The 51,279-nt window shown below is 69.8% G+C and carries 39 protein-coding genes; 24 read left to right on the forward strand and 15 right to left on the reverse strand.

Annotated elements, in window-relative coordinates; genetic code table 11:
• The first annotated feature begins 310 nt into the window (after positions 1-310).
• Entirely contained in the window at positions 311-1,351 is a 1,041-nt protein-coding gene (locus tag ACFYMC_RS24470) for a hypothetical protein (protein ID WP_388528879.1), read from the forward strand.
• A 245-nt stretch (positions 1,352-1,596) separates the two neighbouring features.
• Here ACFYMC_RS24470 and ACFYMC_RS24475 read toward each other — a convergent pair whose 3' ends face one another.
• The gene (locus ACFYMC_RS24475) at positions 1,597-2,259 is read right to left on the reverse strand and encodes a DUF2278 family protein (RefSeq protein ID WP_388528881.1); all 663 of its coding nucleotides are present in this window, start codon (positions 2,257-2,259) and stop codon (positions 1,597-1,599) included.
• Positions 2,260-2,398: 139 nt separating this feature from the next.
• Positions 2,399-3,625, reverse strand: a complete 1,227-nt coding sequence (locus tag ACFYMC_RS24480) for an MFS transporter (protein ID WP_388528883.1) — start codon at positions 3,623-3,625, stop codon at positions 2,399-2,401.
• Between the two features lie 110 nt (positions 3,626-3,735).
• On the opposite strand from ACFYMC_RS24480, the gene ACFYMC_RS24485 reads away from it, so the two are divergent.
• The 4 genes from ACFYMC_RS24485 to ACFYMC_RS24500 all read left to right on the forward strand — a co-directional run bounded on the left by ACFYMC_RS24485 (position 3,736) and on the right by ACFYMC_RS24500 (position 8,166).
• Positions 3,736-4,242: a MarR family winged helix-turn-helix transcriptional regulator gene (locus ACFYMC_RS24485; RefSeq protein WP_388528885.1), complete on the forward strand. Its 507-nt coding sequence runs from the start codon at positions 3,736-3,738 to the stop codon at positions 4,240-4,242.
• 96 nt (positions 4,243-4,338) lie between these two features.
• A complete protein-coding gene (nadE, locus tag ACFYMC_RS24490) occupies positions 4,339-5,169 on the forward strand; it encodes an ammonia-dependent NAD(+) synthetase (protein ID WP_388528887.1) in 831 nt (276 codons plus the stop codon).
• Between the two features lie 168 nt (positions 5,170-5,337).
• Positions 5,338-6,972, forward strand: coding sequence for a glycoside hydrolase family 20 protein (locus ACFYMC_RS24495; protein ID WP_388528946.1), 1,635 nt, complete (start codon positions 5,338-5,340; stop codon positions 6,970-6,972).
• A 246-nt stretch (positions 6,973-7,218) separates the two neighbouring features.
• Positions 7,219-8,166, forward strand: a complete 948-nt coding sequence (locus tag ACFYMC_RS24500) for a SigB/SigF/SigG family RNA polymerase sigma factor (protein ID WP_388528889.1) — start codon at positions 7,219-7,221, stop codon at positions 8,164-8,166.
• Positions 8,167-8,453: 287 nt separating this feature from the next.
• Here the strand turns inward: ACFYMC_RS24500 and ACFYMC_RS24505 are convergent, their stop codons facing one another.
• Positions 8,454-10,025, reverse strand: coding sequence for an alpha/beta hydrolase (locus ACFYMC_RS24505; protein WP_388528948.1), 1,572 nt, complete (start codon positions 10,023-10,025; stop codon positions 8,454-8,456).
• Positions 10,026-10,541: 516 nt separating this feature from the next.
• Between ACFYMC_RS24505 and ACFYMC_RS24510 the strand changes: the two genes are divergently transcribed.
• Positions 10,542-10,946 carry an SHOCT domain-containing protein gene (locus ACFYMC_RS24510; RefSeq protein ID WP_388528891.1) on the forward strand — a complete coding sequence of 135 codons (405 nt, stop codon included), beginning with the start codon at positions 10,542-10,544 and terminating at the stop codon, positions 10,944-10,946.
• Between the two features lie 704 nt (positions 10,947-11,650).
• Here ACFYMC_RS24510 and ACFYMC_RS24515 read toward each other — a convergent pair.
• Positions 11,651-12,589, reverse strand: coding sequence for a MerR family transcriptional regulator (locus tag ACFYMC_RS24515; protein ID WP_388528893.1), 939 nt, complete (start codon positions 12,587-12,589; stop codon positions 11,651-11,653).
• Between the two features lie 114 nt (positions 12,590-12,703).
• On the opposite strand from ACFYMC_RS24515, the gene ACFYMC_RS24520 reads away from it, so the two are divergent.
• Positions 12,704-13,483, forward strand: coding sequence for an alpha/beta fold hydrolase (locus tag ACFYMC_RS24520; protein WP_388528895.1), 780 nt, complete (start codon positions 12,704-12,706; stop codon positions 13,481-13,483).
• A gap of 125 nt (positions 13,484-13,608) precedes the next feature.
• Here the strand turns inward: ACFYMC_RS24520 and ACFYMC_RS24525 are convergent, their stop codons facing one another.
• Genes ACFYMC_RS24525 through ACFYMC_RS24540 form a run of 4 tightly spaced genes read right to left on the reverse strand, consistent with a single transcriptional unit; the run spans position 13,609 to position 17,664 of the window.
• Positions 13,609-14,427 carry a DUF1295 domain-containing protein gene (locus ACFYMC_RS24525; protein ID WP_388528897.1) on the reverse strand — a complete coding sequence of 273 codons (819 nt, stop codon included), beginning with the start codon at positions 14,425-14,427 and terminating at the stop codon, positions 13,609-13,611.
• On the reverse strand, positions 14,424-15,674 hold the full coding sequence (locus ACFYMC_RS24530; RefSeq protein WP_388528899.1) for a class I SAM-dependent methyltransferase: 1,251 nt from the start codon (positions 15,672-15,674) through the stop codon (positions 14,424-14,426). Before ACFYMC_RS24530 ends, ACFYMC_RS24525 begins: the two co-directional genes overlap by 4 nt.
• The gene (locus tag ACFYMC_RS24535) at positions 15,671-16,396 is read right to left on the reverse strand and encodes a DUF1365 domain-containing protein (protein WP_388528901.1); all 726 of its coding nucleotides are present in this window, start codon (positions 16,394-16,396) and stop codon (positions 15,671-15,673) included. Before ACFYMC_RS24535 ends, ACFYMC_RS24530 begins: the two co-directional genes overlap by 4 nt.
• Entirely contained in the window at positions 16,393-17,664 is a 1,272-nt protein-coding gene (locus ACFYMC_RS24540) for an NAD(P)/FAD-dependent oxidoreductase (protein ID WP_388528903.1), read from the reverse strand. Before ACFYMC_RS24540 ends, ACFYMC_RS24535 begins: the two co-directional genes overlap by 4 nt.
• A 273-nt stretch (positions 17,665-17,937) precedes the next feature.
• Here ACFYMC_RS24540 and ACFYMC_RS24545 point away from each other — a divergent pair, with 273 nt between their 5' ends.
• The gene (locus ACFYMC_RS24545) at positions 17,938-18,594 is read left to right on the forward strand and encodes a histidine phosphatase family protein (RefSeq protein ID WP_388528905.1); all 657 of its coding nucleotides are present in this window, start codon (positions 17,938-17,940) and stop codon (positions 18,592-18,594) included.
• Complete coding sequence (locus ACFYMC_RS24550; RefSeq protein WP_388528907.1) at positions 18,567-19,013, forward strand: SRPBCC family protein; 447 nt, start codon at positions 18,567-18,569, stop codon at positions 19,011-19,013. The genes ACFYMC_RS24545 and ACFYMC_RS24550 overlap by 28 nt, the downstream gene beginning before the upstream one ends.
• Positions 19,014-19,050: 37 nt before the next feature.
• On the opposite strand, the gene ACFYMC_RS24555 is transcribed toward ACFYMC_RS24550, so the two are convergent.
• Positions 19,051-21,084: a hypothetical protein gene (locus tag ACFYMC_RS24555; protein WP_388528909.1), complete on the reverse strand. Its 2,034-nt coding sequence runs from the start codon at positions 21,082-21,084 to the stop codon at positions 19,051-19,053.
• Between the two features lie 196 nt (positions 21,085-21,280).
• Between ACFYMC_RS24555 and ACFYMC_RS24560 the strand changes: the two genes are divergently transcribed.
• Entirely contained in the window at positions 21,281-22,669 is a 1,389-nt protein-coding gene (locus ACFYMC_RS24560; RefSeq protein ID WP_388528911.1) for a cryptochrome/photolyase family protein, read from the forward strand.
• A gap of 127 nt (positions 22,670-22,796) precedes the next feature.
• Positions 22,797-24,395 (forward strand): SDR family oxidoreductase, encoded by a 1,599-nt coding sequence (locus ACFYMC_RS24565; protein ID WP_388528913.1) that lies wholly within the window; start codon positions 22,797-22,799, stop codon positions 24,393-24,395.
• A gap of 146 nt (positions 24,396-24,541) precedes the next feature.
• Here ACFYMC_RS24565 and ACFYMC_RS24570 read toward each other — a convergent pair whose 3' ends face one another.
• The 3 genes from ACFYMC_RS24570 to ACFYMC_RS24580 form a co-directional block, all read right to left on the reverse strand.
• The gene (locus ACFYMC_RS24570) at positions 24,542-26,647 is read right to left on the reverse strand and encodes an ATP-binding protein (protein ID WP_388528914.1); all 2,106 of its coding nucleotides are present in this window, start codon (positions 26,645-26,647) and stop codon (positions 24,542-24,544) included.
• A gap of 63 nt (positions 26,648-26,710) precedes the next feature.
• On the reverse strand, positions 26,711-27,622 hold the full coding sequence (locus ACFYMC_RS24575) for a hypothetical protein (protein ID WP_388528916.1): 912 nt from the start codon (positions 27,620-27,622) through the stop codon (positions 26,711-26,713).
• Positions 27,623-27,625: 3 nt separating this feature from the next.
• Complete coding sequence (locus ACFYMC_RS24580; RefSeq protein ID WP_388528918.1) at positions 27,626-28,936, reverse strand: FAD-dependent monooxygenase; 1,311 nt, start codon at positions 28,934-28,936, stop codon at positions 27,626-27,628.
• A 191-nt stretch (positions 28,937-29,127) separates the two neighbouring features.
• Here ACFYMC_RS24580 and ACFYMC_RS24585 point away from each other — a divergent pair, with 191 nt between their 5' ends.
• From ACFYMC_RS24585 to ACFYMC_RS24595, 3 genes are all read left to right on the forward strand, one after another.
• Complete coding sequence (locus tag ACFYMC_RS24585; RefSeq protein ID WP_388528920.1) at positions 29,128-29,907, forward strand: hypothetical protein; 780 nt, start codon at positions 29,128-29,130, stop codon at positions 29,905-29,907.
• Between the two features lie 127 nt (positions 29,908-30,034).
• Positions 30,035-31,567, forward strand: a complete 1,533-nt coding sequence (locus ACFYMC_RS24590; RefSeq protein WP_388528921.1) for an MFS transporter — start codon at positions 30,035-30,037, stop codon at positions 31,565-31,567.
• Positions 31,568-31,637: 70 nt separating this feature from the next.
• Positions 31,638-33,503: a glycoside hydrolase family 15 protein gene (locus ACFYMC_RS24595; RefSeq protein WP_388528923.1), complete on the forward strand. Its 1,866-nt coding sequence runs from the start codon at positions 31,638-31,640 to the stop codon at positions 33,501-33,503.
• On the opposite strand, the gene ACFYMC_RS24600 is transcribed toward ACFYMC_RS24595, so the two are convergent.
• The gene (locus ACFYMC_RS24600; protein ID WP_388528925.1) at positions 33,439-35,649 is read right to left on the reverse strand and encodes an FUSC family protein; all 2,211 of its coding nucleotides are present in this window, start codon (positions 35,647-35,649) and stop codon (positions 33,439-33,441) included. The genes ACFYMC_RS24595 and ACFYMC_RS24600 overlap by 65 nt on opposite strands.
• Positions 35,650-35,759: 110 nt before the next feature.
• Here ACFYMC_RS24600 and ACFYMC_RS24605 point away from each other — a divergent pair, with 110 nt between their 5' ends.
• The 6 genes from ACFYMC_RS24605 (at position 35,760) to ACFYMC_RS24630 (ending at position 44,914) form a co-directional block, all read left to right on the forward strand.
• A complete protein-coding gene (locus tag ACFYMC_RS24605) occupies positions 35,760-36,401 on the forward strand; it encodes a DUF6629 family protein (protein ID WP_388528927.1) in 642 nt (213 codons plus the stop codon).
• A gap of 685 nt (positions 36,402-37,086) precedes the next feature.
• Positions 37,087-40,389: a S8 family serine peptidase gene (locus ACFYMC_RS24610; protein WP_388528950.1), complete on the forward strand. Its 3,303-nt coding sequence runs from the start codon at positions 37,087-37,089 to the stop codon at positions 40,387-40,389.
• 156 nt (positions 40,390-40,545) lie between these two features.
• A complete protein-coding gene (locus ACFYMC_RS24615) occupies positions 40,546-40,821 on the forward strand; it encodes a DUF2087 domain-containing protein (RefSeq protein ID WP_388528928.1) in 276 nt (91 codons plus the stop codon).
• Positions 40,822-41,026: 205 nt separating this feature from the next.
• On the forward strand, positions 41,027-41,530 hold the full coding sequence (locus tag ACFYMC_RS24620; RefSeq protein WP_388528930.1) for an FBP domain-containing protein: 504 nt from the start codon (positions 41,027-41,029) through the stop codon (positions 41,528-41,530).
• A 677-nt stretch (positions 41,531-42,207) separates the two neighbouring features.
• Complete coding sequence (locus ACFYMC_RS24625; RefSeq protein WP_388528931.1) at positions 42,208-44,211, forward strand: RICIN domain-containing protein; 2,004 nt, start codon at positions 42,208-42,210, stop codon at positions 44,209-44,211.
• A gap of 115 nt (positions 44,212-44,326) precedes the next feature.
• Entirely contained in the window at positions 44,327-44,914 is a 588-nt protein-coding gene (locus tag ACFYMC_RS24630) for a hypothetical protein (RefSeq protein WP_388528933.1), read from the forward strand.
• A gap of 49 nt (positions 44,915-44,963) precedes the next feature.
• On the opposite strand, the gene ACFYMC_RS24635 is transcribed toward ACFYMC_RS24630, so the two are convergent.
• Positions 44,964-46,220 (reverse strand): multidrug effflux MFS transporter, encoded by a 1,257-nt coding sequence (locus tag ACFYMC_RS24635; RefSeq protein WP_388528935.1) that lies wholly within the window; start codon positions 46,218-46,220, stop codon positions 44,964-44,966.
• A gap of 105 nt (positions 46,221-46,325) precedes the next feature.
• Positions 46,326-46,754, reverse strand: coding sequence for a DUF3291 domain-containing protein (locus tag ACFYMC_RS24640; protein WP_388528936.1), 429 nt, complete (start codon positions 46,752-46,754; stop codon positions 46,326-46,328).
• Between the two features lie 90 nt (positions 46,755-46,844).
• On the opposite strand from ACFYMC_RS24640, the gene ACFYMC_RS24645 reads away from it, so the two are divergent.
• The 4 genes from ACFYMC_RS24645 to ACFYMC_RS24660 all read left to right on the forward strand — a co-directional run bounded on the left by ACFYMC_RS24645 (position 46,845) and on the right by ACFYMC_RS24660 (position 51,188).
• Positions 46,845-47,474: a MerR family transcriptional regulator gene (locus tag ACFYMC_RS24645; protein WP_388528938.1), complete on the forward strand. Its 630-nt coding sequence runs from the start codon at positions 46,845-46,847 to the stop codon at positions 47,472-47,474.
• Between the two features lie 101 nt (positions 47,475-47,575).
• Positions 47,576-48,361 (forward strand): SGNH/GDSL hydrolase family protein, encoded by a 786-nt coding sequence (locus ACFYMC_RS24650; RefSeq protein ID WP_388528940.1) that lies wholly within the window; start codon positions 47,576-47,578, stop codon positions 48,359-48,361.
• A 246-nt stretch (positions 48,362-48,607) separates the two neighbouring features.
• Positions 48,608-49,057, forward strand: coding sequence for an SSI family serine proteinase inhibitor (locus ACFYMC_RS24655; RefSeq protein ID WP_388528942.1), 450 nt, complete (start codon positions 48,608-48,610; stop codon positions 49,055-49,057).
• A 373-nt stretch (positions 49,058-49,430) separates the two neighbouring features.
• A complete protein-coding gene (locus tag ACFYMC_RS24660; protein ID WP_388528944.1) occupies positions 49,431-51,188 on the forward strand; it encodes a protein kinase in 1,758 nt (585 codons plus the stop codon).
• The last annotated feature ends 91 nt before the right edge of the window (positions 51,189-51,279 follow it).

The following is a 51,279-nucleotide window of genomic DNA, read 5'->3' on the forward strand; positions in this document are numbered from 1 at the left end:
CGAAAGACGTCGAACTCGCCGCATAACCCCAGCAACCCCGAACCACCCCAAACCCCACACAGGCGCCTTGACGAAAGACATAGAGGCACCCCCCGCAACAGGGCGGGCGGCCCCGCGCGGTAGCGCAGGAACTCGCCGCCCGCTCAGCCCCGAGACGCTCTTCCCTCGATCAGCCGCGCTCCCTCCGGGGGAATTCACATTCGCGCGTCGTCTCCGGCAACGCCTGGGCCGGGCCCGTAGGCAGGTGCTCTAGCGTTTCGTCCCGAGCGGGCCCGGCGGCCGTGCCCGCCGCGCTACGGGAGGACATTTGATGCGAGGTCGGTCCCTTGCACGCAGGCTACTGCCGGCCGTCGCCGGGCTAGGTGCTCTCGCCCTCACCGCGGGCGGCGGCGACCACCCCGCCGACCCCTCATCTCCTGGACGGGGCGAGGTCAGGGCGCCGCGCGAGTTCAGCGGCATCGCCTGGCTCGCCAGCACGGGCAACGCTGAGCAGCCCCAAGAAACGTTCCTGGTCTGCCACGACACCCGGGACAACGACGCCGAGCGCGATCTGCCACGCCTCTCGATCGTACGGACACCCGTCAACACCGACGGCATCATCGTCAAGGAACTCGACGTCAAGTTCCCAAGCGTGCCGAACGACCTGGAAAGCATCGCCCGGGTGCCGCACCGCAATGAGGCACTGCTGGTGGAGAGCAACGCGGACGGGACTGATCCCGACCCCACCATCTACCTCGCCCGGTGGGACGAAGACCTCAACGTCAAGATCGCCGGCTCGGTGCCCTGGCCCGCGACGCCCGAGCCGCTCGTGAACGTGGAGGCGACTGGCGTCGCGACGGTGCGCGGCAGGGACTACTTCGTGTACGCCGAGCGGGCGCAGGGAAGCGACACCACCCGTATCAACATGACCCACCTGACGATCACCGAGGACGGCGGGATCAGGTTCGGCCGGAAGTGGACATCGGTGTCCTTCACCGCGCCCAATCCGCCGGGTGCACGGCCCGCTTCGGGCCTCGACATCGACAACAAGGGCAATCTCTACATCTCCTCCGCCTACGACCCCGGCGACCTCGGCCCCTTCGACAGCGCCGTCTACCACGCAGCGACGGTACGCACGGGTGGGCCACTCGGGGCTCGGCTGCAGCCGGTCGATCCGCCACTGGAGCTCGCCCGCAGCTCGGGGCTCAAGGTCGAAGGGGTCGGGCTGGTCGACGGTGCGCTGCCGATCTTCATCAGCGATGACGACGAGGACTACGGCGGCCTGCTCCGCCAACTGCGTGTCACCGAGCCGGTGGGCCCGCCCCACGCTCCAGGCCCACGGCACGCGGACGCTGACCCGGCGCGCGGCTGAGGACGGCTCGGTCCGGCAGGTCTCGATCTCGACACCCACAATCCAGCCGGACGGGCGAACTCACCTGGTTGGAACGGGTAGTTCGACACATAGAGACTGCCGGGCGGTGTGCTGCAGCCAACTCGCCCCAAGGCCTTCGAGCTGTGCGCATGCCCCCTTGACCGGACCACAGCGCCCAGCCGAAGGCCGGCTGTGTGTGCACCTGTTGCCACTGCGCAGGCTCACTCAGGCCCCGGGTTCGAGAATCAAGTCGAGATCGGGTGCCCTTGTTCGTCGGTGTGCTCCGCCTGGGTGGAGAACTTGGAGAGGAAGACGTCGAACTGGCCGTCGTCCCGGCGGACCGCCGTGCCACCGTCCTGCCAGATGCCGTTCTCCGACCACCAGGAACTGCCGTACGGGTCACCCTGGTTCTGGTGGATGTTGTGCATGCCCAGTCCCTGGCTGAAGGGTTCACCGAAGACAAGTACGGTCCGTCCGGGAACCAGGATGGGCTCAAAGGCCTCGGCGGCGTCCAGGTTGGAGCCGGAAGCCCAAGGACGGGACGCGTTCACTCGCTCGACCGCTTCCCGCAGACGCTCGGGGACGGCGCGGGCGAGGCAGCCAGTACGCCCGGCGAGGGCCGGGTGCCGCAGGTAGTCCAAGGCGCCCGTTCCGGCCCTGCGGACCAGGTCCTGATAGCCCGGCCCCAGCCCGGCCACCGGGCCGAGGGCCGCCGCCTCCATGGTGAGCGTCTTCCACTGCACGCCGGTGGTGGACTGCTTGCTGTCCACATCGACGGCGCACCGATAGCGCCCTGCGGGTGTGTCGACCTCCAAATTGATGTGGAACCAGCGGCCCTGCGTATCGGGCTGGTCGCGGAAGTGGTGCTGGAGTGTTCCGGACAGGACGCCGTAGTCATCGAGCGGCATGTCCTCAGTCAACCACCGCCGGTCCGGGTGGCGTCGGCAAGCACGCACGACGAATCGCTCGTGGCGGCGCCGCGGCCCCGCCCGGCTCCCGGCGCCGCACCTGGCCGCAGCGGGGTGCGCAAGGCGATCGGCCCTTCTTTCAGCTGAGTACCACCAAGGTGGTGATCGCCGGCCCGAAGGCGCCACCCATCTGGTAGCAGAGGGTAAACAGGCCGATGGCGGTAGGACGGATCGCCGTCGGGGCGGCCTCGGCCGCCTGCATCGACAGGGTCGCGTTTCCCGCCGTCGTCGTGAACACGGCCACCCCGGCGGCCAGCAGCAGGGCGGCGCCCCAGGGCGCGAGGGCTGCCATGAGGGGGGCGGTCAGGCCGAGGAGCACGAGGACTGCGAGCACCCTGGCCCGCCCGAGCCGCGAGGAGGCGGCTGCCAGCAGCCACGAGAGGATGGCGCCGGTGAGCAGCGCCACCAGTTGGCCGGCACCGATGACGCGGTCGGACCAGTCGGTGCGCGAGGCGAGCAGGTGGGGCACGGCGAAGAGCAGTGCGAAATAGCAGGTGGACAACGCGCTGGCCAGGAGGGCGGCGGCCCCGAAGGCCGGGGTGCGCAGCAGCTCAGCGGGAACGAAGCCTTCCGGGCGCGCCCGCACGTGCAGGGCGAGGAGGAGGGCGCTGATCAGAGCGGCGGCGGCTCCGACGAGTGGTGCGAGTGGGATGGCCACGGCCGCGGTGACGAGGCCGACCAGGGCGAGGGCGCCGCGGGCGTCGAAGTCCACTCGGGGGCCCGCGGTCGCATCGGCGGGGAGCGCGCCGGCGACCACGGGGAGCGCCAGCAGCGCCAGCGCGGAGAAGGAGAGGGGCACCCGCCAGGTGGATGCGTCGGCGGCCAACGAGCCGAGGAGCGGCCCCGCAGCCCCGAGGACTCCGAAGCCGGCTGCGATGACGCCCATCCGGCGCGCCGTTCCCGCGAGGCCCATGGCGACGGTGATCAGTCCGGCGCCGCCGGTCCCCTGGGCGACGCGTCCGACCAGGGCCAGGGGCAGCCAGGGGGCTGTGGCCAGCAGGAGGGTGCCGACCGTGAGGAGCGCCGTGGAGGTCCACAGGGCCGTGCGCGCTCCGCGCTGTCTGAGCAGACCGGCCAGGAGGGGGGTGCCGATGGCGGCACCCCAGGCGAACGCTGTGACGAACCAGGTGGCCGAGGCGGTGGGGATGGCCAGGGAAGAGGCGATGTCCGGAAGGATCAACACCGGGCTGTTGGCCCCGGCGGCGAACGGGGTCGCCAACAGGGCCAGCCAGAGCGCGGGGACCTTGCGGGGCGGGGCGGGAGCCGTCGCCGTGGTGGCTCCCAGCCGTGTGCGGAGATGAGACATAAGCATCCTTCAAGGTTGATTATCTCAACGTTGAGATAAAACAGCGACGACCGCTTCAACGTCAAGTGCCTTAACGTTGAGATGGTTCACGTTGAAGGGATGTGCGGATCATGAGCGACGCAGTCGACGCGATCGTCGAGCAATGGCGACAGGAACGACCGGAGCTCGCCGACGACCTCTGGTCGGTCCAGCTCCTCGGCCGCATCCAACGCCTGGGCCGGGTCCTGGACCGTGAGTACCGGGCGTTCATGGCACAGCACGGCCTGGAACACGGCGAGTTCGACGTCCTCGCCACCCTGCGCCGCTCCGGACCGCCCTACGAACTGACCGCCGGCGCCTTCCTCAAAGCCGCCATGGTCACCTCGGGCGCCATCACCAACCGCATCGACCGCATGGAGACCAAGGGGCTGGTGGAGCGGGTCCGGGACGACGGGGACCGACGTACGGTGCGGATCAGGCTCACCCCGCACGGTCACGAGGTGACCGAAACCGTCATGAGTGCCCACCTGAGCAACCAGGTGCGGATGCTCCAGGCCCTGGACCGGACGGAATGCGAGCGGATCGGGGACGGCCTGCGCGTCCTGCTGGAGTCCTTCGGTGACACCTCCATCACCTGAGGGTTCCGGCGAGGCATAGAGTCATCGCCACAGGGGACCGGGGCGCGACGCCCCGGCCCCCCTTTCGCGCACCCCGACCAACCAGGAGGAGCAGCCGTGACGGCACCGGCGTCCATCGCCTTGCAGCAGGAAATCGCCAGGGACCTCCGAGTGCCCGTGGAGTTCGACCCCGCGATGGAGATCGAACGCCGGGTGACCTTCCTGACCGAACGGCTGACGTCGACCGGCCTGCGATCGCTCGTCCTCGGCATCAGCGGCGGAGTGGACTCCACCACCACCGGCAGACTGTGCCAGTTGGCCGTGGAGCGGGCCCGGCAAGGCGGCCACGACGCGAGGTTCTTCGCCATGCGCCTTCCCTACGGGGTCCAGGCGGACGAACGGGACGCACAGCTCGCCCTGGACTTCATCCGCGCCGACCAGGTCATCACCACCGACATCAAGCCGGCCAGCGACGCCGCGCTGGATGCTGCGGTCGCCGGCGGGGTGTCCTTCCGTGACGCCCACCACCAGGACTTCGTCCACGGCAACATCAAGGCCCGCCAGCGGATGATCGCGCAGTACGCCGTCGCGGGAGCGCACGAGGGGCTGGTCGTCGGTACCGACCACGCCGCCGAGGCCGTCTCCGGGTTCTTCACCAAGCACGGCGACGGCGCAGCCGACCTGGTTCCCCTGACCGGCCTCACCAAGCGTCGGGTACGCGCCGTGGCCGAACGGCTCGGTGCCCCCACGGCGCTCGTATGGAAGACGCCCACCGCCGACCTGGAGACCCTCGACCCCGGAAAGCCGGACGAGGACGCGCTCGGGGTGAGCTACGAGGACATCGACGACTTCCTGGAAGGCAAGCCGGTGGGCGAGGAGACATTCGCCACCATTCTGCGGCGCTACCGCATGACGGAACACAAACGACAGCTCCCGGTCGCCCCCTGATCCAAGGGATCCGGCCCGCCCCGCTCCCAAGGGCTGCCCCGTGTCCACCGCCCCGCCCCACCCGGGACACCCCACCGGCGTGCGCCCCTGACACCACATCGGTGTCAGTGCCCCCACTGGTGATCGAACGAGCCGGGGGTCACTTCGGTGGGGGACCATGGGCGAGTGATGCGCCAAACCGGAAGAAGTCACTCCCTCATAGCGGCCGTGGCCGCGCTGACCCTGTCGCTGGTCGGCTCGGGCTGCGCCGCCCGGGCCGACGTGGCGGGGCCGTCGAGCAGCGCCACCGCCACCCCCCGGGACGCCGCGCCCGGGACGTCTCCTCAGAACGCCTCCCCGGCAACGCCCCCGAGCCCTTCGCCGAGCCGCAGCTACGCCCTGTCCACCGCGCCGGCCACCGTACCCGCCGTCCGTGAGTTCCAGGCAGCCCGCGGGCCAGGCTGGAAGCCCACGAGCGGCTCCCGGGTGGTCGTCCCCGCGAACAGCGCCGCGCTGACCGACGAGGGGCAACTTCTCGCACGCGAGTTGAAGCTGGGCTTCGCCGCGGACGGCGCGGCGGGCCCCGGCGACGTACTGCTCTCCCTGGACGCGTCCGGCAACGGCGCCCCCGAGTCCTACACCCTCGCCACGCACGACGGCCAGGTACGCATCACCGGACCGGACGAGGCCGGCGTCTTCTACGGCACCCGGACGCTGAAGCAGGCAGTGCGCACCGGCGGGGGCACGGGTGAGGGGACGGTCCACGACGCGCCGGACCGTCCGCAGCGGGGCCTGAACCTGGACATCGCCCGCAAGCACTTCTCGGCCGCCTGGATCGAGCAGCGGCTGCGCGAGATGGCCGACCTCAAGCTCAACCAACTCGGCCTGCACTTCTCCGACGACCAGGCCTTCCGCATCGAATCCGACACCCATCCGGAGATCGTTTCCGCGGTACACCTGACGAAGGCGGAGGTGCGCCGGATCGTCGCCCTGGCGAGCAGCCTGCACATCGACCTCGTCCCCGAGATCGACTCCCCCGGCCACCTCGGCGCCGTCCTCCGCGCCCACCCCGAACTGCAACTGCGCGACGTACGGGGACGGGCTGTCAAGGGCGCCGTCGACATATCCAACCCCGCCGCCGCGGAGCTGATGGACGAGTTGCTGCGCGAGTTCGTGCCGCTCTTCCCAGGCGGCTACTGGCACCTGGGCGCGGACGAGTACCAGGCGCTCGTGGTCAAGGACCCGCAGGCGTCCTTCCCCCAACTGGCCAGCGCCGCCCGGCAGCGGTACGGGGCACAGGCGAGGGTGCAGGACCTGGCGACGGGATGGCTGAACGACCGCGCGGCCGTGGTCCGCCCCTCCGGCAAGCAGTTGGGCGCGTGGAACGACGGGTTCTTCTCCAACGGCGTGGCCCGAGCGGACCAGGATCTCCAGGTGGAGTACTGGACCGGTAAGGAACTGGGAGCCCGCCAACCCGTGGAGTACCTGCGAGAGGGGCGCCGGCTGGTCAACCTCAACGACGAGTATCTCTACTACGTGCTCGGCGAGCCCAACCAGTTCGCCTACCCGACCGGCCGCCGGATCTACGAGCAGTGGACGCCGCGCGTGCTGCGCGGAAGCACCGCGGTTCCCGCCCAGTACGCCGACCAGATACTGGGGGCTCGGCTGGCGGTGTGGTGCGACCTGTCCCAGGCGCAGACGGCGGAGCAGGTGGCACGGGGCATCCGGATGCCACTGGCCGCACTTGCCCAGAAGGTGTGGGACCCGCGCCCACCGGCTCTGCCATGGAACGATTTCGCAACCCTCGCGACGCAGGTCCGCTGAGGCCACCCAGAAGCCGGGCCGGCACCCCCTGCCCCGCTACGCAGCGTGTCCCAGCGGCTTTGCCGAGCCGCTTCGAAGCGCCGGCGGCGACGCCGAGCAGGGGTGTTCGACCGTCTCGAAGAGTGCGGATCTCACCGAGGGTGACCAGGTGCCCACTTGACGAAGTCATACAAAAAGTTGCATGGGATACGGTCGAGCCGGACAGAAGGGCACCTGCGTGCCCGCTCACCCACGGAAGGAAGGCCCATGCCCATTTCCGCCACCCGCACTCTCCTTACCGATCCCGATGCACCCGCGCCGAGCACGAAGGCGCCACAAGGGCCACAGATCCCGGGGCAGGACAGCCCCGTGGACCCCGACGCGGAGCTGCCACAGATCGCCCAGGCACGCGACGTCGCGCCGGCCGACGCGAGGGAACTGTCGAAGCTGTTCTTCGCCCGCCTCCAGACGCTGGAGGAGGGCACTCAGGATTACCAGTACGCACGCAACACGCTCATTGAGATGAACGTCTCACTCGTGCACTTCGCGGCCCGCCGGTTTCGCACCCGCGCCGAAGGTGCCGACGGCTCCATGGAGATGGAGGACATAGTCCAGGTCGGAACGATCGGCCTGATCAAGGCCATCGACCGCTTCGACCCCGGTCGGGACGTCGAATTCTCCACCCTCGCACTGCCGTACATCATCGGGGAGATCAAACGGTTCTTCCGGGATTCGACCTGGGCCGTACGGGTTCCGCGACGGCTCCAGGAACTGCGCATCGAACTGGCCAAGTGCCGGGACGAACTCACCGCGGTGCTCGGGCGGGCTCCGACGGTCAAGGAGATCGCCACTCACCTGGAGCGCACCGAAGAAGAGGTGCTGGAGGGCCTGGTGGCCGCCAACGGCTACTCCACCGACTCCCTCGACGCACCCGCGCAGTCAGAGGAACAGGCCAGCGCCGGGCACCAGGCACGGTCCCTGGCCGACGTGGTGGGCGAGAGCGACCCCGCGCTCGAACTCGTGGAGAACTTCCATGCCCTCGCCCCCCTCCTTGAGGACCTCGGCGATCGCGACCGGCGCATCCTGCAGATGCGGTTCGGTCAGGACATGACCCAGGCCGAGATCGGAGCCGATCTCGGCATCTCGCAGATGCAGGTGTCCCGCCTGCTTTCACGTCTGCTCTCGCGCCTACGGGCGGACCTGCTGACCGAGTAGCGGCACGGTCGCCTCGCGGCCACCCGCCCGCACGATCGGCCCGCCGAGCCGCCCCCGCCACGCGGTGATGAACCGCATGCAGCGGGCGGCTGGCGGGGCCGGCGGCCGAGGACCGCCGCGTCGTCTACGCGCCGGCTCACGCGGCCAGGCGAAAGGGTGGCGCCAGAGGCAGCGGGGCGCGGTCCCAGTCCGGACGCAGGCTCCGCAGCGACGTCCCAACGAGGCTGTGGTGCCCGACACTCGACGCCCGGACACCGTTTGGCACCCGAGGCACCGCGAGGACCGGCTCAGAACCGAGCGGGATCCAACGGGAAGCGCGGCAGTTCAGGAAAGACCGTGCCGTGCCGTTCGGCGCGAGGAGGCGCAGCCCCGCAGGTGACGTCACGGGACGGGAGCCGCCCACCAGTGAGATACCTGTCGACCTTCTCGTCCACACAGGAGTTCTCGGCGAGTAGGTAGACGCCGTGCCCCTCTCCTTCGTCGACCGTGACCATGCGCGAACCCATCAGGGCCCGGTGCAGACCGCGACCGCTGGCCAGAGGGGTCTGGGAGTCCCACTCGTTCTGCACGGTCAGCACGGGCACCTCGTTGCGCACCCGTGTCGCGGGTTCGACGCCCTTCTGCCAGAAGGCGCAGGGGGTGATGTTGGAGACGAAGTCACCGTACAGCGGGTACCTGGCCCGATCCCGGACCGCGTCCCGGCGGTACTGCGCGGGCTCTCGCGGCCATGCGCGCGTGTCGGCGCAGATCACGGCGAAGAAGGCGGCGGCACCGTTGTCCGCGGGAACGGTACGGGCCGGCCCGACCTTCCCGTCAAGAGGAGCCACGGGCAGCTCCGGCAGGTGCGCGGACCGACCCGCCGCACCCTCGTTGAGTGCCGCGACGAACTCGGCCGCCGGTTGGAGACTGAAGAACACCGCACGTGCGCTGCGGATGTCGTCGCCGGTGAACTTCTGTCCGTCGATGACGATCGGCTCGCGCTCGGCACGGGCGACCAGACGCCAGAACTTTCTGGACACCGCTGTCGGGGTGGTCCCCAAGTGGTACTCGGCGTCCCGCCTGGCGGCCCACTTCGTCCAGCGTGTGAAGACGGGCTCCGCCCCCGAAGCCCACACCTGGATCATCCCCCGCCAGATCCGGGCAGGGTCCACGCCGCTGTCCAGAACCATCCGGTCGGAGCGCCGGGGGAACATCTGGGTGTATACGGCACCCAGGTAGGTGCCGTAGGAGTAGCCGAGGTAGGAGATCTTGCGCTCGCCGAGGGCGGCACGGATGGCGTCCATATCGCGGGCGGTGTTGCGGGTGGTGATGAAGGGCAGCAAATCTCCTGACCTCGCCCGGCACTTGCGGGCCACCTTCCGGGCCCAGGCCACATCACGGTCGAAGGTGGCCCGCTTGTAGGGGCGTACCGGATCACCTTCGGCCTCGGTCAGACCGCAGGTCACGGGCGTGCTGTGACCGACGCCCCGCGGGTCGAAGCCGATGAGGTCGTACCTCTCGCGCACGGACTTCGACAACATCTGTAGTGCCATCAAAGGCATGTCGAGGCCCTCACCCCCCGGACCCCCCGGGTTGAACAGCAGGACCCCGTGGCGCTTCGCGGCTTTCGATGTCTTGTACCGCGATATCGCCACCTCGATCTTTCGACCCGCCGGCTTGCGATAGTCCAGCGGCACCTTGATGGTCGCGCACTGGAAGGCTGCGGGCTGCGCTCGGTCACACCGACGCCAACTGGGTTTCTGCGCCGGATGACTCTCCGTGGAGGCCGAGGTGGACGGGGTGGCTGCCTGCGCGGGTGTGACGCCCGGCAGGACGGTGGCGACGATGCCCAGGGACAGCAGCGAAGCGATTCTCCGCATGCGCACGAGAGCGGTCCTTTCATCAGGTGTGCGGTACATGACCACTCTGGTGTGCGCGGGCGGTGGGGGAATCACCCCATGGACCTCAACTACTGCTACTTCAGGCGGATGCGACGGATCGTCACCTCAGGGATCTCCCTGATGGCCAAGTCCACCTTCGGCCGGAGCGGCGTTCCCTACACGCACAGGCGCGCATCGGGCCCCGCGGGTCGACCGGCCCGAACCAGAGGACCGCCCGCACCATCGCGGGTGCCCCGAGGGCACCCTCTGCCGCCGGAGGAAGCCACACTGCGCGCCGCCAGTCACGGCGCGGGCGGTGCACCGGCTGCTCGCCCCATCACCGGCCCCGGCACCGCCATGGCTGTCCGCACCAGGCCGAGCCCTCACACCGATGGCCCGGGCCGGTCGCTCCCCGCGCGCGGGGAGCGATCGCCGGTGTTATGACTGTTAGGGATCGGGGTGTTCCGGCCGAGCCCCGGGCGCACGGAGCGCCCTGTCGAACCCATGGAGCGGACTATGGACGACTACCCACTGCTCAATCTCTTCTGGACCATGCTCTGGTTCTTCATCTGGATCATGTGGCTCTTCCTGCTGTTCAAGGTGATCACGGACATCTTCCGCAGCCACGACATGAACGGGTGGGCCAAGGCAGGCTGGCTGATCCTGGCGCTGATCCTGCCCTTCCTCGGCGTCCTGCTGTATGTCATCTTCCGCGGGAAATCGATGGGCCAGCGGGACATGGACGCGGCTCAGGAGCGGGAAGCCGCCTTCAGGTCGTACGTCCGGGACGCAGCGGGCCAGCCAGAGGGCAGCGCCAGCGGCAGCCACGTGGCAGAACTCGCCAGACTCGCCGAACTCAAGGACAACGGCTCGCTCACGCCGGAGGAGTTCGACAAAGCGAAGGCCAAACTCCTGACCTGAAGCTGTGCTTCAGCGATCGGCGCCGTCATCGACCCCGCTCCCCCGTCGATGACGGTGCCGGCTGCCCAGAGGGCGAGGCGCAGTTGCCGTCGTGCGCCGCCGGGGATGACAGGACAGCGCTCGAAGGCGGCTTCCCTCACTCCCAGCCGAGGGGGGCAGGGCGGGGGTGAGGGAAGCGGCTCTGCGACAGCGCGACGGTGTCAGACACCGAGGTCACGGTGTGCTCACCGAAGTTCAGGCCGCGCTCGTCGGAAACGGGAACTCAGTGAACTCGGGCATGCGTGCCTCCAGGCCGTGGTCTGCGGGGAGGGGAAGCCAAGCGGCCGACCTCTGCGTGGAGGCACACCTGGTGCGCCGATCACCCCCCTTCCTCTTGGATCTGCTCCATTGCACCGCTCGCAGGCCGATGCTGACCGGTTCGGGGGCAGGATCCTGCTCTCGCTGCCGCGGCCCGGACATGGACCTACGCCTTCCACACGGTCCACGGTTCGCGTCGCGCCCATGGATCGCTCGTCGGGCGAGTTCGAACCGTCGACGGCGTACGTGACCCCGTGGGGGTAGGGCCACGTAGCGCCGACATCTGGAACGCTAGATCGGCAAGAGCCGTTCCGCCAGCTCCCTCCGTCGTCCTTAGGAATCGCTTAAGCCACCGCTAAGGGGCTGACCTGACCTCGCCCCGTCCATCGGGCGGGGACGGTGTGAGCTCAACCGACCGCCGCGCTGGTCTGTGCGTCCAGCGCCTCCCGCAACCATGCGTGGGACGCCCCGAGAGTGGGCTCCCGCCCGCTCGCCGCGGCAGGGGACAGTTGCGCGGTCAGACGCCAGTACCGGTCCATCACCGGGTCCGCGGTGCGTGCGAGTAGATAGCTCAGTTGGCGGCGGAAGACGGAGGTGTCACGGTCACCGGCGGAGCTGGCGTGGGCTGCCACGAAACAGTCGAGCGCCTCGCCCCCGGCGGGCGCTCGCTCCGCGCTCAGCTCCACCGCCGCCAGCGCGTAGGCCTCGCGCAGTCCGTCGTAGAGCACGGCGGCATTCGTCCCCTTCGCCGGTAGCCGGCTGGCTGAGCGGCACCCCCCACCCGTGGAACAGACTCCGGAGGTCAGCGCGTGGAGCCGCGCGAAGGCCAGGACCTGCGAGGGACTCGGATCGGCCGGTGGCTGCGGCACAGCAGCTTCCGTGATCGAGGAGACCAGCCGCGAAGGCAGCCGCAACGGGAGCAATCGGCGCCAGAAGCGGATCATTGGCTCCGTGCTGGGTGGGCTGCCGAGGGAACCGATCAGTTGAAGCCGCTCAGCCCGTTCTTCGACGGAGCAGCCCTGGAGGAGGTTCAGCGCTGCCTCCCGCCACTTCAGGGCCGCCTTCTGCTGCTCCAGGGCGCGAAGTTGGAGGGAGATGACGTCTTCCAGCGAATCGTCCCGGTCAAGGATCCGTGCCACTTGCTCCACGGAGAGGTCCAAGTTGCGCAGGGAGCGGATGGTACGAAGTCGGGCGAGGGATTCGGGACCGTACCTGCGGTGGCCTCCGGCGCTGCGGGCGGCGGAGGGGAGCAAACCACGGTCGGAGTAGAAGCGGACCGTCTTCACCGTCACGCCTGCCCGCTCCGACAGTTCGCCGATCGTCCACAACACAGTCTCGGAAAACAAGGCTTGAACCTCCCTTAAGGGGAGTTCCTACGTTACCGGTGCGCCCGCCGGACCGGTCCGCCCGGCCCGGGCGCCCGAGAGACAGCGAACGCGCAGGACGACAAGGAGGCAGCGATGACGAGTTTCGTGCTGGTATCAGGCGGCTTCACCGGAGGTTGGGTATGGCAGGAGGTCGCGGAGGAGCTGCGCGCCCATGGGGCTCGGGCGTACCCGGCGACTTTGACCGGACTGGGCGACCGGCGGCACCTGGCGCACCGGGACACGAATCTGGGGACTCACATCGAGGACCTTGTCCAACTCATCGACCACATCGAGGAGCCTGAGTTGGTGCTGGTCGGCCACTGCTACGGAATCCACCCGGTGTTGGGCGCGGCCGACAACCGACCGGAGCGGCTCAGTCGCATCGTCTACGTGGACGCCCCCATGCCCGTGGACGGCGTGTCGGTGTTCGACCAGACCCCCTGCGAGGTCCGGGACCGGCTACGCGAGGCCGCGCAGCGGTCCAAGGACCGCTTGATCGCACCGCCTCCCGTTCAGGACCGGTCCGTATGGGGTAGCACCGACGGCATCGGGGAGCGGGAGTTGGCTCGACTCACTAGGCTTGCCGCTCCCCAGCCGCTGGGTACCTACACCCAACCACTGCGGCTGTCAGGGGCGTTCACGCAGGTATCGACGAGCGGGGTGCTTTGCACCGCGGGCGGGCTGAGCATCTCCATGGTGGAGAGTCTGGTGGCGACCGGAGGACCGCGCTTCGACGTGCTCACTGATCCTCGGGTGGGCTTCTTCGAGTTGGAGACGGGGCACTGGCCCATGCTCTCGCAGCCCGCGGAGCTGACCCAGGTACTGCTGCGGGCCGCCGCGGGAGAGGGCTATCGGCTGCGCTCCTCGGGGTGAGCCCGATCTGCCACGCCCCGGACCCGGGACCGTAGCGGGGGTACGGTCCCGGGTCAGATGGGAAGGCGCGGCCCAGTGCCGCCGACCCGGAAGGGTCCACCGGCTCGCAGCGCCGGCGCCAGCGCCTACTGGCCGGTGGCTGATCTCCGCTTCGGAGGCAGGGGGAAGAAGCCACTGGTGCGCGAGCGGTACTCGGCGAAACCCGGGCGATCGGCCATATGGGCCTCCAGGAGGCGTTTGCCGCTGCCCTGGGTCAGAAGCAGGGTCATCACGACCGGTGAGACGATCGTGGCCGCCGCTGCCGTGGGCGCTTCGCAGACGATCAGGAACAGGCCCCACCACACGCAGAAGTCCCCGAAGTAGTTGGGGTGTCGGGTCCAACTCCACAGCCCGCGGTCCATGATCCGCCCACGGTTGGCCGGATCGGCCTTGAACCGGTGGAGTTGGTGGTCGCCGATCGTCTCGAAGGCGAACCCGAGGGTCCAGAGCGCACAACCCACCCAGGTGAGCACCCCCGGGGACCCCGCGACGTACATACCGGCCTGCACGGGCAGCGACACCAGCCACACCAACGCGGCCTGGAGCAGGTAGACCTTCCGCAGCGCATAGACGGAACGGCTTCCCGGGGCCTTGCCGAGCATCCTCTCGTAACGTGGGTCCTCACCGTGCCCCCAGCTGCGGCGCAGGATATGCCCGGCGAGCCGGAGCCCCCAAAGGGACGTCAGGGCCAGGACGAGCAGCTGCCGTCCCGCGTCACCGTGGCCGCGGGACATCGAGAAGGCCACGACCGCGACGGCGGTGAAGGCGAGGCCCCAGGCGACGTCGACGATCCGGTGCATGCCCTTGCGCAGCGACACCACGAAGGTGGCCAGGAGCACGGCGAGGGCGGCACCCGCGGCGGCCGGCAGCCCGAGGGTGAAGGCTGACCAGTCGAAGGCGTTCACGTGTCCTCCTTGACCAGCAGGAACTGCTGGACGTCAAGGTACCCGGCTCGGAAGCCGGCCTCCGAATAGGCGAGGTAGAGGGTCCACATCCGGCGGAAGGTCTCGTCGAAGCCGAGTGCTTCCACCTCGGCCGAACGGGCGGTGAAACGCTCCCGCCACAGCCTCAGCGTCTCCGCGTAGTGGGCTCCGTAGCCAGCCTGATGGGCGGGTTTCAGCCGGGTGTACCCAGTGACGAGCTGTTGCACCGCCTCGGTGGAGAGCAGCTGACCGCCGGGGAAGACGTACTTCTGGATCCAGGTGTGGGTGGACCGTGACGCCAGCATCCGGTCGTGCGGCATGGTGATCGCCTGGACTGCGGCGCGACCTCCGGGACGGAGTCTGCCCTCCAGCACGGCGAAGTACTCGGGCCAGAATTCCTGGCCGACGGCTTCGATCATCTCCACGCTCACCACGGCCTCGTAGCGCCCCCTCGCCTGCCGGTAGTCGCAGAGCTCCACACGGGCGCGGTCGCTGAGGCCGGCTGCCGCGATCCTCGCCTCGGCCAGGGCTTGTTGTCGTGCCGAGAGGGTGAGGGAGGTGACGTGGGCTCCGCGGCGCGCAGCCCGCAGGGCCAACTCCCCCCAGCCGGTGCCGATCTCCAACAGCTCGGTGCCCGCCTTGACGCCCGTGAGGTCCAAGAGCTGGTCGATCTTGCGGTGTTGTGCAGCTTTGAGCGCCGACCAACGAGCGGGCAGCCTGGGGAACACCGCGCAGGAATAGGTCAGGCTCTCGTCCAGGAAGAGTCCGAACAGCTCATTGGACAGGTCGTAGTGACGACGGATGTTGGCTCTGGCTCCCTCAGGCGTGTTGCGCTGGTCGGTGGGCTGTCGGGGCACGCATAGTCCGCGAAGCCGCTGGAGCGGCTGCGGCACGAGGTCCGCCGCGTGGCGGGCAAGCACGGTGAGCACGGCTACGAGGTCCGGTGCGTCCCACTCCCCCGCCATGTAGGACTCACCGAAGCCTATGAGTCCACCGGCCCCGATGCGGTGGAAGAACGGCTGCGGATCGTGGACGTGGAGTTCTGGACCGCCCGCGCCGATGGTCTCGCACCCTCCCAGAGCGGTCGAGAGCGGTAGGACGGCAAGAGCGCGACGGACCAGGAAGCGGGCCGTGGCGGTGCGAAGCGCACTGGCGGCGGGCAACGCGACCACGTCGGGCCAGCGGTCGGGATCGACGGTGGCGGCTTGGCGGTTGAGCGAAGTGGTCACCGGGCGCCTTCCTGGGCTGGGTGGCGGGGTCGGGGTTGGACAGGCAGTCCGCGCAGGTACAGGTAGCTGCCGTGGAGGCGGATGGCGAAGGAGACGGCGAAGGTGGAAAGCGGGTGGCTCAAGGCCTGTCGCACCAGAGCCATTGGGGTGAACTCCCGCCTGGCGCCCCGCACCGTGGCGGTGAAGGGGGCGCCTTGTGGGGGGTCGAGGGTGACCCTGACGTTCAGCCGGGGCCCCGGCTCGGGAAGCCGCATCCGGTAGCCTCCCGCGACCGGGTAGAAGGGCGAGACGTACAACTCCTTGCGGATACGGGCGCGTCCATCGGGGTCGGTGATCAGCAGGTAACAGTGTCGCTCTCCGTAGGTGTTGTGTACCTCGGCCACGACGCAGCGCAGGACATCCTCCGGTCCGTGGCACCAGTACAGGGTGAGCGGGTTGAAGACGTGTCCCAGCACCCGGGCCTGAGTGAGCATCACCACCCGCCCCCCTGCCAGGTCCACTCCGCGCGCCGCCAGGAACGCCTCCAGACCCGCCCGGATGGTGGGCGCGGTGCCCGCGAAGTGGTCGCGGGGGTCGAAGCGGGCAAGAGGGCGGAGCGGGGCGGGGAGCCTCGGTGGCCGGTCCGGGTCGATGAGCCACAGGTAGGTCCGGTGGCGGAAGACATGGCGGACGGGGGTGCGCCGCACATGGGTGACCGTGCATGGGTAGAGGGCGCAAGTCATGTCCAGGGCACCCCCAAGGCAGCGGCTGCGGCCACACCCGAACGACAGCCGTCCTCGTGGAACCCCCATCCGTGGTAGGCACCGGCATAGGCGAGGACCGGACCGCTGAGCGCCGGCAACCTGCTCGTGGCCGCGACCGACTCGGCGCTGAACACGGGGTGCTCGTACGTCATGCGGGCCAGCACCCGCTCCGGGGCGATGGGTTGGTCCTCGCCGAGGGTGACGAGGTACCTCTCGGGCGCGTCGAGACGCTGGAGACGGTTCATGTCGTAGCTGACCCGGGCACGGTCGGGGGCAGTACGGCAGTCGGGCAGCAGGTAGTTCCAGGAGGCGCGCGCCCGGTGGGCCCGGGGCAGGACCCGGGTGTCGCCGTGCAGGATGGCGGCGTTGCGGGAGTAGCGGAACGCCCCGAGCACCTCCCGTTCCGGTCGGGTGGGGGCGGCGAGCAGGCGTAGCGCCTGATCCGGGTGGACGGCTATGACCGCGGCGTCGTAGTGCTCGTATGCCAGGTCGGTGTGAAGATCGACGCCACCACCGGGCGGGCGGTGTACTGCCCGGACGGGGGTGTTGCTGTGGACGGCGTCGAGTTGCTTGGTGATCCGTTCGACGTAGGTGTGCGAGCCCCCCGTCACGGTGCGCCAGGTGGGCGAACCCACGATGTCCAGCATCCCGTGGTGGTCGAGGAACTGGAAAAGGTGCCGGGCCGGGTAGCGCAGGACGTCGGCGGCGTCGCAGGACCACACCGCGCTGACCAGTGGGATCATGAAGTGGGAGGTGAAGTAGGAGGTGTACCGCCCACGGCGCAGGAACTCCCCGAGGGTCAGTGAAGACGGCACGGGTGCGGCGAGCAGCCGCCGGGCCGCGCGATGGAAGGCGGGGATCTGGACGAGCATGGCGAGGTAGGCGGGACGCAGGGCGTTCCGGGGCTGGGCGAACACACCAGCGGGGCCGAGGGCGCCGGCGTACTCAAGTCCGCAGCCCTCGCAGCGGACGGACATGCTCATCTCCGACTCCTGGGTGGCGACGTCGAGTTCGGCGAAGAGTCGCACCAGATTGGGGTAGGTCCGTCGGTTGTGAACGATGAATCCTGAGTCCACGTGGTGCGTGCGTCCGTCAGACCCGGGCAGTTCGTGGGTGTGGGCGTGACCTCCGAGCCGTGAGTCGGCCTCGTAGAGCTCGACCCGGTGCGCCTTGGCAAGTACGTGGGCGGCGGTCAGACCGGCCACGCCGGATCCGATCACGGCTACCCGCCGTCGTTCCCCTGGCATTCCGCTCCCCTCGGTGTGTGGGGGCTGCGGGGATGAGCCGCCGGGTGGTGGGACCCGGGTACCGCTGCCCCCGTGCGGTGTCCGAAGCCTTGTCTCCCACTGACACTGCTCTCAACTTGCATCGTTTGTGCCTCGTATTTTCGGGACGCAGATGCAGCAATGACCCGAGTGGCGCAGTGCGGGGGCGCCCGGGTGGGGTGGGGGCGCCATGATGGCCAAGGACCCCGCGTCCGGGTCGCCCCACGCATCCATGCCGCGACGGGAGAGTTCCTCATGGCAGCCGAATCTCCCCGCGTGTTCGTGGTCCGCCACGGTCAGACCGAGTGGTCGCTGGCCGGACGCCACACCGGACGCACCGACCTGCCGCTCCTGCCGGAAGGACGTCGCAACGCCGCCAGACTCGGCAGCAGGCTCAGCCGCCCCCCGCTGAGCGGGCTGCCGGACTGCGAGGTCCGCACCAGTCCCCTGATACGTGCCTCCCAGACCTGCGAGCTGGCGGGGTTCGGTGCCCGCGCCAGCAGCTGGGACCTGCTACGGGAGTTCGACTACGGCGCGTACGAGGGTTTGACCACCCCGCAGATCCTGGCCGAACGGCCGAACTGGCAACTGTGGCGGGACGGGGTGCTGGACGGCGAGAGCCTGGAGCAGGTGGCCGACCGCGCCGACGCCGTGGTGGGGTGGGCCCGCGGTAGCGGAAGGGACGTGCTGCTCTTCGCCCACGCCCATGTCCTGCGGGCCCTGGCAGCCCGGTGGCTGGGCGAGCCGGTGTCCTTCGCCGCTCACCTGGAGCTGAGCGCGGCCTCGTTGTCGATCCTGGGTTCCGAGCACGGTGTCCCGGCCATCGAGCGGTGGAACGACAGCGCACACCTGCACTACGAGAACGCACCCCAAGGAGCGGACCCATGGCTGGACAGTTCGAAACCAGCGTGATCGTCAACCGGCCCGTCGAGGAGGTCTTCGCGTACCTGGCCGACGGCAGGAACGACCCCGAGTTCAGCCCACGGGTCCAGAAGATCGAGCGGACCCCCGAGGGGCCGACCGCAGTGGGCACGGTCTTCCGCAGCACGGTCAAGGACGCCGGGATGAAGACCGGCCGACAGTTCCGCATCAATGTCCTCGAACCGCCGCGCACGGTGCGCTGGAACGAGATCAGCAACAACCTCGTCACCGCCAGCGAAGGCGGCTACGACCTGGAACCGCTGCCCGACGGAAGTACCCGCGTACGGATCTACAACGTCCTGGAAGGGCATGGCCTCGGCAAACTGATCGTCGGCCTGGCGCTGTCCGCTGCCCGTAGGGACGCCCCCGACTTCGGCCGAAGGATCAAGACGGCGATCGAGGCGCACTGACCGCCCGGGTGCTCGGCGCCGCGTCGACGGCGGAGGGTCAGGGGAACCGACACAGTCCCACCGCACACTTTGGGCTGTGGGATCCGTCCGCCAGGGTGGCGGACAGCAGCGGGGTCGCCGAACGTTCGCCCGACAGCGGCAGCGTGAGGGTACGGCCACGGGTCCTACCTCCGCTCCCCGCGGACGCCCCGCTCACAGCGATCGAGGTGACCCGCCTGCTACCGGCCGCCAGCAGGTAGCGGGCGCCAGAAGCGGAGGTCCAGCGCACCGATGCGAACACGTGCTGGCCGAACCGGCCGCAAGCCGCGGTGGAGCGGGCGCTCCCTGCTACGAGGACGGGGCTACCCGGCAGGGCAGGGGTCCGCAGTTCCACCCGAACGTCACCCGGGCCCCGCCAACTGCTCGCCCGGGTGCAGGACCACACGGCCCGATCACCCCCCTCGGGGAGCCGCTGCTCGGCGAAGTCCCAGATGTTGACCGCCCGCACCCCCTGGTCCCGCAGCCGGGCCAGGCCACATGCGGCGCGCGACCAGGCCGCCAGGCCCTCCGGGCCGGTGGCCTCGCGGGGCTGGCGAGCCGGCGACGTGGCGGCGGGCAGCGGAGTATGGGTCAGGTGGGCCGGCGACAGACCGCCGAGGTCGGCGAGGAGGAACGAGTGCTTCTCGACGATCCGGCCCGAGGAACGCAGGTACAGGACCGGCCACGTGGTGCAGCCGGCGGGAGCGGACCGCCCGGGTGCCGGTACCGGTGCCGTCACCCCGTCCCGGGACAGGCCGAGGGGGCGTTCGGGGGAACCGGGCGCGAGGAGGTCCCGGGTCCGGGCCTGGTCGATCCACGGAGCCAACAGGTAGCGGGGGCCCTGGTTGGTGCGCGTCAGCACGATCGCGGCAGCCGTGGTGACATCGGCGTCATCGGCCCGCGCCAGGGCCACCTCCGGCCCCGGGCCGGAGGATCCGGTGGCCGGTGGCTCGGTGTAACGGACGATGCGACGGCCATCGTGGAAGACGACCACCCCCATGCCGCCGATCCGACCCGCGTAAAGCAATTGAGTGCCCGCCGGTGGCGCCCCACCAGCAGTGGTGCTCGGGGTCAGGACCACCGAGGTGTTGGCGGACTGCGCCGACCCGGTCTTCGCCCAGGCGGTCAGGGCGCGCGCGAGCAGTGCCTCGTCTCCGATCAAGTTGCCGCGGGGCGGCCAGGCGGTGAAGTCCACCCGGGCGGTGTCGGCCCACGCCTCAGCACCGGCGCGGACCAGTTCAACAGGGCGGATCGAGGTCACCGGCAGGGCACGTCCTTGCTCGGTGGGGGTGACGCCCCACTGCAAGGTGGTCGACGAGAGCACGGCCAGGCCGAGCAGCAGGGCGCCGGCGGCTCGCTGCCGACGGCGGCGGCGGAACAGATCGGTGGGCCGAGTCTGCAAGGAGCAGGGGTCGAAGGACGGTGAGTTCCACGAGGACGCCAGCGACCCGAGGCCCGCGTGCAGGCGCTGGGCCGCGAGGACAACAGCATCCGGCTCCGAGATCCCGGCTCGGGCCAGCAGCTGGCGCACCGCCGTCTCGTCGAATCCCTCGACATACCGCATGAGCCAGGCTGCCCGGGTGGGGGCGTCCGCCGTGGAGAGGCTCTGGGCCAGCGCCACCTCCGCGGGTTCCCCCACCTGGGGGAAGAGCCGCAGCCCGTGGACGATGGGCAGTCGTGGAAGGAGGGCCCGCGGTGGATCGAGGAAGCGGGGCCACCAGCCTGGACGCCGGTCGTAGGCCAGGGCCGCACGCAGCACCCGTTCCCATGGCCAGGACGGCTCCGGTGCCCGGTGGGCGCCCCGCCCTGGTGCGGCCTGGGCGGGCACCGGGGCCTCGCGGCCGGGCGCCCGCAGGACGGGCATCGCCTGCTGGACGAGGGCGTGAGCGAGCAAGACACGCCGGTGGCGGCCAGCGGCCGTGGGCAGCACGAGGTAGGCGAGGCGAACCAGTGCGGCGTACTGCTCGACCAGAGCTGCCTCGGCACGGTCGAGCCCGGTGCGCCGCACGGCCCGGGCACCGCGTCGCCCGGTACGCGCAAAGGGTGTGGACATGCGGCGGGCGCCCTCCCGGTGGGGTATTCGCCGCGTGCGGGCGGCTCGTCCCTCCTCTAAACGAGTGATTCCTGGGATGGTCACCGGATTCCTCCGGAGGTGCGCCGGCCATCCGGCCGCCGAAGGTGCATCCGATGCGGCCCCTGGCGGCGAAGTACCCCATGACACCTCCGCACTGACGCCCATGGGAGCGCCGATGACCGTTTCTGTCGTCCTCTACACCTGCGACCTGCGGGTGCACGACCATCCGCCGCTCCGGGCGGCGGTGGCGACGGGCCGTGAAGTAGTACCGCTGTTCGTCCTCGACGACCGGGTCTCGGACGTCGGGTTCGCCGTCCCCAACCGGCTGGCGTTCCTCGCCGACTGCCTGGCGGGGCTGGACGCCGGGCTGCGGGCCCGGGGCGGGCGACTGGTGCTGCGCAGCGGAGACCTGGTCGAGGAGGTCGGACGGGTTGTCGCCGAGTCGGGCGCGCGCGAGGTCCATGTCTCCTGCGGGTACAGTGCGTTCGCACAGCGACGCGAGGAGCGGCTGCGCAAGGCGCTGGAGGGGGCCGGCTGCGCCCTGCACGTCCACGAACCGGTGGTCACGGTCGTACCTCCGGGGCAGGTGACCCCGCAGGGTTCGGATCACTTCGCGGTCTTCACCCCCTACTTCCGCCGTTGGTCCCAGGAACGGGTGCGCGATCCGCTCGCAGCGCCCCGGGCCGTCCACGTACCGCCCGGCATCGGCTCGCTCCGGTTGCCGAACCGCAGCGAGGTCCAGGGCGTTTCCCCCGGTCTCGCCCGCGGCGGTGAACCCGAGGCCAGGGATCGGTTCGGCTCGTGGCTCCACCGTGGTCCTGGCGGGATCGGTGGATACGAAGAAGGCCACGACGATCTGCCTGGTGACTGCACCTCTCGGCTGTCCCCGCACCTCCACTTCGGTACCCTCTCGGCGGTGGAGGCCGTCCAACGGGCCAGGGCCAAGGGCGGGGCGGGCGCCGAGGCGTTCGTACGCCAGTTGTGTTGGCGCGACTTCCATCACCAGGTGCTGGCGTCCCGACCGGCGGTAGCCCACGCCGACTACCGCACCAAACACGACCGCTGGCGCACGGAGCGGGAAGCCGCGCGGGAAATCGAGGCATGGAAGCGCGGGGTCACCGGCTATCCGATCGTCGACGCGGCGATGCGGCAGTTGAACCACGAGGGATGGATGCACAACCGTGGACGGCTGCTCGCGGCCAGCTTCCTCACCAAGACCCTCTACGTGGACTGGCGGGTGGGGGCCCGCCATTTCCTGGACCTGCTGGTGGATGGCGACACGGCGAACAACCAGCTCAACTGGCAGTGGATGGCCGGCACCGGCACCGACAGCCGGCCGAACCGGGTCCTCAACCCGGTGGTACAGGCCAAGCGCTACGACCCGCGGGGCGATTACGTGCGGCGCTGGGTGCCCGAACTCGCCGAGCTGCCGGGGTCTGCCGTGCACGAACCGTGGAAGCTGACCGGTCTGGATCGAGCGCAGTACGACTATCCGGAGCCGCTGGTGGAGCTCTCCGAAGGGCTGGCTCGCTTCCGCAGCGCACGGGGCTCGACTGAGGCCTGATCGATTTCGCTGCGAAAACGGTGCGAGGTGCGGAATCCGGGAGATCACCCGAAGGTGGTGTGACAGGAGCGTGGTCGCCGTCACCAGCGGCGCCCACCACGTACTACGCGGGACGGTGAGCTGGCCGATGAGCAGGCGGAGCGAGCGACCCGGGGGCGAGGCCCGCGCAGCGGACGCTGACGCGCCGGTGTGCCTGGTGACGGGAGCCACGGGCTACATCGGCGGCCGTCTGGTGCCCGAGCTGCTCACCGCGGGCCACCGGGTGCGCTGCCTGGCCCGGACCCCGGAGCGGCTGCGTGACTACCCCTGGGCGGGGCGGGCGGAGGTCGTCAAGGGCGACGTCATGGACGAGGAGTCCCTCCTGCGGGCTTGCCGTGGCGTCGATGTGGCCTACTACCTGGTGCACGCGCTCGGAACCGGCCCAGGCTTCGAGGCACGGGACCGTCAGGCGGCCCGGAACTTCGCGCGCGCGGCCCGTGAGGCGGGCCTGCGGCGCATCGTCTACCTGGGCGGCCTGACCCCCACCGACGTTCCGGAAGCAGAGCTGTCCGCCCACCTTCGCTCGCGGGCCGAGGTCGGGCAGATCCTGCTGGACTCCGGCGTGCCGACCGCGGTCCTGCGGGCCGCTGTGATCATCGGTTCGGGTTCGGCTTCCTTCGAGATGCTGCGTTACCTCACCGAGCGGCTCCCCGTGATGGTGACGCCGAGTTGGGTGAGCACCAAGATCCAGCCCATCGCCGTACGAGATGTCCTGCGCTACCTGGTGGGCTGTGCGCGGCTACCCGCGGGAGTCAGCCGCGGCTTCGACATCGGCGGGCCGGACGTCATGACCTACCGGGAGATGATGGAACGCTACGCGGCGGTGGCCGAACTACCCAAGCGGTACATCCTGCCTGTGCCCATGCTGTCCCCCAGGTTGTCCGGCCACTGGATCGGGCTGGTCACTCCCGTGCCGGCAGCCATCGCTCGACCGTTGGCGGAGTCCCTGCGCCATGAGGTGGTCTGCGACGAGCACGACATCGCCCGCTACCTGCCCGATCCGCCCGGCACGCCGATCGGCTTCGACGAAGCCCTCTCGCTGGCTCTGCGCCGAGTTCGGGAAGCGCAGGTGACCACCCGATGGTCCTCGGCCTCCTATCCGGGCGCGCCCAGCGACCCCCTGCCCACGGATCCGCACTGGGCCGGCGGCAGCCTCTACACCGACTGCCGCGAACTCTCGGTCGGTGCGTCGCCCGAGGCGTTGTGGCGAGTGATCGAGGGCATCGGTGGCGACAACGGCTGGTACTCCTTCCCGCTCGCCTGGGCGCTGCGCGGCTGGCTCGACCGACTTGTGGGCGGAGTCGGGCTGCGTCGAGGGCGGCGGGACGCCGCGAGCCTGCGCGTGGGTGACTCGCTGGACTTCTGGCGGGTGGAGGAGATCGAAGCCGGTCATCTGCTCCGCCTCCGTGCGGAGATGCGACTGCCGGGGCTGGCCTGGCTGGAGATGTACGCGGACAAGGACGCCGTGGGCGCGACGCGGTACCGCCAGCGGGCGTTGTTCCACCCCAGGGGTCTGCTGGGGCACGCGTACTGGTGGAGCGTCTGGCCCTTCCACGCCCTGGTCTTCGGTGGCATGGCCCGCAATATCGCGCGCGCGGCCGAGTCCGCCGAGCATGCGGGCTCCGCCGGGGCAGGGGTGCCCTCGATGGCGCCCGAGGCCGACGCGGCACGGACCCCCGGGGGCTGAAGAGACACGTGCGATCGGGTCGGGTGGACACGACGGCTACGGCATCCGGCCGCGTTCTCGGGTCGCCCGGTGAACGCCGTGAGGCGGGATCCTCCGCCTGAGGCGCCGCATCGGGTGGTGGGCGCCCCTCCACCGCAGGAGCACCTTCACTCTCCGCCCTGGGCGAGACTCCATCGTTGTCCGGCACCCTCACGAAACGCCCGCTCGTACCCGGCATCGCCGAGTGCCAGCCGCGCCTGCCGCTCGCACTCCTCGCGCACTCCGGCGAGCTCGGGCATTCCACGTTGCGGATGGCCGACTGCCTGCCAGTAGGCGTGCCCGGCGCCCGAGGCACGGGCCGCGGCCTCCCCGTCGCCACCTGCGGCGTTCGCGGCGGCCAGCAGGTCGAGGCCCAGTGCCGTACCGAAGCTGTCGCCGATCTGGTGCTTTCCATGGAGCATGGAGCGGGCGTGTGCAGCGGCTTCGTGCGGCCGGTCCTCCAACAGGTTGATCAGGGACAGCTGGTAGTCGGCGTAGGAACGGGTCCAGTGCTCGCCTCGGGCCACGCAACCGGCCCGGATCGCTTCGGCGTTGGACCGGGCGGGGGCGAACAGCCCCATCCCGGTCAGGGCGAAGGTCAGCACGAGGTGGCAGCGCAGCCGGGCCGCGGAGCCGAAGGGTTCACCGGGCCACTCCTGTAGGGCGTTCTCTGCGACGATGCGGGCGGCGAGCGGCCGACCCGCGAGCAGGTGGCTGATGCCGAGCAGATAGGCCGCCTCCAGTGACATCAGCGGATCACCCGCGCCCTGACGAGCCAAGGCCCCGCAGGCTACCGCGAGTTGGTGACCCTGCTTGTGTTCTCCTTGGAGGAGGAGGGTCACTCCGAGGGCCCACAGGGCGCGAGCCCGGTCCGGGCCGGGGTTGCCGTCGAGACGCAGAGCGCGTTGGAGGAACGAACGGGCCTCGTGGAGGTGACCGCAACAGCTCCAGAAGAAGGCCACCCGGCTCGCCATGTGCTGGGCTCGCGCCGGAGCCGACTCCAACAAGAACTCCAGGGCGGCGCACAGGTCCGGGTGCGCCGCACCGATCCGGCGGTACCAGCTCCCCTGGGCGGGGCCGAGCCACTCGGCGTCGGCACGGCGTACCAGTTCCTGGAAGTGGTGCGCGTGGCGCCGGCGCAGGCCCTGGTGTTCTTTGAGTTCGCCCAGCCACATCGCCCCGTACTCACGGACGGTGTCGAGCATCCGCAGGGTCGGAACGCTGCCCGCGGCACCGGCCGGGGTGCTGTGCAGGACCGATTTGACCCTGAGCGCGTCGAGGACATGTGGCACCTGCTGCGCTGAGAGCGGGCCCCCGGCGCACACCGAGCGCGCGGCTTCCTCGTCGAAGGGGCCGCGGAAGACGGACAGCCGGGCCCAGAGCAACCGTTCGGCCGGGTCGCACAGTTCATGGCTCCACCCGATGGTGGTGCGTAGCGTGCGGTGCCGGGCCGGTTGGATCGGCTGGGTGGTGGTGAGCGGGTCGATCCTCCGGTCGAGGCGCATGGCCAGGTCTTCGATGCTGTGACGGTTGAGCTGGGCCGCGGCCAGCTCAAGGGTCAAGGGCACGCCCTGGAGGCGGCGGCAGATGTCCCGGGCGGCGCCAACCCAGGATTCGGGCCAGGGCGCGTCGAACTCCGGCACGCTCGCGGCGGCGCGTTGCGCGAACAGGGCCAGGGCTTCATCCGGGCCGTCCGCCCCGTAGCGCAACGACCCCAGTTCGATGACGTGTTCGGCCGGTAGCGCGAATGGTTGGCGGCTGGTGGCCAGGACCACCACTCCCGGCGCGGTGTCGAGGAGCTCGACGACGAGCTCACGGGCGGGCTCGATCAGATGTTCGCAGGAGTCGAGGACCAACAGCAACCTGCGGTCACTGAGCCAGGACCGCAGAGCGTCGAGTGGCTTGCGGGAGGTGTGGTCGGCCAGCCCGACGGCGTCGGCGACGCTCGCCACCAGCAGCCGGTCGTCGGGAAGGGGTGACAGGTCGGCCCAGTGCACCCCGTCCTGGAACGCGGCGAGGGACGGACGAGCGGAGGTGTCCAACCGGTCGCCGGGTGCGGGCCGCTGCCCGCGGACACGGCGACCAGACAGGAGGTGGCGGACGAGACGGCTCTTGCCCACCCCGCCCGACCCGACCACGGTGACGAGCCGCTGCTCGGCCACGGCTGTTTCCAGCAAGGCGAGTTCGCACGCTCGCCCGACGAACGAGGAGGCCACATCGGGAGTTCGCTGCACGACACCAGTGTGCTCTGCCCAACGCGCCCATGTGCCCCCGCGGGTACAAAACCGCCCGCTGGGTCATCGGACGGGCAACCCGAAGGCGGCCATGGTGGCCGATCGGTGGACGAAGTCCGTCAGGTACACGGCGTAGTCGCGCTCGCCCGCTCGGTACGCGGTGCAATACCGCGTGGGATACCAGCCGGCGACGCGCCAGGCGGCAGGCTGCGGAATCGGCTCGCAGGACCGGTGGCTCTTCCGCGTGCGCTGACTGTCCACGAAGTCCCGCGTGACCATCGGCTCGATGAAGGTCAAGCGGCCGTCGAAGGCGCCGTAGATGAGGGTTTGACCGACCAGCGTTCCGGCGGTCGGTGGTCTGCTGTCCAGATGGGCTCCCATGGCGCCTTCGGCGGTGCGGGGACTGGATGCGGGGTAGCCGGCGGGCAGGTAGGCAGCGGGGACCGGGCGGGATGCGGCTGCCAGTTGGTCACAGTCAATGAGCAGGGAACACCGCCCCAGGCGGATCCCGGCGCGCTCTTCGGGCGAATCCAGGTAGAAGTGCACGTCGAAGTGCGGGACGTCGTATCGCCCGTGCGGGGTGTGACCGTGCGGATTCCAGTTGACCAGCGCCCATTGCACCGGCAGTTCGGCGGCTCCCGGAGGTACTGCGGGCAGGGCGAGTTCACTGCTGTGACCACCGACGCATTCATGCATCGGGTCGGTGCTCCCGTCACCGTCCGCGTCGAAGCAGTGCCGGCCGTCGGTCGCGCTGGTGGGCAGGCTGCTCAGCGCCGACTCGCTGAGGGCCACGCCCAGGGTCCGCGGGCGGCCGTTTGGTTCGTACTCGGTGTAGAGCTCAACCGTGCCGCGACCCAACGCGGCGACGGAGGCCGAGGTCACTTCCGGTCCTTGGCGGGCCGGTAGGGCTGCGGCGGGCAGCAGGGCCGCCAGGAGGGCGGCGGGTATCAGCCAGAAGGAACGGGGTATGCGCATGGGTCAGGCCGTTCGTACCGGGACGTTCCAGGAGGAACGTGCGTTGAGTCCCGCGGCGTCGACGCCGGTCACGTGGCGGGTGCAGGACCTGACATCGACCAGCTTGTGTGCCGGCAGCACCTGGCGAATGTCCGTGAAGCCGTCCGGGGCAAGCATCTCCACCTGATGGAGCAGTCGGTCGGGCTCCAGACGCCGGTGTGCGGCCAGCAGCTGGGTGGTCTGCGGCCGGCGCAGCGCGTCGTAACGGGACAACGCCTCGTCCACTTCGCAGTGGGCAAGTTCGTAGGCCAGGACTCGGGCGTCGACGATCGCCTGAGAGGCTCCGTTGGACCCGGTCGGATACATCGGGTGGGCGGCGTCACCGAGCAGGACGGTGCGGCCGTCCACCCAGCTGGGCAGCGGGTCCCGGTCGATCATGGGGTATCGCAGGATGCGGGGTGCGGCGGAGACGACGGCGTGCAGGTCCAGGAAGCCGGTGCGCCAGTCGTCCAGATGGGCCAGCACCGCCTCGGCCGGGGCCGACTGGTCCCATTCCCCAGCGGCGGGCAGGGTGTCGCCCGCGGCGGGGCCAGCGTCACCGTGGGTCTCGACCACCCAGTTCAGCTGGCAGTTGCCGGTGGTATCGGGGCGCGAGACCGCGTACACCACGGCTTTCACCTGAGAGTTGCAACCGAAGATGACCATGGTGCGACCGTCGAGGAAGGGCGGTCCCTCGCTCACGCCGCGCCACATCCATATGCCGTTGCCCAGGGGTGGGCCCTCGTGCGGGTGCATGACGGCGCGAGCTGCCGAGTTGACGCCGTCTGCCGCGATCAGCAGGTCACAGCGCAGTGGCCTGGGAGACTCCGCGGTGAACACCAGTACGGAGCGCTGCCCTTTGGAGGCCGCCTGTTCGTAGTGGAGGAGCCGGCGTCCGGTCAGGACCGCGGCGGCGCCCAGCCGCCTGCGGACCTCGGCGAGCAGGAGTTCCTGGAGTCGAGCCCGGTGCACGGAGAACTGTGGCCACCGGTAGCCGGCGGCCCGTCCGCGTGGCTCCGAGAAGATCAGTCCGCCATAGCGGTGGTGGTACTGAAGACGTGCGGTGGCCACGGCCTCGGCCTCCAGCGCCCGGCCGAGGCCCAGTTCGGTCAGTTCCCGGACAGCAGCGGGCTGGATGTTGATTCCGGCGCCGACGGCCCGCATCCGCGGGCATGCCTCGATGATCTGGATGTTGCCGAGCCCCGCGGCCTGCAGGCTCAGCGCGGTGGTCAGACCGCCGATTCCGGCGCCGGCTATAAGAATCTTGGGAGAATTCTTCCCGTTACATGGCGTCATTTCTCAGCCTCCCGGTACGGAACCTCTACCTAAAAATGAGGGAGGCATAAGAAAGACACAACCACAGCGGGCGGAGATTTACCGAATTCCCGCTCCACCCCCATCCTGATCACTCGATCGGCCTACATGGGGATGCCCCCGATCGGATGACGTGCTTTTAATGCAGGTGTCGGCAACAGAAAGGCTGCGACGTGAATCACGTGACATTCGACGCGTGCGACATACAGCGCCTCCAGCATGCTGTTGACTACGCGCACCACGCATGCGGAAGTTCCCTGGAGACACTTCTGCCGCCCTGGCTTCCAGACGACCTCAAGGAAGAAATCAGCGCCACGTGCCTGGTGTCCCATTGCGCGACGCTCCTGTTCCCGGCTTCCGTGGATTCCGCTCTCGACTACTTCAAGCAAAACGAGTGGTACGCCTCGGCAGCAATACCAAGCGTCCTGGTTAAGCGGCGACTCACGGAACGACACGGGCTTCCACCCGACGTCGATATACGGGTAACCCGACTGGACGTCACCACCGGATGCGAGCCCGGTCCCGAGGTCGAGGTATTCCTCTTCCCGCGCTGTAGCCCCGGCTACAGCACGACGATCAGCGATTCCGAGCGCGTCCACGGATTCGAGAACCACGTAGGGCTACTCCTGGGCGACCCCGGGGGCGGCCTCCTGGCCCACCTCGCGAACCGGCTGGAGTCCGATGGCCAACTCGTCTACGAGGGGTCGGCCCACAACCCCCACGAGAACACCACCATGCTGTACTTCGCCCCCAGCTCCCGAGTGGCAGGCGCCCGCCGCCGCTTCGCCCGGTGGGAACTACAGTGTCCGGGCGACCTCAGCGCCCAGGCAGCACGGCGGCCCGTGCGCTCCCACGAACTGGTGCGCGCTTACGCCGCGCTTCAGGCGAACTCGCTGAGCGGCGCGCTCACCGCCACGCTCCACTCCCCCAGCCCGGCGGGAGTACGAGGCTGATCCAGCCACACATGGGCGGCCCGGACCCCACGGGGTACCCGGGTCGCCCGCGGAGTTGACCCTCCTCTGCCCAGTCGACGTCTTCGGCGCGCTGGCCCTTTGCCGCTCACACAGCGAGCCTTGAGACATGAACACCCCCTTCCGGCCCCGCCACCGACATTCGCTCCGCCCCGGGGGGCGTTCCCCCAGTGGCCCGCAACCGGCCGGCAGCGTTCGCGTCGGGACCGCGGCCGGACGGTGGGTCCTGTTGACCACGGTGCTCGGCTCCGCGATGGCGATGATCGATTCGACCGTGGTCAACGTCGCGCTACCGGCCATCGGACGCGACCTCGACGCCGACCTCGCCGTTCTCCAGTGGACGGTCAACGCCTATCTGCTGACCCTTGCCGGGCTCATCCTGGTCGGTGGTGCCCTCGGTGACCGGTACGGCCGTCGGCGGATCTTCGTGCTGGGCGTCGGCTGGTTCGCGGCCGGCTCCCTGGCATGCGGCTTGGCGCCGAACGCGGGCGTACTCATCGCCGCCCGAGCCTTTCAGGGCGTGGGCGGCGCCCTGCTGACCCCCGGGTCCCTGGCGCTGATCCAGGCCTCCATCCATCCTCAGGACCGGGCTCGTGCCGTGGGACTGTGGTCCGGACTCGGCGGCGTCGGCGCGGCCGTGGGCCCCTTCCTCGGCGGCTGGCTGGTGGACGGCCCGGGCTGGCGATGGGTCTTCCTGCTGAACGTGCCCATCGCAGCGCTCTGCATCCCGGTTGCGCTACGGCACGTACCCGAGTCCAAGGACCCCAAGGCGCCCGGCCGGTTCGACATGGCGGGCGCGGCTCTCGGTGCCGCCGCGCTCGCCCTGCTGACCTACGCGCTGATCGAGGCTCCCGACGCGGCCAGCTCGGCCCAGGTGGTGACCGCCGCCGTCGGCGCAATCCTGCTCGCCGCCCTCTTCATCGCCCTCGAACGCCACCGCCGGGAGCCCATGGTGCCACCCGACATCTTCGCCTCCCGGCTGTTCACTGCCGTCAACCTCGTCACCGTCTGTGTCTACGCGGCCTTCGGCGGCTTCTTCTTCCTCTCCGTCCTCCAGCTCCAGGTCGTCTCCGGCTACTCCGCGCTCGCCGCAGGGGCGGCGCTACTGCCGACCACCGTGCTGATGCTCTTGTTGTCCGCCCGTTCGGGGGCACTGGGCGAACGGATCGGGCCCCGCCTGCCCCTCACCGTCGGGCCGCTGCTTTGCGCGGCCGGGATGCTGCTCATGCTGCGGGTGGGGCCGAAGGCGTCCTACCTGACGGACGTCCTGCCGGCCCTGCTGGTGCTCGGACTGGGCATGGTCACCTTGGTGGCCCCGCTCACGGCGACCGTCCTGTCCTCGGTCAGCACCGACCGGGCAGGGTTGGCCAGCGGTATCAACAACGCGGCGGCTCGGGCGGCGGGCCTGCTCGCCGTGGCGGCCCTACCGCTGCTGGCGGGGATGGGTTCGGAGGCCTTCCGTTCCGCCGAGCAGTTCGACGCCGCGTTCGGGCGGGCCATGCTCTGGTGTGCCGGGCTGTTGGTGGTCGGCGCCCTACTCGCCTGGACGACCGTGCGCAAGCCCGGGGCGGGTCCGAGTCATCCGCAGTGCCGTACCCAGTGCCCGATGGCCGCTCCCACTCTGGAACCACCCCAGCCGTAGGCCCGCCGCGGCAGGCCGTCCCTGGGCCTTCCGCCGTGCCGCGCCGTACGCTCTGCCCGATAGTGGATCCATGAAGCGGTATCCGCTCATCGCCGATCACGGGATCGTGGGCGACCTCCAGACGGTGGCCCTGGTCTCCGACCAGGGTGTGGTCGACTGGTTCGCCGCGCCTCGCTTCGATTCGCCGGGCATCTTCTCGGCCCTGCTCGACCACGACCGCGGTGGATACTTCCGGATGTCCTTGGACCATCCCGGTGCCACCGTCAAACAGCTCTACTACCCGGACACCGCCATCTTGGTGACCCGCTTCATGTGCCCCGACGGGGTGGGCGAGCTCATGGACTGGATGCCGCCGGATCTGACCGGACGTGCCAGCAGGAAGCACACACTGATGCGCGTGGTGCGCTGCATGCGAGGAACGGTGCGTTTCAACCTGGAGTGCCGACCGCGGTTCAACTTCGGCCGAGCACGGCACGAACTCACCCTGGACGGGCAACTCGCGACGTTCCGTTCGGCAGCAGACAGCGGCTTCCTCCAGACGGACTTCGCCCTCGAACGCGACGGGGAGTTCGATGTCCGCGGCAGCATCACCCTCACCTCGGGCGGGCGGGCCGGCGCCGCCTTCACGGTGGGCGGCCGGGACGCGAGCCCGCCTTCGCCGGCCAACGCCGAGAAGATCGAGAGTCAACTGTGGGACACCGTCGGATTCTGGCAGGACTGGGTGCGCACCGCGCACTACCGGGGGCGCTGGCCGGACATGGTGCACCGTTCGGCCATCACCTTGAAACTGCTCACCTACCTGCCGACCGGCGCACCCATCGCCGCGGCCACCCTCGGTCTACCCGAACTGGTGGGTGGGGAACGGAACTGGGACTACCGCTACACCTGGATCCGGGACGGCTCGCTGTCCGTACGGGCCCTGCTCGACCTCGGCTTCGTCGAAGAGGCTGCCGCCTTCACCAACTGGCTCACCGAACGCGTCACCGAACGCGCAACCGGCCCCGCCTCGGGCACCCAGCCACTGCAGATCATGTACCGCGTCGACGGTGACCCCTGGCTCCCGGAAGAGATCCTCGACCACTTCGAGGGCTATCGGGGCTCCGCGCCGGTACGCGTCGGCAACGCGGCAGTGAACCAGGTCCAACTCGACATCTACGGCGAAGCCCTGTACGCCCTGACCCAGGGTCGCGGCAGCAGCGCCCCTGGACCGGCCATCGATGCCCAACCCACCTACCGGGGTTGGCAGGCCATTTCCTCGATGCTGGACTGGCTCTGCGATTCGTGGGACAGCGAGGACGAGGGCATCTGGGAGACCCGTGGCGGTCGGCAGGACTTCACCTACAGCCGGGTGATGTCCTGGGCGGCCTTCGATCGCGGCCTGCGGCTGGCCTCCGAGTTCAGTCGTCCCGCGGACCGGGAGCAGTGGCGGCAGGCACGTGATGCCATCTTCGAGCAGGTGATGACGCGCGGATGGAGCCAGCGCCGGCGTGCCCTGGTCCAGCACTACGGCGGGGACGTACTCGACGCCGCGTTGCTACTCATCCCCAGAGTGGGACTCCTCTCCCCTTCCGACCCCGCCTGGCTGAGCACCCTGGACGCCATCGACTCGGGCCTGGTGTCGGACAGCCTGGTCTACCGATACGACCCGGAGGCTTCGCCGGACGGTCTGCGCGGCGCCGAGGGGACCTTCAGCCTCTGCACCTTCCTCCACGTGGACGCCCTGGCCCGGGCTGGTCGGACCCGGCAGGCGCGGTTCTCCTTCGAGAAGATGCTGACCTACGCCAACCACGTCGGGCTCTTCGCCGAGGAGATCGGCCCGAGCGGCGAGCAACTGGGCAACTTTCCCCAGGCGTTCACCCACCTTTCGTTGATCATGGCCGCGACGACGCTGGACGACGCCCTGGACCGGATGCGAGGCGGTCAAGGTCAGCCGTGAGGCAGTCGAGCCATTCGGTGGCCGCGTAGTACAAGGGCGGCACCCGGTCGAGGCTGAAAGCCGCCCCGGCGTCCTGCCGCGCGAGGCGCACCGCCCCGTCCCCGTCCGCCCCGGGCGTGGCGTCGGCCGTCTCCAGTTGAGCCGCGGCCCGGCGTAGTCCCTCCGTGGTCCCGCCCGCGTAGCGTGCCAGACGAGTAGTGGCCGTCTCGTCCAAGAGGTCACCGCAGGCGTCGCGGAGCCTGCGCGCCCCCCACAGGGCATGGTGACCGGCCATCAGTGCCGCTTGCCAGTCGGCCGGCGGATCATCGTGTTCGTGTTGTTCGGTCTGGTATTGGGCGAAGGCCGACTCGGCCATCACCAGGGCGTGGTGCAGTTCCTGGTCGTCGGCAGGAACGGGCGGGTGCAGGGGCATCGGTACCACCGAAGGCGCCTCGGGGCGACTCCTCCCCCGGCCCGCTGCCACACTGAGCACGGTGACCGCCACCAGGTCGGCGGCTACCCTGAGCAACACGCCCACGGAGCGGCTCAGTTCGAAGTGCGCGCCCCGCGGCCACGCGAACAGGCCGAAGACGATGCCGATCGAACTGCCCACCAGCACGTCCAACACCCGGAACTCGGCGAGCTGCCACGTCACGGGAGCCAGCTGGGCGAAGACCAGTGCGACGACCAGGGTGAACAGCCCCTGGGCCCAGCCCACACCGCGCAGCGGCCCCAGGTAGAAGGCCGTGAGCATGAGGGGCGGGAGCGCCACCGCGTACCAGGTGGTGTCCTGGCCGATCGCCACCAGCAGCGCCGCACTCACCAGGGCGCCCAGCACCGTGCCGGCCAGGGCCTGCCGAATGGTCGTGCGGGTCTGGGTGACGGTGGTTCGGGTGAGGGTCAAGGTCGCGAGCAGCGCCCAGAAGCCGTGCGGCAGACTGTCCAGGCCCGCAACGGCCCGAGCGGCGGCGAGGGCGAGGCTGATGCGCACGGCGTTCTGGAAGTACACCGAGCGGCGCCCGGCGTGGCCCGCCAGCCGGTGCAACCACAGGTGCGGGGCGCTGAGCGAGGCGTACCAAAAGCGCACCGGGTCGACGGAGTCGGCCGCGGCACGCCCGTATCGGGCCAGCCTGGCTGCCGCCGCCATGTTCAAGGCGGCGTCGGCGATCTCGTCCAGGGCCGCGTGCCGACGCAGCGCCGGGGCGGTCTGGAGCCGCGTGTCCATCCGACCCAGCCGGGCGCGGCAGGCCCGGAGCTCGGTGAGGCCCTCCGAACTGACCGGGTGTTCTGTCCGCCACCGCCCCACCGGGCGGCTGCGCAGGGCGGCGGCGGATTCCCGGGAGGACACGGCCAACGAAGCGAGCAGGCCGCGTCCGACGGGGCCCGGCGCAGTCCCGGGCACGGGCGGGGGCAGGGCGACCAGCCTGGCCAGCAGGGTGCGCGCGGACAGCCCCGCGTGGGCCAGGGCGCGCTCGATGACCTGCGGTCCGGCCGGCCGTTCCGCGTCGGCCACGTTCAGAGGGCGCAGGGCTTGCCCCGCTTGGTGAGCGGCGGTCGCTGACTGGGCCGACAGCACATACGGAGGCCGCAGCAGCTCGTCGACGCAGCGAGCCGCCGTCGTGGCCGCCCGGGCGGCCAGTTGCCGGTAGCTGGTGTCACGCGGCTCGGGTAGCAAGAAGAGGTCGGTCAGAACCAGCAGCACGATGCCCAGGCTCGCGCCGCCCAAGCGGACGCCGAGTGTGTCCGGAGCATACGGCGGGAAGCTGGGCAGGATGTAGAGGAGCTGGAGGCCGGGGGCGGCGCCGGCCGGCCTGGGCCCTCCGGCGGCCACGAAGGCGAGCGCGAAGCCGATCAGGAGCATCCCGGCCACCGCGGCCCAGGTCCGTACGGCCAGCATGGTGCCCGCGGTCACCAGGAGCCAGGCCACCGGCAACAGCCGCACCACAACCGCTGCACGCTGTTTTCCGTTGCCGGGTACGCGGGACAGGCCTCCCAGGGCGACGGCCGCGAACAGCGCGTAGGTGGCGGCCACCGTCTGGTCCCAGACGTACAGGGAGAGGTAGAACCCGGTGCACGCCGCGAGGGTGATCCGGGCCGAGTTCCGGGCCGCGGCGGCGCGCGGTCCGAGGCCGCCGAAGAGGCGGTCGCTGCTGGGATCAGCTCCCATGTCTTCCAGGATCGCCCAGGAAGCCGGCGGCGGCTCCCTGGGCGTCACTTCCCGGGAGCGTCAAGGTCCGCGGGTGGGCGCGGCGGCGTTCCCGGGGGCAGACTCGTTGCGTGTGCGGGAGCGCGAGCGCGGATCTGGTGGCCGGTGTGGCCATCAGCGGAGTCGGGGTGGCCTGCGTGGCGGGTGTGCGCAGGCTCCGCGAGCTGCCGCTCGCTGCCTTGCCGCTGCTCCTTGGCGTGCACCAGGTCATCGAGGCCGCGGTCTGGCGCTCTGGTGGCGGCGCCGGCCTCGCCACCACGGCATGGGCGGTGATCGCCCTGCCACTGCTGGCTGTGTGGGTTCCCTGGTCAGTGTTGATCGTGGCGCTGCCCGGACGGCGTGGGCGGCAGGTGGCGCCGGCGCTCGTCGGCGCGGTCACCGCGGCCGTCCTCGCCCGGCATCTGGCGACAACACCGGTGCGCGCGGAGATCCGCGGCCACACCGTGGGGTACGTGCTCGCGCTCGACCAACCGGGCCTGCTCATGGCCGCCTACCTGTTCGCCACCCTCGGCTCCCTGCTGTTCTGCGCCGATCGGCGGCTGCGCCAGATCGGGGTGGTGATCGCAGTCGGTGCGGTGGTGTGCGCGCTCTTGTGGCGGCGGGAGTTCGTGTCCACCTGGTGCGCTGTGGCCGCGCTGGCCTCGCTCCTGGTGTGGGGGTGGGTGCGGCGGGGCGCGGGGCGGGTGTCCGGGCCCCCTCTCCGGGGGGCATGACCGGCGGCCGTCACCCGCTCGGGGTCGTTGGTTGCCGCGCAGCGGGCGTCAGCGGAGCGAGGTGGCCAGGGCAGCGGCCACAACCGTGACGGCGGCAAAGCTCAGTAGCGCTGTTCGGGTCCATCCAGTAGGCATCGTCCAAGGCCGCGTACGCGATGCTTCTTCTGTCCTCGGGGTCGTCCACACGTCAACCAACGGCTCTCGCGGCGCCGTCGGCACGGTCGTGCGCGGAATGCAATGAGTCCGTAACCCAAGGCCAGCCACCGCGCCGTGTCCCAGCGACGCCCGGCGGCGCGCCACCGGATGCGTCGACGACGGCCCACCCAGCGGCGCCGTCACCGGGACGGTGTGCAGGCTCATGCGCCGTCGGGGCTCGGGCCCCTAATCGGCCATCCTCGACGGGGCGCGGGGGCTCGACGGCGGGCAACTGGCGGTGGCGAGGCGCCAGCGGTACGAGGCGAAGCGGTTGAGCGCAGCGGAACGTTTCGGCCCATCTGACCCAAGTGCCCTATCAAGCCACGTTATTGAGCACCTGGACGGCGGTGTACATACTGCGCGTGGCGGGGAGCGGTCCGCGCTTCCCGTGCGATGTCCTTTCATCCAGGGGGATGACTTGCGTAGACGACTGGCAAGAGCAGGTGCGGCCTCCGTGGCCGTCACCGCCGCGGTCGCGCTGACGGCGGGAATGACCACCCCGTCCGCGGCGGCGCCGACGACGACGTCGATGGGCACGAAGGCCGGACCCGACCTCGGGCCGCCACGCAGCACCACGCGCATTGCTCTGATCACCGGTGACCGCGTCCTCGTCGACGCCGAGGGTCGGCCGGTGGGCATGGAGCGCGCCAAGGGTCGCGAGCACGTCCCGGTGTCTGTGCAACGGGTGAACGGCCACTTCAGGGTCGTGCCGTTCGACGCACAGCGCCTGGTCTCCACGGGTGTGCTCGATGCCCGACTGTTCGACATCACCGAGTTGAACCGCCCCGAGTACCGTTCAGCGCGACGTCAGGGGATGCGCCTGATCGTCGGATACCGAGGAGCGGCCCCGACCGTCAAGCGTGAGCTGGAGCGCGGCCGGGGCACCGAGATCCGCCGGAGCTTCGCCTCGCTGAACGCTCAGGCGGTGCAGGCTCCGGCCAAGGGGGCGGCCGGAGTCTGGGAGGCCCTCACCGATGTCCAGCGCACGGCGAACGGCGCCGGTCAGCGGGTGTTCGCACCTGGTGTGGCTCGGGTGTGGTTGGACGCCGTACGGCGGGCGAGCTTGGACAAGAGCACCCGCCAGATCGGTGCGGACGCGGCGTGGCGGTCCGGGTACGACGGCACAGGAGTGAAGATCGCCGTGCTGGACACCGGGGTGGACGGCGCTCACCCTGACCTCAGCGGACAGGTGGTCGCACAACGGAACTTCAGTGCCGCGCCGGACGCCGGGGACCGGTTCGGTCACGGCACCCACGTCGCTTCCATCGCCGCGGGCACCGGCGCGGCCTCGGGCGGCGCTTTCAAGGGAGTCGCGCCGGGAGCCCGGCTGCTGAGCGGTAAGGTCCTCGACGACAACGGGTTCGGCGACGACTCCGGCATCATCGCCGGCATGGAGTGGGCGGTCGACCAGGGCGCCGACATCGTCAACCTCAGCCTGGGCGGCGCGGACGCCCCGGGCGAGGACCCCCTGGAAGAGGCCGTCAACCGATTGAGCGCACGCGGGGTGCTGTTCGCCGTGGCGGCCGGCAACTCCGGTGCGTTCGGCAGCGGTACGGTCGGCTCCCCCGGCAGCGCCGATGCGGCTCTCACCGTCGGAGCCGTGGACGACGCCGATGCTCTTGCGCCCTTCTCCAGCACCGGCCCGCGGGTGGGCGATGGCGCCGTGAAGCCGGACCTCACAGCTCCGGGCGTGGACATCACGGCCGCCGCCGCTCCCGGCAGCGTGATCGAGCAGGAGGTCGGTCAGAACCCGCAGGGCTACTTGAGCATCTCGGGTACCTCCATGGCGACCCCACACGCGGCCGGCGCCGCCGCTCTGCTCAAGCAGGAGCACCCACGCTGGAAGGGCAAGGAGCTCAAAGGGGCGCTGATCGCCTCGACGAAACCCGGTCGGTACAGCCCCTTCCAGCAGGGCAGCGGACGGATCGCCGTGGACCGGGCCCTTCACCAGTCGGTGATCGCCGAGCCGGTCTCACTGGCCTTCGGGGTGCAGCAGTGGCCACACGGGGACGACGTCCCGGTCACCAAGAAGGTCTCCTTGCGGAACGTGGGGTCCAAGGCCGTCACCTTCCGCCTGAAACTGACGGCCACCGGTCCGGGTGGCCGCCCCGCACCGAAAGGCTTCTTCACCCTCAGTGCACCCGCCGTGACGGTGCCGGCGGGCGGTCGAGCGTCGGTGGGGCTTCGAGCGGACACCCGGCTGGGTGGCTCCGCAAACGGTGTGTACAGCGCGTACCTGGAAGCCCGCGGCGGCGGTCAACGGGTACGAGTGGCCGCCGCGGTGGAACGCGAGGTGGAGTCCTACGACCTGACGCTGCGGCACCTCGGGCGCGACGGCGAAGCCAGTGGGAACTACTCGACCAGCCTCAACGGTGTGAGCGGCCCCGCCCGGAACTTGTCCTATGACCCCTACGACGAGTCCGGCAGGGTCACGCTCCGGATCCCCAAGGGTGACTACGTCCTCGCCACCACGGTGTTCACCGGCCTTCCGGGGGCGGAGCAGGGCGCGGACTGGTTGGTCCAGCCACGGCTACGGATCACGGGGGACACCTCCCTCACCCTGGACGCGCGCAAGGCCCGACCGGTCCGGGTGACCCTGCCCTCCCCCACCGCCACCACCGAGTTCGCCGCTCCCGGCTTCACCCTGCGCTCCGGCGACAGTACCTACGGCTACGGGTGGTGGCTGGACTCCTACCGCGGGTTCCGCACCAAGCACCTGGGACCTGCGGTCACCGGGGGCAACTTGACCCAGCAGTGGGACGTCCACGGGACGAACGGTCCGCTGCGCGAGTACCACGCCGTGTTCGGCGGCACGGTGCAGCGGCTGGCCACCGGATACACCAAACGCCTTCGGATGTCCGAGTTCGCCACGATGAAGGCGAGGCAGGGCGTGTCCGTTCCCGGCAAGGAGGGCTACCTGCGAGCCACCGGCTGGCTACCGAAGGTGGACTCGGCTGCCTCGATCTCCTTCCCCCGCCGGCTTCCGACCACGACGACCCTGTACCTGTCGGCGGGCGACGGAGTGAGGTGGGACATCGACTTCGAGCAGACCGGTGGCCGGGACGCCGACGGCTTCCCGGTGAGCGAGGCGATGTACAGCGCAGCCCCCAGGCAGGCCCTCAAGCCGGGCAGGACCTACCGGGAGACCTTCAACACCGGTGTTTTCGGGCCCCGACTGAACGGGGAGCTCGGGCTGTTCCGGTCCCGGGACACCCTGAGCGGCTACCTGCCGCTGTTCGCGGACGGCGAGCAGCACGTCGGGGCCTCACTCCACACCTCGGTCGCCACCACCCTGTCCCGCAACGGTGCCGTGATCGCCCGGAGCACGGACGCGCTGGCCGGCGATTCGAACTTCGAAGTGCCCGCTGGTGACGCGCTCTACTCGCTCGCCACGAAGGTGGTGCGCAGCCCGGCCCTGGCCCGTACTTCCACACGGCTGGAGGCACGTTGGACGTTCCGTTCCAAGAGGACCGCAGGCACCACCCGGCTTCCTGACTCCGTGGTTCGCTTCAGCCCGAAGCTCGCTTGGGACAGCACCTCCCCCGCGGGGCGGACCGTCCGCGTCCCGGTCACCGTCCAGGGCGCTGCCGCCGAGGCATCACGCCTGCGGTCCCTCTCCGTGTACGTCTCCTACGACGACGGACAGAGCTGGCACCGGCTCAAGGTGCGCGCCGGGGCGGTCGAGGTCCGCAATCCGGCGAAGGGGAAAGCGGTCTCCTTGCGTGGCAAGGTCATCGACAAGCAGGGCAACAAGAGCGATCTGAAGATCATCCGGGCGTACTTCGCCGGCTGAGCACCCGCGCCTACCCCCTGGTTGGCCAGGGGGTAGGCACACTCCACCAACCACAAGTGCCGGCTCTCCGGAGGGCGGGCAGGAGGCGCGGACAGGGGATGGGTGGGGATGTCAAATCCCGTTGCCCGGGCCGCGTCGGTGGGTCAGGATTTCGACATGTCCAACAACCTCGGGGGCGAGATCCGCCCCGTGGCCGGCCTGCTCAGGCACGGTCGTCTCACCACCATCCCGCGCAGGGAGACCCGGCGCGCCCAACTGCTCGACCACCTGCGGCAAACGCTGTTCGAGTCCGATCGCTCCTACAGCGAGCAAGAAGTGAACCAGGTGCTGCTCGGCGTCCACGAGGACTACTCGACGCTGCGCCGGTCGCTCGTCGAAGCCGGCCTATTGACCCGCACCCGCGACGGTGGCAGCTACCGCCGGGTCGGCTGAAGCGAGAGTTCCATGCCGCAGCGCCGGTGGAACCGCCTCAGCGACCGCAACTCGCCGTTACAGGGATCGCTCGTGCCCGGCTCACCCACCGGGGGACCGGGCCACCACCCCGACGGGGAGAACCACGCCGGTGTCGCCCCGTAACGGGACGAAACCGCAGAAAACGGAGTGACCGAAACGCCGGCCCACCCGTACCGTCCATGTCATGGATCCGCTCACTGAACAACAGATTCGCTCCTCCTTCGTGAACTGCACCAAGGGCGAGGCAGCCAGGCTGAAGCTGCCGATCGGTTTCACGGACCTGCCCTGGGATCATCTCGATTTCCTGGGGTGGGTGGACCCGGGCGCCCCGTTGCGCGCCCACATCGTGTACCGCTCGCCGGACGGGTCCCCGGTGGGCATCACCCTGCGGGTGCCCGGAACTCAGCGCACCAGCGCGGTGAAGTCCAGCATCTGCCAGATCTGTTTCACCGGACACGCCTCCTCGGGCGTCGCGCTGCTGGTCGCCCCCCTCGCCGGGCCCCGTGGGCGGGACGGCAACACGGTGGGTATCTATGTCTGCGCTGACCTCGCCTGTTCCCTGTACGTGCGGGGGCAGCGCCAGCCGAAGCTGCGCGGGGGGCGCTATGAGGAGACCTTGACCCTGGAGGAGCGCATCACGCGGGCCCGCGGCAACCTCGACGCCTTCGCCGCCAAGGTCGCGGGCTGACCGCGCCGATCCGTTCCCGCCCCACGGCCGCCCCGTTGTTCGGGGCGGCCGTCCTTCGTCCGCCGCCGCTTCGCCATTGCAGAGCAGGAGGGCAACGTCGAAGTGCGGTTGTGGTGCCGGTCCTCGAACCTGCCTAAGAACGGGCCGAGCCGGCCCGCGCAGGTGTGCTCCCGCATGGGCATGCAACCCATCTACTCCTGTAGGGAATTGACGGCCAAAATCCCGTTCATCGCTCAAATAGCTTCTGCGGGTGGCCGCCTCAACACCGCCTGCTACAACGTTCCTTACTGGTCGTAACGATGCAAGTCCATCTGAGTAATTCTTTACTGAATGGGCGTCAATAAAGAATCCGCGAGTATTTCGTTTTGATTACGACATCCTTAAAAAGGACTAGACCACTGCGTACCCCAAGCCCCAACTAGACTTTCTTCTATGCAAGTTGACAGTTCGTCAGAACAGGACACTAAGTAACAGATGTGTCTCTGAGCCCGCGCCCCTCTTTGTCCGAATTCTCCGGCGAACTGGTCTGGCAGGCTTCCGCGCACCCAGTCCCCTGACCAAGGAAATGAGGTGTGCGCATGTCTCGACACAGGAGACGCAATGCACGTGAGCGGAGGCCGCGCCGACTCATACTCGCCACCGCCGCACTCGCTGCGGCAGCGGTGATCACAGGAGGCGTGGCGTACAGCACCCAGTCGAACGGGCCCGCAGACGCACCCACGGAACTCGCTCAACCGGCGAGTCAGGTAGAGGTCGAACCGGTCCCCGCAAAGGCGCCCGCCGCCGAACCGGACCGTGACGAAGAGCCGAAGCCCATCAAGGCCAAGCCCAAGAACAAGCCCACCAAGGGCATGGTCTACGACGGGTTGAAGACCGCACCCGCCGGCGACAAGTGCGCCGGGGTCTACAGCACGGACACCGGCCTGTGCACACACGGCCCGGACGAGCCGCCCAAGGGCGTCGACATCAAGAAGGACACCCCGCCCGCCGTGAAGGCGAAGGCGGAGGCCGTTGACCCGGCCAAGCCGTCAACCGGCCAGTCGGGCAGCACGCTCGCGCCGCAGGACGGCCCCGCCGCGGTCGACGCGACGACCGCGAAGGACACCAAGGGCAGCGCCGCCCCCGCCGCCACGACGGGCCCACAACCGGGGGCGACGACCGCTGCTCCACGCAAGTCGACCACGGCGGCTGCCGGCCCCGCCGGGCAGACCGTCCAGTGCGACGGTGACGGCAGCACCGGCAACCGGGTGCAGGTGGTCTACGTCCACGGGCCGAACCGCGACCGGTACTCCGAGTACGTCGCCTCCTTCCGCAAGTGGGCCGCCGACGCGGACCTGATCTACTCCGAGAGCGCCAAGGAGACCGGCGGCGTCCGGCACATCCGCTACGTGACGGCTTCGGACTGCACCCCCACCGTGCTCAACATCGAGCTCCCGGCGTCCGCCCTCTCCGAATTCAGTGCCACCAACCGCGCGTTGGCCGCCAAGGGCCTGGACCGTCGCGACCGCAAGTACATGATCTTCGCGGACACCCAGGTCTACTGCGGCATCGGCACGTTCGCCGGTGACGAGCGGCCCACACAGAACAACCTGAGCAACTTCGGCCCCTCCTACGGCCGTACCGACACCGGTTGCTGGGGTGGCCACACCGCGGCGCACGAACTCGGACACAACCTCGGCGCGGTCAACAACAGCGCACCCAACACCAGTCGTGGTGCGCACTGCACGGACGAGTGGGACGTGATGTGCTACTCGGACACGCCCTACTACCCGAAGATGCGTAACGTCTGCACCAACCGGGCGTCCGAGAACATCCTGGACTGCAACCACGACGACTACTTCCACACCAACCCACGCGCCGGCAGCTATCTGGCGACGCACTGGAACATCGCCGACAACCAGTTCCTGATGCGCAACAAGGGCGGCGGCGGGACCGACCCGGGTCCCACCACGAAGCCCACGCCCACCCCGACGCCCCGCCCCACCACGGCACCCACCGTGACCGCGGGCCAGATCACCGCCGACTCCGTCGTGGTGAGCTGGAAGAAGGTCAGCGGCGCCTCCTGGTACCAGGTATTGCTCGGCGGAAAGCACCTGACCTGGGTGCAGAACAACGTACTGAGGATCTACAACCTCCGGCCCGACACCCGCTACACCGTCGCGGTCTCGGTACGTGACACCGCCGGCCGCGACAGCGGTGCCGGCAAGGCGACCGCCTTCCGGACCAGCACCTCCGGGGGCGACAGCACGACGCCGAGCAGTCGCTACACCCTCAACAACGGCGGCACCGGCATGGCGGCCGAGCTGTGGGGCGGTCGGACCGCCAACGGCACGGTCCTCGTCGGATCGACCGGCAACGGCTACGCGCACCAGCAGTGGTACTTCGACGACGCAGGAAGCGGCTACCGGCGCATCCGCTCAGCGGTCTCCGGCAAGTGTCTCCAGCTCGGTGGCGCCGCCAACGTCGGCATGTGGGTGTCCCAGCAGCCGTGCCGCAGTACCACGGCGCAGCAGTGGCGGATGAAGTCCGCGGGCAGCCGCGGGGCCGTGAGCCTCGCGCCCAGGAACGGAAACTACGTCCTGGCGGTGAGCAACCGACCGTACTACGGGGCTCGGTTGCTCGAACTCCAGCGGCCGGACGGGCGTCCGGCGCAGGTGTGGACGGTCCAGAAGGTCTCCTGACCGGGCTGGTCCCGCCTCTCATATCGACCGGTGGGTGGTCTCCTCCCCTGACCACCCACCGGTCCACCGACTGCCGCTACCTACTGTCCACGTCCCCCCTCGGAGTCTTTCGATCATGCGCATTCGGGCTGTCCTCCCGGGCCTCCTGCCCACCCTCTTGGCGCTCTGTGCCACCGCGCTGCTGTGCTTGGCCGCCACGGGCCGGGCCCATGCCCACGGCGACACCCTGAGCGTGGTGGTCACCGGGCAGCAGCGCGGCCACGTGACCGCCGAAGTGACCTGGGAGAACGACGACGATCCCGTCTCGGAGAGGGTGTCCGCGACGGTCAATGCCGTCAGCGATGACGGCCTGCACAACCTTGGCCCCTGGCTGCTCGTCCGCGACCCCGGCACCCGGGCCGGCTACACCACCACCGAGGCGCTGCCGCCGGGCAGTTGGAAGGTCACCGTCGAAGCCGGGTTCCCGGCCCTCGGTCGCGGTGAGCGGGTAGTGGATGTGACGGCCACGGCCCCGGCCGCTGCGGCCCCCGCCGTGCCCGTCGCCCCGCCGGTCACCATCGTGCAGACCCCGTCCGGCTCGGCGGCCACGGCCGTTCCGGAGGCTGACGTGGACGGGTTCGGTACGGGCTGGTGGATCGCGGTGGGCGGCCTGCTCCTCGCGACGCTGGCCGCCGTGCGCCTCATCCGCTCGATGCGGGCGTAGCTCCACTCATCTGGGGCTCGACCGGGCGAGGCCCAGGGCCCGGTCGGGCTCAGCCCTCTTGCCTCGACGCCAGGGTGCGCAGGAGGAGAATCCGACAGATCACCATGCACCCGGTGAACAGCAAGGCAACCGGAAGAAGCGTATCGGCCTTGAGTAGGGACGAACCGATCGTCACGAGACCCGAGATCAGCATGAGGCTGCATCCCAGGAGCGAACTGACGAGACCGGCCACGTGCGGGAAGCGCGAGATTCCGGCTGCCATCAGGTTCGGGTACATCATCCCCGTGAAGAACACGATGACGAGCGAAGGCAGCGTCAGTGACCAGAGGTTGGGTGGCGTGAGGGCGGCCGTCACCACCATGGCCACCGAAGCCAGGACCGTGACCAGGGAAGCCGTACGGAACTTGCGTCGCGTGGTGAACGAAGCGGGCAGCACGCGGTTGCTGAAGGTCCCGGAGAAGTAGGCGGCCCCCATGGCAAGGGCTATCAGCCCGTACACCCCGGCGGAGTACCCCATGACGTCCTGGACGAGGAAGGGTCCGACGAGGTTGAAGGTGAGCAGGACGGCGAAGCACAGGCCCATGCACAGGTAGAGCCGTGTGAACTCGGCGTCCGTCATCACGCTTCGGGCGTCGGCTGCGAGAGAGCGGAGGCTGAAGGGCTGGCGGTCGTGGTGGGTCTCCTTGAACACGAACGCGATCAGGGCAAAGAGCAACAGACCGTAGCCGGTGAGGAAGTAGAGGCTGTAGCGCCATCCGGGGCCCATTTCGAACCAGGCCCCGATGACGGGGGCGAGGATCGGCCCCAGTCCCCAGGAAATCACCATCCAGGTCATCACCTGGGTGAGCTTGGGCCCGGAGAACCGGTCGGCGGGGATGACCTTCATCAGGACGGACGCGGCAGTGATGCCCAGTCCCTGCACGATCCGCGCCGTGACGAAGAGGGCCACGGAATCGGCCACGAGCGTGAGCACGCTGCCGACCAGGTAGAGCCCCACGCCGGTCAGCAGAGCCGCTTTGCGTCCACGAGCGTCGGCCAGCGGTCCGTAGAGGAGTTGTCCGGCTGCGAACGCGACCAGATAGAGCGAGACACTGAGCTGGATGGCACCTCTGCTGGTGTCGAACTCATCGACAAGAGTCGGCAGTGAGGGGACGAAGATGTCGATCGCCATCTGCCCGACCGGGGCCAGCAGGACGATCAGCCAGAAGACGAAGGTGTCCGAGTTGCCGGCGGGCCGGTCCGCGCCGGGGCCGGTGGGCGCGCTCTGTTCTGGAGCCGGGCGGTGCGGCTCGCTCGTCGTGGTCACTCAGTGCCTCCTGGGCATCAGGGGCGGCCGGGGTGTCGCCGCAGGCGACAACCTAGATCATGAGCATGGCAATGTGGTCTCCGTCGCCGCCGTGATGCACGTCCGTTACCCGTGATTGCGGCGCGGATCGGTGGAGTTCACCTCACGTTGCTCCGATTCCAGACGTTCCATGGCCTCAGGCCAGCCGATGGGGAGTTCCGCTGCCGTCGCCTGCCAGAAGACGAAGGTCGATCCACTCGTAATGCTCCGCATGGACCTCATCACGCCGAGATGGGGTTCGGTGCGGGCGAATGCGTACAGGGCGTCCCGATCCCGCCAGGCCGACAGGGTATAGAAGGTGCGCCGCCACGGGCGGGCGACCAGGGAGGCTCCGTACGCGCCGGGAGCCTGTCGGATCTGGTTCCACACGGTCATCGAGTGGCGGAAGAAGCGCGGTACGTCCCTGAGGGACCTCACTTCGAAGCGGGAAGCCATCACGTAGACAGTCACGCCTGACGGGGGCGGGTTCGGAACGGTCCAGGGAAGGGTCGGCATGGTGTGATCGCCTTAAAGATTGGGGAGTGACACTATCCAGTCGCAGGTTAGATAGTGCCACTATCCACCCAGGGAGGGAAGAGAGAGCGCGTGCGGATTTCCGAGCTCAGCCGACGCAGTGGCGTGCCCGTCCAAACGATCAAGTACTACCTGCGGGAAGGCCTGCTGCCGCCAGGTCGGGCGACAGCGGCCACCCGAGCCGAGTACGGGCCCCACCATCTGCGGCGCCTCCGCCTGGCGCGGGCGTTGATCAGCGTCCGGGGTCTGTCCGTCAACGCCACCCGCGACGTGCTCGCCGCCGTCTCGGAGCAGGAACACGACCTGCACCAGACGCTGGGCCTGGTGCTTGGAGCGCGCCCCGTCGATCCAGAGACCCGCGAGGACCGCGCACCCCCCGAGGGTGAGCACGAGGAGGTGGAACGCCTCCTGCACCAGATGGGGTGGCAGGTCTCGCCCCACTCTCCCGCCCGGGAGGTGGTAGCGCGGACCCTGGAATCCCTCAGATCACTCGGCCTCGACTGCGATTGGCGCCTCCTGGTGCCCTACGCGGAGCTCGCGCGCCGCAGCGCCGCGGTCGACCTCGACCAACTCCAGGACCTCGACGATCCACTCGACCAGGCCGAGCGCGCCGTGCTCGTGACGATCCTGCTGGAGCCGGCGCTCTTGGCACTGCGCCGCTTGGCCCAAGAGGACGAGTCCGCCCGCCGCTTCAGCCACTGAGCTCCACCCTCGACACCGGGCAAGCAGTGCGGGCGCACATGCCGAGGCACCGCTTCGCCCCGAAACGCGCACCCGGGAGTGCGCAGATAGGAGGCACAGCCATGTCGACCCCACGGCCGTTTCACTACGTGGCCCTCGGCGACAGCCAGACCGAAGGCCTGGGCGACGGTGAGGAGTCGACCGGACTGCGTGGATGGGCCGACCGTCTGGCACAGACGCTCACCCGCACCGAGGGGGACGTGCGGTACGCGAACCTCGCGGTGCGCGGTCGGGTCGCCGCCGAGGTGCGCGCCGGCCAGCTGCCGAGCGCCCTCGCACTCAGGCCGGACCTGGCGACGGTCGTGGCCGGGATGAACGACCTGCTGCGCCCCCGCTTCGATGCCGATGAGGTGGCGGGCGACCTGGAAGGAATGTTCGCCGCGCTGACGGCTCAAGGAGCACGCGTGGCGACGCTCACTTTCCCCGACGTCTCCCAGATCACCCCGCTCGCCCGCCCGCTGAGCCCTCGCGTCAACGCCCTCAACACCCGCATACGCGAGGCGGCGGCCCGGCACGGAGTCTTTCTGGCCGAGACCTCGCACCACGCGGTGGTCACCGATCCGCGCCTGTGGAGCGAGGACCGCTTGCACGCGAGCCCGCTGGGCCACGCCCGGATCGCCGCCGCGGTGGCACACGCACTGGGCCTTCCCGGAGCGGACGACTCCTGGACCCACCCGCTCCCCGCACCACCACACCCACACCCTTCTCTTCTGCGCAACGCCGCCGCGGAAGCACGGTGGGTCGCCGCGTTCCTCGGCCCATGGCTGGGCAGGCGCCTGCGCGGCCGTTCCTCCGGTGACGGAAGGGTAGCGAAGAGGCCAGAGTTGACAGCCGTTCACCCCCAATGAACCTTTCAATCAACGGTTCAAGGATTTATTCACCTTAACTTCACTTGATCAACTTCCCTACACGTCTATCTTCGGCCGATTCCCAAACCCGTACAGCCGCAGGTCAGCCGACTCCACAGGGACACGACCCGCACATACCCCATCACCGAACGCGACCGAAATTGATGGTAAGACCAAGCAGTTCTTGAGGTTCTGGGCAAGACTTCCGTCCGATAACCGAAACCAACACCCAGGGGAGTGTTCGAAATGCGGTCCATCACAAGGGGGCTGGGCCTCACCGCCACCGCCATGTCGCTCGTCGCGCTCACGGCACTGTCGGGGGCCGGCGCGGCGGGAGCCGCGCCGAGCGGGACGGAGAGCCTGTACGCGCCCTCCGCTCTGGTGCTCAGCATCACCGCCGGGGACGACACCCAGCAGGGCACCGTCATGCGAGCGGTCACGCTCAACTGCGCCCCCGGGACGAACGCTCAGGGCACCCACCCGGACCCGGCCGGCGCCTGCGCCGAACTGCGCGCCAACGACGCCGAGTTGGACGCCGTGACCAGTGGCGGCAGCCAGGCGATGTGCACCAAGGAATGGAACCCGATCACCGTCACCGCGGTCGGCGTCTGGGAAGGTCGGCGGTACGACTACGCCCACACCTTCGCCAACCCCTGCGCCAAGCTCCACGGAAGCGGCAGCGTTTTCAACTTCTGAGCGGGCACAGCAAACGCCTACGCCGGCCGGGTCGCCCCGGCCGGCGTACCGGCGTCTGGCCGTCTCCTGTCCCGCTGAGCAGCTCCACCAGCTCCGAGCCCGGACCGGCCCCGCCGAGCACCGGTCGTAGGTGACCGGGTACGGGGTGAGTCGCAGCAGCCACGGCGGCCAGGGGGCGATGCGGGAGAGCGGGCCAGGTGGCGACCCCGTCGAATCCGTTCACGGCTCGGCCAACGCGACCAAACGGCCCCACACGAGGCCTGTGTGGCTGCTCGGCATGCAGACACCCCACAGACACGGTTCACTTCCGATGTACGCCCCAGGGCCGGACCGCTGGACCGCCTGTCGGCCCGTACTCATACGATGGCCAGCCATGAACACCAGCGAGGCCGGCAGACGGCTGATCGACGGCCGTTTCGAACTGATTTCGCCCCTGGGCAGCGGCGGTATGGGCACCGTTTGGCGGGCCCGCGACATCGCGCTGCACCGGGAGGTCGCCCTCAAGGAAGTACGCCCGCCGGACCCCGCAGTCGCCGCGGCGAACCCGCAACTGGCGGCGCAGCTACGCGGGCGCGCCATCCGCGAAGCCAGGGCGTTGGCCCGGCTGGCCCACCCCCATGTGGTCACCATCCACCACATCGTGGAACCCGCTGACGGCTCCCACCCGTGGATCGTGATGGAGCTCGTCCAAGGCGGCTCTCTCCACGACCGCCTGGCCGACGGTCCCATGCCTGTCGCCGACGTGGCCGCCCTGGGCCTCGATGTCCTGTCCGCGCTCCGGGCGGCGCACTCCGCCGGCGTCCAGCACCGGGACGTCAAACCCGCCAACGTACTGCTACGCGCCGACGGCAGCGCCGTGCTGACCGATTTCGGGATCGCAGCCCTACGCGAGTCGACCAGTCTGACGGCCACCGGTGACCTCATCGGCTCGCCCGAGTACATCGCCCCCGAGCGTGTGCGTGGCGAAGAAGGAAACCCCGCCTCCGACCTGTGGTCCCTGGGCATGCTCATGTACGTGGCAGCCGAGGGGCGCCATCCGTTCCGACGCGCCACGACCCTGGCGACGGTCGTCGCCGTCCTCGACGACCCGCTCCCGGCGCCCACCCGGTCCGGTCCCCTGACACCCGTCCTCGCCCAGTTGCTGGTGCGTGACCCCCAGGCCAGGCCGGACGCCGCACGACTGGAGCAGTTGCTGCGGGCGGTCGCCACCGAGGCAGGCCCTCCGACCGCTCGAACCCCGGGCAACCCCGACACCTCAGCGCCCTCCTACCCCCCTCCCACGGGGTACGCCCCCACTCCCGCTGCCGCCCGGCCCTCCCCCGGAGCCGAGGACAGCACCGCAGGAGCCGGCTTCGGGCCCCCGGTCTCCGTGTTCGACCCGCCCGCCACCAACCCCGCGGGACCCACCAGGCCGACCACCACGAGCAGCGGAGCGCCCAAGAGGCGGCGCGTCATCGCCGGCGCCATCGTGGTGACGGTACTGGGCCTGGGCGCCGTGAGCGCTCTGAACTGGCTCCCCGGCGACTCGGAGGATCCCCGGGGCAAGGGCGCCACGCCCAGTTCGGCAGCGGCGACCCCCGGCAAGGACGCGAAAGGTTCCAGCAACGGGCCGAGCCCCCAGGCCAACTCCGCGGCACACAAGACGGAGCAGCCGCAGGAAGCGTCGCCCGCCACCGAGGGAACCCTGCTGACCACGGCCAACGCCAAAGCGGTGATGGAGGCGTTCCGCAAGGCCAGCGGCGGCAGCACGGACTTCGTGGAACTCGACATCTACGAGCAGTACGCCTTCGCCGACATCCCGGTGAAGCCCGGCGCCAAGGCGTACGACCGTTTCGAATACCGAGGCGGGGTGGTCCGTAACCTCGGCCCCGGAGGCACCCTGGACAGCACCGACGGAGCGCCCTTCGACGTGACCCGGATGGACTGGGCTGGCCTGCCCACCCTGGTGCGCCGCGCCGAACGTGAACTCAACGTGCCCAACCCGAACATGCGTTACGTCCTGGTGGACCGCTGGACCTTCAACGAGGACAAGCCCACCCTGCGCGTCTACGTGACCAACGAGTACCACGCGGCGGGATACCTGGCGGCCGACAGCAGTGGCAAGGTGGTCGCCCAGTACGCACAGGACTAGTACTCCAGCAGCACTTCGTGGCTTGACCTGGGGAAACGTCGAGCGGGTGGGAGTGTAGCGGGCAGGAGTCGGTCACGGACGGCTTCTGCCC

Origin of the sequence: Streptomyces sp. NPDC006879 (genome assembly GCF_042869595.1) — a bacterium.
Classification (GTDB): Bacteria; Actinomycetota; Actinomycetes; order Streptomycetales; family Streptomycetaceae; genus Streptomyces.

Excerpts from the sequence above, each read along its gene's own strand:
- ACFYMC_RS24500 (WP_388528889.1), top strand. The coding sequence starts at position 7,219 with ATGCCCATTTCCGCCACCCGCACTCTCCTTACCGATCCCGATGCACCC.
- ACFYMC_RS24495 (WP_388528946.1), top strand. The coding sequence starts at position 5,338 with ATGCGCCAAACCGGAAGAAGTCACTCCCTCATAGCGGCCGTGGCCGCG.
- ACFYMC_RS24520 (WP_388528895.1), top strand. The coding sequence starts at position 12,704 with ATGACGAGTTTCGTGCTGGTATCAGGCGGCTTCACCGGAGGTTGGGTA.
- ACFYMC_RS24470 (WP_388528879.1), top strand. The coding sequence starts at position 311 with ATGCGAGGTCGGTCCCTTGCACGCAGGCTACTGCCGGCCGTCGCCGGG.
- ACFYMC_RS24630 (WP_388528933.1), top strand. The coding sequence starts at position 44,327 with ATGCGCATTCGGGCTGTCCTCCCGGGCCTCCTGCCCACCCTCTTGGCG.
- ACFYMC_RS24655 (WP_388528942.1), top strand. The coding sequence starts at position 48,608 with ATGCGGTCCATCACAAGGGGGCTGGGCCTCACCGCCACCGCCATGTCG.
- ACFYMC_RS24615 (WP_388528928.1), top strand. The coding sequence starts at position 40,546 with ATGTCCAACAACCTCGGGGGCGAGATCCGCCCCGTGGCCGGCCTGCTC.
- ACFYMC_RS24660 (WP_388528944.1), top strand. The coding sequence starts at position 49,431 with ATGAACACCAGCGAGGCCGGCAGACGGCTGATCGACGGCCGTTTCGAA.
- ACFYMC_RS24540 (WP_388528903.1), bottom strand. The coding sequence starts at position 17,664 with ATGCCAGGGGAACGACGGCGGGTAGCCGTGATCGGATCCGGCGTGGCC.
- ACFYMC_RS24480 (WP_388528883.1), bottom strand. The coding sequence starts at position 3,625 with ATGTCTCATCTCCGCACACGGCTGGGAGCCACCACGGCGACGGCTCCC.
- ACFYMC_RS24535 (WP_388528901.1), bottom strand. The coding sequence starts at position 16,396 with ATGACTTGCGCCCTCTACCCATGCACGGTCACCCATGTGCGGCGCACC.
- ACFYMC_RS24475 (WP_388528881.1), bottom strand. The coding sequence starts at position 2,259 with ATGCCGCTCGATGACTACGGCGTCCTGTCCGGAACACTCCAGCACCAC.
- ACFYMC_RS24620 (WP_388528930.1), top strand. The coding sequence starts at position 41,027 with ATGGATCCGCTCACTGAACAACAGATTCGCTCCTCCTTCGTGAACTGC.
- ACFYMC_RS24565 (WP_388528913.1), top strand. The coding sequence starts at position 22,797 with ATGAGCAGGCGGAGCGAGCGACCCGGGGGCGAGGCCCGCGCAGCGGAC.
- ACFYMC_RS24590 (WP_388528921.1), top strand. The coding sequence starts at position 30,035 with ATGAACACCCCCTTCCGGCCCCGCCACCGACATTCGCTCCGCCCCGGG.
- ACFYMC_RS24640 (WP_388528936.1), bottom strand. The coding sequence starts at position 46,754 with ATGCCGACCCTTCCCTGGACCGTTCCGAACCCGCCCCCGTCAGGCGTG.
- ACFYMC_RS24510 (WP_388528891.1), top strand. The coding sequence starts at position 10,542 with ATGGACGACTACCCACTGCTCAATCTCTTCTGGACCATGCTCTGGTTC.
- ACFYMC_RS24575 (WP_388528916.1), bottom strand. The coding sequence starts at position 27,622 with ATGCGCATACCCCGTTCCTTCTGGCTGATACCCGCCGCCCTCCTGGCG.
- ACFYMC_RS24595 (WP_388528923.1), top strand. The coding sequence starts at position 31,638 with ATGAAGCGGTATCCGCTCATCGCCGATCACGGGATCGTGGGCGACCTC.
- ACFYMC_RS24650 (WP_388528940.1), top strand. The coding sequence starts at position 47,576 with ATGTCGACCCCACGGCCGTTTCACTACGTGGCCCTCGGCGACAGCCAG.
- ACFYMC_RS24560 (WP_388528911.1), top strand. The coding sequence starts at position 21,281 with ATGACCGTTTCTGTCGTCCTCTACACCTGCGACCTGCGGGTGCACGAC.
- ACFYMC_RS24545 (WP_388528905.1), top strand. The coding sequence starts at position 17,938 with ATGGCAGCCGAATCTCCCCGCGTGTTCGTGGTCCGCCACGGTCAGACC.
- ACFYMC_RS24610 (WP_388528950.1), top strand. The coding sequence starts at position 37,087 with ATGACCACCCCGTCCGCGGCGGCGCCGACGACGACGTCGATGGGCACG.
- ACFYMC_RS24580 (WP_388528918.1), bottom strand. The coding sequence starts at position 28,936 with ATGACGCCATGTAACGGGAAGAATTCTCCCAAGATTCTTATAGCCGGC.
- ACFYMC_RS24600 (WP_388528925.1), bottom strand. The coding sequence starts at position 35,649 with ATGGGAGCTGATCCCAGCAGCGACCGCCTCTTCGGCGGCCTCGGACCG.
- ACFYMC_RS24485 (WP_388528885.1), top strand. The coding sequence starts at position 3,736 with ATGAGCGACGCAGTCGACGCGATCGTCGAGCAATGGCGACAGGAACGA.
- ACFYMC_RS24550 (WP_388528907.1), top strand. The coding sequence starts at position 18,567 with ATGGCTGGACAGTTCGAAACCAGCGTGATCGTCAACCGGCCCGTCGAG.
- ACFYMC_RS24555 (WP_388528909.1), bottom strand. The coding sequence starts at position 21,084 with ATGTCCACACCCTTTGCGCGTACCGGGCGACGCGGTGCCCGGGCCGTG.
- ACFYMC_RS24505 (WP_388528948.1), bottom strand. The coding sequence starts at position 10,025 with ATGCGGAGAATCGCTTCGCTGCTGTCCCTGGGCATCGTCGCCACCGTC.